This window comes from Thermodesulforhabdus norvegica (genome assembly GCF_900114975.1).
In the GTDB taxonomy this organism is placed as follows: Bacteria; Desulfobacterota; Syntrophobacteria; order Syntrophobacterales; family Thermodesulforhabdaceae; genus Thermodesulforhabdus; species Thermodesulforhabdus norvegica.
Map to the genome: position 1 here is coordinate 56869 of NZ_FOUU01000007.1, position 57671 is coordinate 114539.

At 51.1% G+C, this 57671-nt stretch carries 56 protein-coding genes and 1 riboswitch (2 of these 57 only partly in view); of the genes, 28 read left to right on the top strand and 28 right to left on the bottom strand.

Translation table 11 applies throughout. The features are described from left to right. The 5 genes in view from BM091_RS10140 to BM091_RS10160 are tightly spaced (at most 26 nt apart) and all read right to left on the bottom strand, a layout consistent with a single transcriptional unit that may run on beyond the window. Positions 1-482 carry the 5' portion of an MFS transporter gene (locus tag BM091_RS10140; protein ID WP_093395503.1) on the bottom strand. It extends 691 nt beyond the left edge of the window, so the window shows 482 of its 1173 coding nt (coding positions 1-482); it begins with the start codon at positions 480-482; its stop codon lies off the left edge, out of view. Between the two features lie 22 nt (positions 483-504). Next, a complete protein-coding gene (locus BM091_RS10145) occupies positions 505-1029 on the bottom strand; it encodes a hypothetical protein (RefSeq protein WP_093395505.1) in 525 nt (174 codons plus the stop codon). Positions 1030-1055: 26 nt separating this feature from the next. Next, on the bottom strand, positions 1056-1553 hold the full coding sequence (locus BM091_RS10150; RefSeq protein ID WP_093395507.1) for a rubrerythrin family protein: 498 nt from the start codon (positions 1551-1553) through the stop codon (positions 1056-1058). Beyond that, positions 1550-2395 carry a 3-methyl-2-oxobutanoate hydroxymethyltransferase gene (gene panB, locus BM091_RS10155; protein ID WP_093395509.1) on the bottom strand — a complete coding sequence of 282 codons (846 nt, stop codon included), beginning with the start codon at positions 2393-2395 and terminating at the stop codon, positions 1550-1552. The genes BM091_RS10150 and panB overlap by 4 nt, the downstream gene beginning before the upstream one ends. Further along, complete coding sequence (locus tag BM091_RS10160) at positions 2395-3327, bottom strand: ketopantoate reductase family protein (protein WP_177193605.1); 933 nt, start codon at positions 3325-3327, stop codon at positions 2395-2397. The genes panB and BM091_RS10160 overlap by 1 nt, the downstream gene beginning before the upstream one ends. 143 nt (positions 3328-3470) lie before the next feature. Between BM091_RS10160 and BM091_RS10165 the strand changes: the two genes are divergently transcribed. From BM091_RS10165 to BM091_RS10210, 10 genes are all read left to right on the top strand, one after another. Next, a complete protein-coding gene (locus BM091_RS10165) occupies positions 3471-4004 on the top strand; it encodes a chemotaxis protein CheW (RefSeq protein ID WP_093395513.1) in 534 nt (177 codons plus the stop codon). A 14-nt stretch (positions 4005-4018) separates the two neighbouring features. After that, the gene (locus BM091_RS10170; protein ID WP_093395515.1) at positions 4019-4573 is read left to right on the top strand and encodes an HDIG domain-containing metalloprotein; all 555 of its coding nucleotides are present in this window, start codon (positions 4019-4021) and stop codon (positions 4571-4573) included. Positions 4574-4600: 27 nt separating this feature from the next. Beyond that, positions 4601-5539, top strand: coding sequence for a D-alanine--D-alanine ligase family protein (locus BM091_RS10175; RefSeq protein ID WP_093395517.1), 939 nt, complete (start codon positions 4601-4603; stop codon positions 5537-5539). Between the two features lie 208 nt (positions 5540-5747). Further along, the gene (locus BM091_RS10180; RefSeq protein ID WP_093395519.1) at positions 5748-6770 is read left to right on the top strand and encodes a FecCD family ABC transporter permease; all 1023 of its coding nucleotides are present in this window, start codon (positions 5748-5750) and stop codon (positions 6768-6770) included. Continuing rightward, the gene (locus tag BM091_RS10185; RefSeq protein ID WP_093395521.1) at positions 6767-7525 is read left to right on the top strand and encodes an ABC transporter ATP-binding protein; all 759 of its coding nucleotides are present in this window, start codon (positions 6767-6769) and stop codon (positions 7523-7525) included. Before BM091_RS10180 ends, BM091_RS10185 begins: the two co-directional genes overlap by 4 nt. Then, positions 7507-8604, top strand: a complete 1098-nt coding sequence (locus BM091_RS10190; RefSeq protein ID WP_093395522.1) for an iron ABC transporter substrate-binding protein — start codon at positions 7507-7509, stop codon at positions 8602-8604. The genes BM091_RS10185 and BM091_RS10190 overlap by 19 nt, the downstream gene beginning before the upstream one ends. A 10-nt stretch (positions 8605-8614) precedes the next feature. After that, positions 8615-9145: a Slp family lipoprotein gene (locus BM091_RS10195; protein ID WP_093395524.1), complete on the top strand. Its 531-nt coding sequence runs from the start codon at positions 8615-8617 to the stop codon at positions 9143-9145. Positions 9146-9177: 32 nt separating this feature from the next. After that, entirely contained in the window at positions 9178-11340 is a 2163-nt protein-coding gene (locus BM091_RS10200; RefSeq protein ID WP_177193606.1) for a TonB-dependent receptor, read from the top strand. 29 nt (positions 11341-11369) lie between these two features. Beyond that, positions 11370-13307: a TonB-dependent receptor gene (locus BM091_RS10205; protein WP_093395527.1), complete on the top strand. Its 1938-nt coding sequence runs from the start codon at positions 11370-11372 to the stop codon at positions 13305-13307. After that, on the top strand, positions 13295-13936 hold the full coding sequence (locus tag BM091_RS10210) for a class I SAM-dependent methyltransferase (RefSeq protein WP_093395528.1): 642 nt from the start codon (positions 13295-13297) through the stop codon (positions 13934-13936). The genes BM091_RS10205 and BM091_RS10210 overlap by 13 nt, the downstream gene beginning before the upstream one ends. Here BM091_RS10210 and BM091_RS10215 read toward each other — a convergent pair. From BM091_RS10215 to BM091_RS10250, 8 genes are read right to left on the bottom strand one after another with little or no spacing between them, the layout of a single operon-like run. Beyond that, on the bottom strand, positions 13906-14772 hold the full coding sequence (locus tag BM091_RS10215) for a HesA/MoeB/ThiF family protein (protein WP_093395530.1): 867 nt from the start codon (positions 14770-14772) through the stop codon (positions 13906-13908). The genes BM091_RS10210 and BM091_RS10215 overlap by 31 nt on opposite strands. After that, positions 14769-15878, bottom strand: a complete 1110-nt coding sequence (mraY, locus tag BM091_RS10220; RefSeq protein WP_093395531.1) for a phospho-N-acetylmuramoyl-pentapeptide-transferase — start codon at positions 15876-15878, stop codon at positions 14769-14771. The genes BM091_RS10215 and mraY overlap by 4 nt, the downstream gene beginning before the upstream one ends. Then, a complete protein-coding gene (locus BM091_RS10225) occupies positions 15878-18028 on the bottom strand; it encodes a glycosyltransferase (RefSeq protein WP_093395533.1) in 2151 nt (716 codons plus the stop codon). Before BM091_RS10225 ends, mraY begins: the two co-directional genes overlap by 1 nt. Continuing rightward, a complete protein-coding gene (locus tag BM091_RS10230; RefSeq protein ID WP_093395534.1) occupies positions 18025-18693 on the bottom strand; it encodes an L-threonylcarbamoyladenylate synthase in 669 nt (222 codons plus the stop codon). The genes BM091_RS10225 and BM091_RS10230 overlap by 4 nt, the downstream gene beginning before the upstream one ends. Beyond that, the gene (gene purE / locus BM091_RS10235; protein ID WP_093395536.1) at positions 18680-19186 is read right to left on the bottom strand and encodes a 5-(carboxyamino)imidazole ribonucleotide mutase; all 507 of its coding nucleotides are present in this window, start codon (positions 19184-19186) and stop codon (positions 18680-18682) included. Before purE ends, BM091_RS10230 begins: the two co-directional genes overlap by 14 nt. 16 nt (positions 19187-19202) lie before the next feature. Continuing rightward, positions 19203-20498, bottom strand: coding sequence for a phosphoribosylamine--glycine ligase (purD, locus tag BM091_RS10240; RefSeq protein WP_093395537.1), 1296 nt, complete (start codon positions 20496-20498; stop codon positions 19203-19205). A 19-nt stretch (positions 20499-20517) separates the two neighbouring features. Beyond that, complete coding sequence (locus tag BM091_RS10245) at positions 20518-21123, bottom strand: IMP cyclohydrolase (protein ID WP_093395538.1); 606 nt, start codon at positions 21121-21123, stop codon at positions 20518-20520. Next, the gene (locus tag BM091_RS10250; RefSeq protein ID WP_093395540.1) at positions 21120-21899 is read right to left on the bottom strand and encodes an ATP-binding protein; all 780 of its coding nucleotides are present in this window, start codon (positions 21897-21899) and stop codon (positions 21120-21122) included. Before BM091_RS10250 ends, BM091_RS10245 begins: the two co-directional genes overlap by 4 nt. 181 nt (positions 21900-22080) lie before the next feature. Here BM091_RS10250 and BM091_RS10255 point away from each other — a divergent pair, with 181 nt between their 5' ends. Together BM091_RS10255 and BM091_RS10260 are read left to right on the top strand one after the other, a co-directional pair. Next, positions 22081-23271 (top strand): DegT/DnrJ/EryC1/StrS family aminotransferase, encoded by a 1191-nt coding sequence (locus BM091_RS10255; protein ID WP_093395541.1) that lies wholly within the window; start codon positions 22081-22083, stop codon positions 23269-23271. Between the two features lie 5 nt (positions 23272-23276). After that, entirely contained in the window at positions 23277-24287 is a 1011-nt protein-coding gene (locus tag BM091_RS10260) for a glycosyltransferase (protein WP_093395543.1), read from the top strand. Here the strand turns inward: BM091_RS10260 and BM091_RS10265 are convergent. The 3 genes from BM091_RS10265 to BM091_RS10275 all read right to left on the bottom strand — a co-directional run bounded on the left by BM091_RS10265 (position 24268) and on the right by BM091_RS10275 (position 28153). Continuing rightward, positions 24268-25392, bottom strand: a complete 1125-nt coding sequence (locus tag BM091_RS10265) for a glycosyltransferase (RefSeq protein WP_093395544.1) — start codon at positions 25390-25392, stop codon at positions 24268-24270. The genes BM091_RS10260 and BM091_RS10265 overlap by 20 nt on opposite strands. 84 nt (positions 25393-25476) lie before the next feature. Continuing rightward, a complete protein-coding gene (locus BM091_RS10270; protein ID WP_093395546.1) occupies positions 25477-26907 on the bottom strand; it encodes a right-handed parallel beta-helix repeat-containing protein in 1431 nt (476 codons plus the stop codon). A 19-nt stretch (positions 26908-26926) separates the two neighbouring features. Beyond that, positions 26927-28153 carry a fibronectin type III domain-containing protein gene (locus BM091_RS10275; protein WP_093395547.1) on the bottom strand — a complete coding sequence of 409 codons (1227 nt, stop codon included), beginning with the start codon at positions 28151-28153 and terminating at the stop codon, positions 26927-26929. 49 nt (positions 28154-28202) lie between these two features. After that, positions 28203-28295, bottom strand: a riboswitch (cyclic di-GMP riboswitch). A gap of 367 nt (positions 28296-28662) precedes the next feature. On the opposite strand from BM091_RS10275, the gene BM091_RS10280 reads away from it, so the two are divergent. Continuing rightward, the gene (locus tag BM091_RS10280) at positions 28663-29055 is read left to right on the top strand and encodes a hypothetical protein (protein ID WP_093395549.1); all 393 of its coding nucleotides are present in this window, start codon (positions 28663-28665) and stop codon (positions 29053-29055) included. On the opposite strand, the gene BM091_RS10285 is transcribed toward BM091_RS10280, so the two are convergent. From BM091_RS10285 to BM091_RS10300, 4 genes are read right to left on the bottom strand one after another with little or no spacing between them, the layout of a single operon-like run. Then, complete coding sequence (locus BM091_RS10285) at positions 29003-30406, bottom strand: sigma-54 interaction domain-containing protein (RefSeq protein ID WP_093395550.1); 1404 nt, start codon at positions 30404-30406, stop codon at positions 29003-29005. The genes BM091_RS10280 and BM091_RS10285 overlap by 53 nt on opposite strands. 33 nt (positions 30407-30439) lie before the next feature. Then, on the bottom strand, positions 30440-30895 hold the full coding sequence (nusB, locus tag BM091_RS10290; RefSeq protein WP_093395552.1) for a transcription antitermination factor NusB: 456 nt from the start codon (positions 30893-30895) through the stop codon (positions 30440-30442). Further along, positions 30895-31371: a 6,7-dimethyl-8-ribityllumazine synthase gene (ribH, locus tag BM091_RS10295; protein WP_093395553.1), complete on the bottom strand. Its 477-nt coding sequence runs from the start codon at positions 31369-31371 to the stop codon at positions 30895-30897. The genes nusB and ribH overlap by 1 nt, the downstream gene beginning before the upstream one ends. Before the next feature lie 2 nt (positions 31372-31373). Beyond that, the gene (locus BM091_RS10300; protein ID WP_093395555.1) at positions 31374-32597 is read right to left on the bottom strand and encodes a bifunctional 3,4-dihydroxy-2-butanone-4-phosphate synthase/GTP cyclohydrolase II; all 1224 of its coding nucleotides are present in this window, start codon (positions 32595-32597) and stop codon (positions 31374-31376) included. Between the two features lie 200 nt (positions 32598-32797). Between BM091_RS10300 and BM091_RS10305 the strand changes: the two genes are divergently transcribed. From BM091_RS10305 to BM091_RS10335, 7 genes are read left to right on the top strand one after another with little or no spacing between them, the layout of a single operon-like run. After that, positions 32798-34588 (top strand): AAA family ATPase, encoded by a 1791-nt coding sequence (locus BM091_RS10305; protein ID WP_093395556.1) that lies wholly within the window; start codon positions 32798-32800, stop codon positions 34586-34588. Next, positions 34585-35781: a 12,18-didecarboxysiroheme deacetylase gene (ahbC, locus tag BM091_RS10310; protein ID WP_093395558.1), complete on the top strand. Its 1197-nt coding sequence runs from the start codon at positions 34585-34587 to the stop codon at positions 35779-35781. The genes BM091_RS10305 and ahbC overlap by 4 nt, the downstream gene beginning before the upstream one ends. Beyond that, positions 35778-36755: a porphobilinogen synthase gene (gene hemB / locus BM091_RS10315; RefSeq protein WP_093395559.1), complete on the top strand. Its 978-nt coding sequence runs from the start codon at positions 35778-35780 to the stop codon at positions 36753-36755. Before ahbC ends, hemB begins: the two co-directional genes overlap by 4 nt. 29 nt (positions 36756-36784) lie before the next feature. After that, entirely contained in the window at positions 36785-37858 is a 1074-nt protein-coding gene (gene ahbD, locus BM091_RS10320) for a heme b synthase (protein ID WP_218148874.1), read from the top strand. Further along, complete coding sequence (locus BM091_RS10325; protein WP_177193607.1) at positions 37827-38807, top strand: GNAT family N-acetyltransferase; 981 nt, start codon at positions 37827-37829, stop codon at positions 38805-38807. Before ahbD ends, BM091_RS10325 begins: the two co-directional genes overlap by 32 nt. A gap of 20 nt (positions 38808-38827) precedes the next feature. Further along, on the top strand, positions 38828-39844 hold the full coding sequence (locus BM091_RS10330) for an NAD-dependent epimerase/dehydratase family protein (protein WP_093395564.1): 1017 nt from the start codon (positions 38828-38830) through the stop codon (positions 39842-39844). After that, positions 39834-40550, top strand: a complete 717-nt coding sequence (locus tag BM091_RS10335) for a class I SAM-dependent methyltransferase (RefSeq protein WP_177193608.1) — start codon at positions 39834-39836, stop codon at positions 40548-40550. Before BM091_RS10330 ends, BM091_RS10335 begins: the two co-directional genes overlap by 11 nt. Before the next feature lie 4 nt (positions 40551-40554). On the opposite strand, the gene BM091_RS10340 is transcribed toward BM091_RS10335, so the two are convergent. The 7 genes from BM091_RS10340 to BM091_RS10370 form a co-directional block, all read right to left on the bottom strand. Next, positions 40555-41742 carry an ABC transporter ATP-binding protein gene (locus tag BM091_RS10340; RefSeq protein ID WP_093395567.1) on the bottom strand — a complete coding sequence of 396 codons (1188 nt, stop codon included), beginning with the start codon at positions 41740-41742 and terminating at the stop codon, positions 40555-40557. Next, positions 41711-42886, bottom strand: coding sequence for a glycosyltransferase (locus BM091_RS10345; protein WP_177193609.1), 1176 nt, complete (start codon positions 42884-42886; stop codon positions 41711-41713). Before BM091_RS10345 ends, BM091_RS10340 begins: the two co-directional genes overlap by 32 nt. Next, complete coding sequence (locus BM091_RS10350) at positions 42873-43361, bottom strand: nuclear transport factor 2 family protein (RefSeq protein WP_093395570.1); 489 nt, start codon at positions 43359-43361, stop codon at positions 42873-42875. The genes BM091_RS10345 and BM091_RS10350 overlap by 14 nt, the downstream gene beginning before the upstream one ends. Beyond that, on the bottom strand, positions 43358-44740 hold the full coding sequence (locus BM091_RS10355) for a sialidase/neuraminidase family protein (protein ID WP_093395571.1): 1383 nt from the start codon (positions 44738-44740) through the stop codon (positions 43358-43360). Before BM091_RS10355 ends, BM091_RS10350 begins: the two co-directional genes overlap by 4 nt. Before the next feature lie 107 nt (positions 44741-44847). Further along, complete coding sequence (locus tag BM091_RS10360) at positions 44848-45852, bottom strand: hypothetical protein (RefSeq protein WP_093395573.1); 1005 nt, start codon at positions 45850-45852, stop codon at positions 44848-44850. A gap of 262 nt (positions 45853-46114) precedes the next feature. Next, the gene (locus BM091_RS10365; protein WP_093395574.1) at positions 46115-46894 is read right to left on the bottom strand and encodes an ABC transporter permease; all 780 of its coding nucleotides are present in this window, start codon (positions 46892-46894) and stop codon (positions 46115-46117) included. 5 nt (positions 46895-46899) lie between these two features. Then, a complete protein-coding gene (locus tag BM091_RS10370; RefSeq protein ID WP_093395576.1) occupies positions 46900-47991 on the bottom strand; it encodes a divergent polysaccharide deacetylase family protein in 1092 nt (363 codons plus the stop codon). A 191-nt stretch (positions 47992-48182) separates the two neighbouring features. Here BM091_RS10370 and BM091_RS10375 point away from each other — a divergent pair, with 191 nt between their 5' ends. Genes BM091_RS10375 through hypB form a run of 3 tightly spaced genes read left to right on the top strand, consistent with a single transcriptional unit; the run spans position 48183 to position 50378 of the window. Next, positions 48183-49340 carry an ABC transporter substrate-binding protein gene (locus BM091_RS10375; protein ID WP_218148875.1) on the top strand — a complete coding sequence of 386 codons (1158 nt, stop codon included), beginning with the start codon at positions 48183-48185 and terminating at the stop codon, positions 49338-49340. A 31-nt stretch (positions 49341-49371) separates the two neighbouring features. Beyond that, on the top strand, positions 49372-49719 hold the full coding sequence (hypA, locus tag BM091_RS10380; RefSeq protein ID WP_093395578.1) for a hydrogenase maturation nickel metallochaperone HypA: 348 nt from the start codon (positions 49372-49374) through the stop codon (positions 49717-49719). Then, positions 49716-50378: a hydrogenase nickel incorporation protein HypB gene (gene hypB, locus BM091_RS10385; protein ID WP_245735347.1), complete on the top strand. Its 663-nt coding sequence runs from the start codon at positions 49716-49718 to the stop codon at positions 50376-50378. The genes hypA and hypB overlap by 4 nt, the downstream gene beginning before the upstream one ends. A gap of 46 nt (positions 50379-50424) precedes the next feature. Here hypB and BM091_RS14320 read toward each other — a convergent pair whose 3' ends face one another. Then, the gene (locus tag BM091_RS14320) at positions 50425-51504 is read right to left on the bottom strand and encodes a 4Fe-4S binding protein (protein ID WP_093395580.1); all 1080 of its coding nucleotides are present in this window, start codon (positions 51502-51504) and stop codon (positions 50425-50427) included. A gap of 203 nt (positions 51505-51707) precedes the next feature. On the opposite strand from BM091_RS14320, the gene yedF reads away from it, so the two are divergent. From yedF to BM091_RS10415, 5 genes are all read left to right on the top strand, one after another. After that, entirely contained in the window at positions 51708-52328 is a 621-nt protein-coding gene (yedF, locus tag BM091_RS10395) for a sulfurtransferase-like selenium metabolism protein YedF (RefSeq protein ID WP_093395582.1), read from the top strand. Continuing rightward, entirely contained in the window at positions 52328-53386 is a 1059-nt protein-coding gene (selD, locus tag BM091_RS10400; protein WP_093395642.1) for a selenide, water dikinase SelD, read from the top strand. The genes yedF and selD overlap by 1 nt, the downstream gene beginning before the upstream one ends. Positions 53387-53564: 178 nt before the next feature. Next, positions 53565-57089: a DNA polymerase III subunit alpha gene (gene dnaE / locus BM091_RS10405; RefSeq protein WP_093395584.1), complete on the top strand. Its 3525-nt coding sequence runs from the start codon at positions 53565-53567 to the stop codon at positions 57087-57089. Positions 57090-57106: 17 nt separating this feature from the next. Further along, complete coding sequence (locus BM091_RS10410) at positions 57107-57448, top strand: Mth938-like domain-containing protein (RefSeq protein ID WP_093395586.1); 342 nt, start codon at positions 57107-57109, stop codon at positions 57446-57448. 10 nt (positions 57449-57458) lie between these two features. Then, positions 57459-57671, top strand: partial view of a DNA polymerase III subunit chi gene (locus BM091_RS10415; RefSeq protein WP_093395588.1) — the 5' portion only. It continues 276 nt past the right edge of the window; the window shows 213 of its 489 coding nt (coding positions 1-213); its start codon is at positions 57459-57461; the stop codon falls past the right edge of the window.

The following is a 57671-nucleotide window of genomic DNA, read 5'->3' on the forward strand; positions in this document are numbered from 1 at the left end:
TGGTAGCCGAAATGGTCAGCAATCCATCCGCCTATGGCCGGGCCAATACTTATTCCGGTGTGAAGCGACGTTGTGTACCATCCGTAGGCCCTTCCCACGTGGGTTGGAGGAGCTACCCGGGCGACATAACCCATCATGGTGGGTCCATAAGAAGATACGGCCAGCCCGAAAAGGAAGTAAATGGGGATTATGTGGTAGGGGTTACGGGCAAAGGTCAGCAGGAATGAAGTTAAAGCTGCCAGGAGAATGCCAGAAGCCGCTACTGTTTTGGTTCCCAGTCTGTCGGCCGCATAACCCATGGGAAGTGAAAGAAAACCGGCGGTGAGAAAGAAGACGGAGTTTATCAGACCGACGAGGACAATCGTTGCTCCTAACTCTCTTGCAAAAACGGGCACCACGGGAACCCGCATGTAGGAACCCGTATAAAATCCGAAGGTGAGAAAACAGCTTACTATCAGACCCTTTGCATAAGTATTGCGCAAACGGTTCACCTCTTACCGGCAGTCAGAAAGATAAGATATGAGGAAAGTAGGCTTCCAGATCCTCAGATTTGGGTCTAACTGCCCAGATGCCCACAATACCCAGAATCGGGAATACCCAGAGGTTACCCGAGGGGATGCTTATAAAGGCCAGCACTACTCCGTAAAATGCTACGGAGAGACCAATAGCTGCGGGTACAACGACCGAAGGTATGTATATGTTCAGGAGAGATCTTATAAATTCGCTCTGAGCTTCGGCCGACCTGGGAAATTCCCCGAGAGAAGAAAGCTTTTTCAGCCATACTCTTCTTAGCACAACGGCCATAATAGTTTCAGCAACCCCCATGAAAACCAGTATGTAATAGATTAACGCGGCTTCCCGGGGCTCCAGGCCTGTGGGAATAGCCCTGATGGCGAAATTTTCCGCTGCGTAAATAACAATCCCTGATGCAACGGATGCGGCAAGGAGCACGGTCCAGATGATTTTTACCCTCTGCATCCCCTGCCGAAACACTTCCGGGGCCTGTCCCTGAAACGAAAAATTCTGCATCTTGACCTCCTCTGACGGATTCGTTGTCAGGACACTTCTCGAAAATAGTCTCTCGGCTTCTGGCAGTTGGGGCAAACTTCGGGTGGCCGGGCTTCCTCTATCCACCCGCAGTGAGTACAAACGTAGTAGAGGACCGATCTTTCCGCTATCATGTTTTCCAGGGCATGTTTATAGAGTCTGGCATGGCGTTCATCGGCATTTCGAGCTGCCGTGAACCACCATATTGCCCCCTTCTCGTCATCCTGCCAGGCCTGTTTCAAGAACTCCGGATAGGCCACACCGTTGGCGAATTCCTCACTTTCGAAGGCACTTTTCAGGTTTTCTTCCGTTGTGCCGACTCTTTCGAGCAGAGAAAAGTGATTGCGTGCGTGAACCGCTTCCGCTTCCGCAACCGCTCGAAAGAGGCGCGCAATTTGAGGGTAGCCCTCTTCGTCGGCTTTTTTGGCGAAGGCATGAAGCCTGAAATAGGCTTTGGCTTCCCCGATAAAGGCGGCTTCTACGTTCCTTCTGGTGGTTTCTTTCATTTCAGAGCCTCTTCCAGTTTTCTGAGTTCTTCCGGCTTCATGGAAAAAGAGTGCTCCTCACCTGGAAAAATCCCATCCTCAACTTCCCGCCTGAAGGCCCTCAGTGCGTTAAGCAATCTTTCGCCCATTTCGTCGTATTGTTTAACGAACTTGGGTCTGAACCGGTCGAATAGGCCCACAAGGTCGTGGAGCACCAGAACCTGTCCGTCGCAGTGAGGGCCAGCTCCGATACCTATCGTCGGTATCGGGACACTCTCCGTGATTATTTTCGCTACCGGAGCCGGTATGGCCTCGAGAACAATGGAGAAACAGCCGGCCTCGGCAAGAGCTTTTGCGTCTTCGATGAGTTTTTTTGCCGTTTCGGCACTTTTTGCCTGCACCTTGAAGCCGCCAAGCTGGGCTATGCTTTGAGGTGTAAGGCCGATGTGGCCCTGAACGGGTATTCCGGCTTCTACAATGGCCCTGATCTGGGGCACAACGGTTGCTCCACCCTCGAGCTTTACCGCCTGAGCTCCTGCTTCTTTCATAAAACGGCCGGCGTTTGCAACGGCCTGCTCAACGCTGACCTGATAAGACATAAAGGGCATGTCTCCTATGACCAGGGCCCGGTGAGCTCCACGGGCAACCGCTCTTGTGTGGTGTAACATTTCTTCCATGGTCACGGACAGGGTGTCTTCGTGCCCGAGCATGACCATTGCAAGAGAGTCACCCACGAGGATCATATCAATTCCGCTACGGTCGACCCATCTGGCCGTTACATAGTCGTAAGCCGTAACCATGGTGATCCTTCTTTTACCTTTTGCTTCAACTACATCGGGTACGGTTACTCTTTTGCCTTCCATCATCGGTTCCCCTTTTTTGCCCTTTCAACGATTTTTACCAGTTGTGTCAGAGTCCGGTTTACCGGAGTGGGTACATCCAGTTCCATCCCCAGTTTAACGATTGCTCCGTTGATGGTATCTATCTCCGTTCTTCTACCCCGATCTATATCCTGTCCCATGGAAGATCGATTTTTACCAGTGGCATTGGCGACCTCAAGAACCTTTTCACAGTAGTTTTCCGGTAGGGCAATTCCTTTTCTGGCTGCGACCTCAAGGGCTTCCTTAACGGCCTCACAGCACAGGTTCCGTGCTTCCGGAATTTCTACGATAGAGCCGTTAAGAATGCCCGTTATGGCCGTTATGGCGTTAATGCCGACATTTATCAAAAGCTTTTCCCACAGGAGTTTCTCCACATCGCCGTGTTCATAGGCTTCAAGTCCGGCCTTTCTAAAAAGCCTTACCGTTTCGGAAATGTCGGCGTCTTTCCCTCTTTGCAGAGACCCTATGTAGGTGGGCCCGTTTCCTCCGTGACGGACCCTTCCCGGAGCAATCAGGGTGGCTCCCTGCGCCGTGCTTCCCACAAGGATTCTCAGGGGATCGAAAAATTCGGCGAGGGCTTCGTAATTGCCCAGACCGTTTTGCAATGTGAGGCACAGGGCAGACGATAATGCAGGAAACCGATGAAGAAGCTCTGCTGCATTGCGGGTGGCGTAACTTTTTACGCAGAAGATCAGGAGATCTATTTTATCGACTAGTTCCGAATGATCTTCCACCGCCTCAACGTTACGAACTTCTGTAATGCTTCCGTCCCTTTCCTCGACGAAAATGCCGCTGGAGTTAATGGCATTTACGGTTTGAGGGTCAATGTCGAAAAAATAGACCTTCGTTACTGCGGCAAGCCGTGCGCCAAGAAGGCAGCCGAGCGCTCCGGCTCCGACGATGACGACCTTCATAATATCCCGCTCCGTGGACATTTTTCTTGTGTTTGAATGTAAATACTCTTATTTTTCATCATGTAGCATTAGATGATCGACCTTTAAAGTCTTAATTTATTGTCCCGGCCTGGGGGCTTTGTGGGATTAAGGAGGTAACGGTCATGCTGGATTCTCAGGAAGCGGCTGTAACCAGAGAAGGCGCTACGAGGTCTTCCGGAACCTCTGCCGGAAACCTTGCCGGTAAATATTTAACCTTTAAATTGGCAGGGGAAGAGTACGGCATCGGAATTCTGAAGGTTAAAGAAATCATCGGTATGATGCCCATAACCCCTGTGCCTCAGATGCCTCACTATGTCAAGGGTGTTATAAACCTCAGGGGAAAGGTGATACCGGTTATTGACTTAAGGTTGCGCTTCGGAATGGAGGAGGCTGAATACACGGATAGGACGTGCATTATAGTGGTGGAAGTGTCTCACGGGGCCGAATCCATCATCATGGGTATTGTTGTGGATGCCGTCTCCGAGGTTATTCAAATCAAGGCGGAAGACATAGAAGAAACCCCGTCTTTTGGAACCCAGCTCGATACATCCTACATTATCGGTATGGCGAAGTCCGAAGGCTCGGTAAAAATCCTCCTCGATATAGACCGGATTCTTACGGAAGGAGAGCTATCACGGCTGGACAAAGCCTTTTAGCTCTTTAGTGTGGCATGAAGGAAGAGATTTCCGTACCGGATAGAGAAACCTGTTTTTCCCTGATGCGTGGCGTCGGAATGCCTGACCACATTATCAGGCATTCCGTTCTGGTTGAAAGTATTGCACTTCGATTGTCCGAATTGTGCATAGAAAGAGGCTTTGACATATCTGCGGATCTGGTCTCTGCCGGCGCCCTCCTGCACGACATTGCCAAGGCGAGGTGTATAGAGGAGCAGTGTCACCATGCTCATGTTGGAGCCGAGATGCTTCGTGAGAGGGGTTATCCCCTGGTTGCTCTCATTGTTAAACAGCACGTAACCCTTTGCGGTGCCGACCTTGTGGCCTGTCCTACCGAATCGGTTCTCGTTAACTATGCCGACAAGAGAGTCCTTCACGACAGGGTGGTTTCGCTGGATGAGCGGTTCAGAGACCTGATTGAGCGTTACGGCACGACCGGTTTGAGAAGAAATGTTCTTGAGTTTAAGTGGGGGCTTTATAAAAAGCTTGAGGGGCGTCTTTCGGAAGTAACCGGCCTGGAGGTGGGCAATCTTTTCTTTGATCTCTCTTGAGAATACAGAAAGAAAGGATTGTAGGGGATGAAAAAGATAATAGCAGTTATTGCCGGGGGAACTTCTGCGGAGCGAGAGGTGTCCCTTTCCAGCGGAAATCAGGTAATGGCGGCTCTTGACAGAGGAAAATACGAGGTTCTCTTTTATGATCCGGCCACGGATCTTCTTAAGCTTGCACACGATGCCGGCCGTATAGATGCGGCCCTGATTATGCTACACGGCCGTGGAGGCGAAGACGGTTCCATGCAGGGTTTTCTGGATGTTCTAGGGATTCCCTACCAGGGGAGTGGCGTTCTGGGTAGTGCTCTGGCCATGAACAAGATTGTAAGCAAGGAGCTTTATCGATCGGCCGGGCTTCCCGTGGCACCTTATGTTGTGGTCTCGAGGCATGAACCTGTAAGTCCGAAGGAAATTGAGGATTTGCTGGGCTTTCCCGTTATGGTGAAGCCGGAGCAGGAAGGATCGAGTATCGGGCTGAGCCTTGTGAAGTCGCCTACCGAACTCGAAAAAGCACTGGAAAAGGCCTTTCAGTACGATGATCGATGTCTTGTGGAAAAGTATCTTGAAGGGACGGAGGTCACCGCAGCGGTACTGGGAAACGACCCGCCTACGGCATTACCGCTTGTGGAGATAAGGCCGGGGAAGGATTTTCAGTTCTTTGACTATACTGCAAAGTATCAACCGGGAGCCACGGAGGAGATATGCCCCGCTCCTTTACGGGAAGAGCTTACGAAGAAGGCTCAGGAATATGCGATAAAGGCTCATAAAGTGCTCTGTTGCCGGGACTACAGCAGAACCGACATGATCCTTCACGACGGAGAGTTCTACATTCTGGAGACCAACACAATTCCGGGAATGACGGCGACGAGTCTTTTCCCGCAGGCGGCCAGGGCTGCCGGGATTTCCTTTTCCGAGTTATTGGACAGGCTTATCGATATGGCCCTATCCAGAAAGAAAACTGGGTGATCTTGAGATCCTTTGCTCTGCCTGAATGTGCACATCACGGTTGCATTAATTGAAATTATCTGATATAGGTTTCAGGACACAATAGGAGCCAGGAAGGCTTTTATCTGACAATAGTCCGGAATCAGGAAAAAGGTCACGAAGACCTCGAAAAGGCGGAGAATCGCCGGGGGTTCGTGACCTTTTTGTTTTTGCAGGGTCGGAAGGTCCTATGGAGTACATAAGGAAAAGCCCCGTTGAGCTTTATGTTGAAAGTCGGCAGAGAAAGCGTGTTCTGTTTTTCTGCCTTCTGCTTCTGGTTTTCTTTCTTGCCCTTCTGGCACTTTGCAAGGGTAATTACGAGATATCCCTTAAAAGAATAATCGGCGTTTTAACGGGGTCGGTGGGTGGGAGTGAACGAGTCGTTCTCTGGAATGTAAGGCTTCCAAGGATCGTGGCGGCAATTGGTGTTGGAACCGGGCTTGCCCTTTCGGGGGCCTGTGTTCAGACTCTTCTTAGAAACCCGCTGGCTTCTCCTTCGACTCTTGGAATCAGTCAGGGAGCCGCCTTCGGAGCCTATTTTTCAATAATAGTTGCGAAGGGCTCGGTGTTTTCTGTCGGGCTTTCCGCTTTTACGGGGGCCCTTAGTGCGATGGCAATAATCCTTCTTCTGGGCCGGATACGGGGGCTTACGCCGGAGGCGATAATTCTTTCGGGTATTGCACTTTCCTCTCTGTACGGTGCCGGTACCGTGCTTTTGCAGTACATAACCGATGAAACTCAGCTTGCGAGGGCCGTGGCATGGAGCTTCGGGGATGTGGGGCGTTCCGGGTGGGGTGAAATATTCTGGGTCTGTCTGGCTACGTCCGTTGCTTTTGGCTTTATTTATAGCCATGCCTGGAAACTCAATGCCTTTGAAGCAGGGGACGATACCGCAAAGTCCCTTGGTGTGAATGTAAATTCTCTGAGGTGGCAGGGGATTGTTGCAGCCTCTCTGGTTACCGCTCTTGCCACGGCTTTTCACGGCGTTATTGCCTTCGTCGGTCTCGTTTCTCCTCATATTGCACGACGGATTTGCGGAAGCGACCATCGTCACATTATTCCCCTTTCGGCAGTAGTGGGGGGATTGCTCCTGCTCGGGGCGGATACCTTCAGCCGGCTTGTCATAGGTTCGGGTTCTTTTCCGGTGGGCATAACCACATCTTTTCTGGGGGCTCCTTTGTTTATCTACCTTCTTGTTAGGGGGAAAAGGTGATTCTGAAGGTGAAGGACCTTGCCTTTTCGTACAACAGCCATCCGATTCTGGAATCGGTGTCTTTTTGCGTCGATCCGGGTGATATGGTTGCTGTGTGCGGGGTAAACGGTGCCGGAAAATCCACCCTTCTCAAGTGCATACACAATCTTCTCAAACCGCGAAAAGGGGTGGTTTTCCTGGAAGGGCGGAATGTAAAGGATCTGGGTTCCGTTGAAATAGCTCGCAAAATGGCCTGGATTCCTCAAAAATCCCCCGACATGGATCTCACGGTTTTCGATGCAGTCCTGCTCGGAAGGTTGCCTCACGGGTCCAGGAAGCCCACTCTGGAGGACATGAGTATCGTGGAGGATGTTCTGCGTGCCCTGAATCTATCCGATCTGGCTACCCGACCTGTGCGGAGTTTAAGTGGTGGCGAGGCCCAGAAGGTCACTCTTGCCAGGGCCCTCGCTACGTTGCCCGGGGTGCTCCTCTGTGACGAACCCACAAGTCATCTCGATCTGAAGAATCAGATCGATGTCATGAGGCTTCTTCGTGAAGTTACGGAGAACAGGGGGTTGGCAACCGTTGTGGCCATTCACGACGTGAACCTTGCCGTCCGTTTTTGCTGCAAAATACTCTTCCTTAAAAACGGTCGGATACACGCCGTGGTTGAACCCGGAGAGCTTTCGGAAGAGGTAATCGAGTCGGTTTACGGAGTTAAGGTTAACATCATCAGAACGATGGAAGGGCTTCCTTTATGCGTCGTTCCCTTATAGCAATGGTCCTTTTGTGTGCCGCGGTTACCCGGGGTTTAGCTGCTGCTTCGGAAGTATTCGAAGATATGGCTTCTCGCCGCGTGAAGATACCCGAAAAGCCAGGGCGAATAGTTTGTATCGGCCCGGGAGCGCTGAGGCTCATAGTTTATCTCAATGCCCAGGATATGGTCGTCGGTGTTGAAGAAATGGAAAAACGATCGCCCAGGGGACGGCCTTACTGGATGGCTCATCCCGAGCTCGGCCGCCTTCCGGTAATAGGACCCGGAGGACCGCAGAGCATAAATACCAAGCCCGATCTGGAACCTATTCTGAGGGTAAAGCCCGACGTGATTTTCGTGACTTACATGGATGGTAAGCTGGCCGAGCATGTGCAGAGGCTTTCGGGGATTCCCGTTGTAGTACTCAGTTATGGAGCCTTCGCGACTTTTGAAAGGGAGGTTCTCGATTCGATACTGCTGGCAGGAAAGATTCTGGGTAAGGAAGGGAGAGCAAGGCAGATCGTTGAATATGTGGCGGCTCTGAAGAAGGACCTTGAATCGAGGACCGCTTCGAACCCACGGGGAAATAATCTCTGCGTCTATGTCGGTGGGGTAGGGCACAGGGGTGCTCACGGTATAGAAAGCACGGAACTCAACTACATTCCCTTCGTCTGGACGGGGATTCGCAACTGTGCCGAAAAGGTTCAATCCCGGGTGGGTACTCATCTTTTCGTCGATAAGGAAGCGCTCCTTTCGATCGACCCTGACGTGATCTTTATAGACGGTGGAGGGCTTTCGCTCGTGCTTGAGGATTTCAGGAAGCACAGGGAATTCTACGAAGCCCTCAAAGCCTATAAAGACCGCAGGATTTATACCCTTTTCCCCTTTAATTTCTACACGACCAACGTAGAGACTGCTCTTATAGACGCTTACGCCGTTGGGAAAATTCTTTTTCCCGACCGCTTTGAGGACGTGGACCTCAAAAGTAAAGCCGACGAAATATACACCTTCTTCGTAGGGGCTTCCCTTTACGACCAGATGGCCGAAGATTACGGAGCCCTGGGGGCAAATCCCCCCTTTTGGGATCAAACTCGGGATTGAAGGGGTAATTATGAGAAACCTTATCAAATTATTAGCGTTGGCCGGTTTTACCGTGATTGTGGGCTGTGCTTCTTACGTGCTCACTCCCGGGCTTGTTGAAAGAAGCGAGCCCGTATCTTTTCGGGAATTGCTGAGAAATCCGGGTATGTACAGGGGTAAGACCGTGATACTTTCGGGAATCATACTGGAATGCCGGGTCGTTTCCGACGGAACGGTTTGCGAAATTCTTCAGGTCCCTGCAAAACCCGGGTCGCGCCCCGAGAACGCCGACAGGTCGGAAGGACGCTTCATTGCCCGTTCGCAACGGTTTCTTGATCCGGCGATTTACGCACGGGGAAGGCAGGTTACCGTCGGCGGTGTGGTTTCCGGTGAAGAACGGAAAATGGTGGGCGAGAGAGAATACAGGTACCCTGTGATAGACGTTGAAGAAATCCATCTCTGGCCTCCGGAGAAAGAGGCCCCTACCTATGTGTGTCCGTCATGGTGCAGTGATCCCTGGTGGTGTTATCGATACTGGGGTCCCTGGTGGTGTTGGCCGTAAGGTCTATTGGGATGAGCAGGGGGGGAATGGTTATGATGCGCGTTGTGATTTTTCCGGGTTTGATTGCTCTGGGCCTGCTTTTTGTGTCCTGTCTTCCGCTGATGGCCGAAAGGACTGATGAGACGCCTCTCGTGACCCTTGAACCTCTTACGGTTGAGGAAAAGAAAAGCGTTTCCGCCGAACAAAATGTGGAACAGGTTGATGTAAAAAGCGAGCGGAGTGCCATTGTTTCGAGAATTCCCGACGTGATCGATCAGGTTCCGGGAGTGGATGTTCAAGGTCGAGGAGTTCTAACCCCCAAGAGTAGTCAGGTTAGGCTTCGCGGCCTTGACGAAAGGCGTTCTCTCATACTTCTCGACGGTCGGCCTCTGAACGGAACCGGCGTGATGGGCGGCTACTTTGTTGACTGGAGTATGCTTGCCGTAGAAGACTTCGAAAGGGTGGATGTGGGCAAGGGCGCCTTCAGTGCCAGGTACGGGAACACTCTGGGTGGAGTGATAAACCTCGTGCCGGCGAGACCGTCGGAAAAACCCGAAGTTCTTTTTGAAACCGGTTACAAGAGGTATGATACTTTTTCGTCCTTTTTGAGCGGTTCTGCACGCTCGCAAAACTTTGGAGCAAGGGTGCTAGCGGGGTACGCCTCCACCGACGGCAACCTCAGGAACAGTGAGGTCGAAAGGGCGAACTTTTCCGGCAACTTTTACTACTTCTTCGGCGGTGACGGTGAAATACGGTTTGGTATCCGTTACACCGAGGGCGATTTCAACATGCCTGTGGAGAACGTGGAGGGCGCTCCCGGCTACGATCCTGACTATCCCGAAAATGCCGGGAGTTATCTCGCCGGGCCGGGCATACAGTTTCCTTCCGGTGATACCTTCGGTGACGGGAGTTATTACGAGAAGAAGCGAACGGAGATGGACTTGAGCTTTAGAAAGGAGCTTCTGGGATTTCAGAGTGAATTAAAGGTGTACCGGAATTACGAAGAACGGAAAGATGTTTTTTATTCCTACAATACCGGTGAAAAGGTTCTGGTGAGGGACTGTGTCCCCGACAGGAGCTGGGGCTGGGTTATCAGGCTTGGGAGGTATCTTGCCGACCATCATGTTACCTTTGGTGCCGATGCCAACTATCAGGGATATGAAGGCACGAATAACACTTTTATCAGGGCAAACTATTTCACACGAAACCCCACGGACGGAAGCAATGAGCTTGATGCTACTAGATACCACGGCCTTTATGTGGACGATACCTGGAAGGTAACGGAGTGGCTCACGCTGTACGGAGGCCTAAGATACGAAGACTATTACGGCAACCGCAGTGTTGATGTGGTCACGGGTTATCAGAACGGACGGCCTGCGGGCTTTGAAACGACGACGGCAGAATTCGATGAATCCACACTTTTACCCAAGTTCGGCGTGACCGTCACTCCCCGCAGGTGGTTGACTATTTTTGGTCATGCAGGGCGGGCTACGAGGTTTCCCGACAATCCGGCCTTTTACTGGTATTACGGTGGATACAGGCCTGAAGTTGATCCTTCTGTGAACATTCAGAGGAAACCTCTTACCTACGAGGACGCCGTCCAGTATGAGGTCGGCACCCGAATAACCCCTCTTGAGGGGGTGTCTCTTGGCTTTACCTGGTTTGACTACAGAATCGACGATTACATTCGCTGGATCTTCGGTTATTCCCCCAGTCGTGTGGTCTACAACGTGGATCGCGTGAATATTCATGGCGTGGAGATGGACGGAAGGATTAGACTGGGAGGTGGCTTTTCGGGCTTTTTCAACGTAACCTGGCAGGATACCGAGAAAAAAGGCGATGTGCTGGATGCTTCAAATGCCCTTACTGACAAGCTATCCGAAATTCCGGAGTGGAAGTTCAACATCGGGCTTTCTTATGAAAGAGAGAACGGTTTGCTGGCCAAGGTAACCCTCAGGTGGGTGGATGATCGGCAGGTACCCTACCTGAACGGTGGTTCCCCTGACGGAACTCCTCTGGGCACGCCGGTAACCCTCCGAAGTATGGATTCCTTTGCCGTCGTTGATTTGCTCGTTCGTTATCCTCTGACTTACGGTCCCTTCCAGGGGTACATCAGTGCGGGAGTGGAAAATCTCCTGGACGAAGAATACGAAGAGGAGCTGGATTTTCCGGCTCCGGAACGAACCTTTTTCGTCGGGCTTGAAGTGAAGTTCTAGAGGGATCTGAATTATGTGAGGAGAAGGCTATGCGAAGAATCTTATTACTGGCGCTTATGGCCTTTTTGATGTCCACGACCCTCGGTCTGGCCGGCGATGAAGAACAGGAAGCCTCACTCGAAGCGTTGGTCGTTACGGGATCTCCCATCATTGAGGGAAATGTGCTCGATAAGTACGGCGGACAGAAAACGGTTGTTACGGAGAATCAGGTCTTTGAACTTAACGCCCAGGACCTTCCTTCGGCTTTGCGTCGTGTACCCGGAGTCACCATTTCTCGGTATAACGTGGTTGGGTCCTTTGGAGGTGCTACCGGTGGAGCGGTCTTCGTTCGTGGTATGGGGTCCAGCAGACCCGGTGCCGAGATAAAAACCTTCTTCGACGGCGTTCCCGTTTACATGAGTATCTGGAACCATCCTCTTATGGATCTTCTCCCGGTGGATCCGGCAAAATCCATAGAAGTCTATAAAAGTCCCCAGCCTCATGCATTCGGGAATGCCTTTGCGGCGATAAATCTCGTTCCAAAGGAACAACCGGAAGAAGGTTTCTCAGGAAGTCTGGAGACAGCATACGGTAGTTACGACACGGTGGTTGCAAAGGGAGCTCAGGGAGGCCGCAAAGGATACTTTGATTACTACGTTGCCGGAGCATTCAGGTCCTCTGACGGTCATAGAGACAACGCCAACGGCGAAATGAAGAATCTATACGGTCATGTCGGTTGGAATGTGGTTCCGGGCTGGAGGATCTATTTCAGGACGCTGTGGAATGACAACTACGCAGATGACCCCGGAGTAGAAGGTGATCCGTCCTCGCGCCTCGGCAGATACGAAACGTCTCTTTTCCTGAACGAGCTGACCCTTGAAAATCACCTTGAAAATGCTTCGGGTTTTCTAAAGATCTATCGCAGTGAGGGAGACGGCAACTGGTTGGATCAGCCGACCGATGAGCAGGGAATTAAAGAAGATCTTTACAACGAATTCCTTTTTTACGGTCTGAAAATGCGGGAGGAATTTGCCTTCTCGGACCGACTTCACCTGGTTACCGGCTTTGATTGGGAAAGAGCCGAAGGGCATTACGATAAGGAGTTTTCAGACGGTAGCAAAGACAGGTGGGAAGGTGCCGCCTTGTATCTCGCATCGCCCTACGCCGCGATAAGCTACGATCTGACCCCGGTGGAAGACCTTCACATAGTCCCTTCATTCGGGGTTCGTTATTATTCCCATTCCGATTTCCCCTCAGAATGGGCGCCTCACGCAGGGCTTCAGCTCACCTACAGGGACACTCGCCTGCATGTCGGATATGCAAGAGGAGTTAACTACCCGGGGCTTGATACGATAGTTTTCTCCGAAAAGGTTATTCCTGCGTTATCCGATTCGTGGAAAGAACTTTCGGCTGAAGTGGTCGATCATTTCGAAGCCGGAATTCATCAGTTAGTGGGTGATTTTCTGATAGCGGAGCTTACACTTTTTTACGACGATGGATCAAACCGATATGTGGTGGTTCCTCCACCGCCCTTTCCTCCAGCCTACGACAATGTGGAGGATTTCAGGACTCGGGGCATAGAGGCATCCCTGACCTTTTCGCTGCACAAAAACCTCGCACTGTTTCTGGGAATTACGGCCATGGACGCCCACCCTTCGGATCTGCCCTATGTTCCGGATTATACGGTTTCCACGGGCCTGAACTGGAAAATTACCGATCATCTATCCCTGTACCTCGATGCGGAATACGTGGGAGATATGTACGTGCGGGAGCAGGCTCGTCGCAGGGGAGCAGAAAACACCGTGAAGGTTGACGATTACTTTGTCCTTAACGGGAAAGTCTCTTATAAATTGCCCTTTGAGTTTTTACCCTCTGAGACGGTCGTTTATCTGGCGCTGGAAAACATAACCGACACGGATTACGAGTATCTTCCGGGATATCCTATGCCGGGAACTTCGGTTATGGGCGGGATAAAATGCGCCTTTTGAAAGACGAGAGGATGTCCAGGAGTTCAACGACCGATTTCTTCGATCGGCGGGCGGCAGAATGGGAAAGGCTTTGCTATCCTCCGGAGGTTGTTTCACGGCTTGAAGCTTTTTTCCCGGAGTTTGGCGTAAAAGAGGGTGAAAGTATTCTGGACGTCGGAACGGGAACGGGCATACTTATTCCCTTATTAAGACGGGCTACCGGGACGAATGGCCGTGTTTGCGCAATCGATCTCTCAGAACCCATGGTGAGAGAAGCCTACAAGAAGCGGGCGCACATCTGTGATGTTCTTCTGGTTGCCGATGTCCACAACCTGCCTTTTAAGTCAAAAGTTTTTGATCGTGTTATCTGTTTTGCCGCTTTTCCGCATTTCTGTGATCCCGGAGGAGCGTTGCGAGAAATGGCCCGTGTGCTGAAGTGTGATGGGGTGGTGAAGGGAGAACTCGTGATAGCCCACCTTCTGAGCCGTGAAGAGCTTGCAGAGCACCACGCCAGGCATCCTGAGGTAATGTCTCACAGACTGCCCGATGATATTACAATGGAGAAACTTTTCGGTGCCGCAGGCCTCAGGTTGACGAAGATTATTGATAGGCCCGGCCGTTATCTGGCCCACGGCGTTGTGAACTGGTGAAGGGGAATTTTGTGAAATTCTCCGGCTTCGAGGTCCACGTAAAGGAGTCTTTCCGCGAAAGCCGGTACCTGACCTGTGGCCAGTTTCACGGCTTCGGCAACCTGAAGGGAAGCGATCGTCGAAACCGTCGATGCGAGAACCCCCAGGCTCTCTTCTGCGGTGGTGTCGGTTTCTGCCGTCGAGTTTTCGTATAGAGCCCTCAACCGCACCGTGCTGTCGGAGGTTACCGTTAAAACCTGTCCCCACCATCCACGAACGGCTCCGTGAATCAACGGAATTTTGAGCTGGCGGCACCAATCGTCCAGTATAAGCCTGTCGGGCACGTTATCCAGAGCGTCGATTACTATGTCAACTCCTTCAAGGTGTGATTTCTTTACCGTTTCGACAAGGGCATCGAGGGTTACCAGAGGGTTAACGTCTTTAGTGATTTTTTGCACGGCCTTTGCTTTTTCCGACCCTTCCGTTGAAGAATAACAGAACCACTGGCGATTGGCATTGGAAGGAGAAAAGTTGTCAGGATCGATACACCTTATGAAGCCAAAACCGATGCGTGCGGCAAGGTGAATTATCACACCTCCCAGCCCCCCGCAGCCGCAAACGAGCAATCTGGATCGGCAGATCATGGCCTGCTGTTTTGGCGTGAGGGTGTTCAGGTTCTTAATGTACCTGTGAGGCACGATGTGATGATCCAGAGCCAGGGCGGATACCTCCGATGGCGAAATGCCGAAATCCAGGGCCACCTTTATGATGTCTTCGTCTTCCAGCACGGAGATTTTTAAGCCGGGAAGCCTCTCTACGGTTTTCGTCAGGGTCTTCAATTTTTCCGCAATCATCATCGAACCTTTAGGGTTGACAGAGCTATGAGGGCCAGTATCCCGGAGATTATTGAAAGCCTCACAACGACTTTAGGCTCCGCAATTCCCCGGTACTGTAAGGAATGATGCAAAGGCGCTCTGTAAAAGATGCGCCTTCCCACGAGCTTTACCCCGACTTTATCCTGAATCTGGCTTGTAAGGGCTTCCGCCACGAAAAGGCCTCCAACTATGGGAAACAAAAACTCCTGTTTGAGAAGGATGCTCATGGTGGCGATGACCCCTCCGATGGCAAGAGAGCCCGTATCTCCCATGAAGATTTGTGCAGGGTAGGCATTAAACCACAAAAACCCCAGACCGGCTCCCGCAAAGGCGGCCGCCACAATCGTCAACTCTCCCGTGCCGGGGATGTAAGGAAACTGGAGGTAGCTTGAATATATGCTGTTTCCCAGCACGTAGGCAAAAACGGCGAGCACTCCCAGCACAAAGAGAGAAGAGGTTATGGCCAGTCCGTCCAGTCCGTCCGTCAGGTTTACGGAATTTGTGACGAAGATGACGAATAAGAAGATGAAAAGGGTGTAAAGAAGGACGGGAAGGTAACACAGGGGATTTTTCAGAAAGGGCACGTAGAGCGCCAGGGCCAGCGGTTTTGGCATGGGGCTGAAGGGGCCGGTTACAACGTAAGCAAAACCGACGGCAAAAAGCGATTGCCATAGAAGCTTGGTCTTCTCCGATAGCCCTCTGTCTCCGCTTCGCTTTCTTATTTTTTTCAGGTCGTCCAGCAGTCCCAGAACTCCGAACCAGGTTGCCGCCGTAACAACGCACCACATAAAGGGATTTCGCCAGTTGCTCCACAGAAACAGCGAAAAATAAACCCCTCCCAGTATCAGAAGTCCTCCCATTGTTGGCGTGCCTGACTTGTCAACGGCACTTTTAAGCCCCATGTCTCGCTTCTGATCCCTTAAACGGTATCTGTGAAGCATCATTATGAAAGGCCGACTGCAGAGCAGAACGAAAAGCGTTGCCGAAAGGGCCGCCATAATGGCCCTGAAGGTTATGTAGTTTACGAGACGGCAAAAAGAAAAGAAATCCGAAGATTCGCAGAGGAATTGTCCGAGCAGGTAGAACATTATTCCTTTCCCCCCGCGGTAGAAGCCTGTGATCGCAGCGGATCCGACTGGTCAGAGCCCGTTCGCCGTTCACAGAGCCGTTCAATCTTACGGTACGTTTCTTTTATGGTAAACAGGGGTATGAAGTCCGTAGATGTGAGTATAAAGTTTCTGAGGCCTTCCAGTAGTTCCGGTGACGGACAGATTACACGGCGTTCCAGCAAATAAAGGATGCCTTCGAGAGCCGCGTGTCGTACCTGCCAGAGAGGGTGAGTGCCCATACGAAGCAAGGGATCCAGAGCACGGCCGTCTATCCCGATACGGCCCAATGCTTTCTCGGCTTCCACAACGACTTCAAAACAGGGATCACAGAAGAGTTCGAGAATCAGTCTGAGCCATTCATCTCTTCCGGCCAGATGGTTGGCGAAGTGTTGAACGGCTCTGCAGGCCTCGGCACGAACCTCGTAATAAGGATCTTTCAGAGCGGTTTTCAAAGCGATTTCAACGTCCCTGTCGAACACGTCCATTACGATGATGGAACGAATTGCATTCCGTCGTATAAAACCAACTTCTACAAAATCTCCACCGAGAAGCCTCAACCATCTGCTCACCCTTGTCCTGTCGCATATCATTCTCACCAGTTCCGGGATTTTGTCTCTCTGCAACAGATAACCCACAGCCTTGACTCCAATGTTTCTCATGGGCCATTTCGGGTGATAGAGCAACCGCGAAGCGGCGTAACGATAGTACCTGATCTCGTCCTCGTCCAGAACGTCGGTGAGGTTGTAATTGGCGGGATTTTTTGAGTACTCACCGGCAAGTCTTCCGATAACCGATCCAATGGGAACGGGAACTAAATCCCGTGCCGGCAAAAGGGCTTCTATCCTGATACCGCTTTCTGTGAAGTTTCCCTCTATGTAATCGGCCATTAACTGGCTTGCTTTATGGCGGAAGAAGTTTTTGGCGGCCGTTCCCATGGTTGTCAGCTGGGCTTTGTCGTGAATAAGCCTCAATATCGTCTGGGCCAGCTCTTGGGGGTCAACGAACTCAACGTGGTTTCCCTGTTGATCACGCTTCACGTCTTCGTAAAGTACTTCGGCTGCTCCGGCGTATTTCATTGCCCGGGCGTTCATTACCTGATGATCTCCCGGCAGGCCGCCTTTGGGTATCAGGAGAGCCGGCTTTCCCAGCGAGGCTATCTCGTTTATCGTACCGGCGCCACTTCTCGATACGATCAAATCTGCCCTGCGGTAAATTTCTCCTATGGAGTGGAAGTACCTTCGAGCGTGATAAAAAGAAGGGAGTTCGTTCCGGATTTCCGCCGGCAGTCTTGAAATACGCTCAAGGGTATCTCTTTCGGCATCGTAAACGTCCGTTTTCGAAAGTCCCAACCCGTGGATGACGAAAATCCGGTTCCTGTAAGGGAAGAGATAGGGGAGGGCATCCACCAGCGCTCGATTTATCGTGCGGGCTCCCAGAGAACCGCCGAAAACAAAAATGACCATTCTTCCCTTGGGGATGGTTAAATCTAAAGAGGTAGCCCTTTCGGAAAATATGCTTTTTCTGACGGGATAGCCGGAATACACGCCCTTTTTGGGAAAAAAGCGCAGGGTCTGAGGAAAGCTCACGAAAACGACATCAACCCATCTCCCGAGAGCATGGTTGGCCTGACCTGGAATGGTGTTCTGTTCGTGAAGGTAGAGCTTTACGGGAACACGAAAAAGTTTTCTGAGAACGATCCCGGCAAGCAAAGCCGGAGCACTTGCGTATCCTCCGGTGGAAATGATGCAGAAGGGCTTACAGCGGATCAGGATTTGCAAAGCCTGCAGGGTGCCCGCAAGTGTCAGAATCGAAAACTTCGTCAGCTTGATCGGATTCCTTATCCCGGGATAGGCCGCGGACAATACGGCAAAAAACGGAATGTTCTCACGGGGCACGATCTGACTGTCTGCCCTTTCCTTCGTCCCTATGTAAATAAACCTTACGTCCCTGTTTCTCCCTTTAAATTCTTCGTAGAGGGCTATCAGAGGATAAACGTGACCTGCCGTGCCACCCCCGGTTAGGGCAATAACCCTGTCGGTTCGGCTTTTGAATTTGCGTCTGAAACTCCTGTTTATAAGGAGTGCCGTAAAAACGTAAATCGTGACCACGGAAATTACCAGGTAGATCATAACTCAGTACCCGTAGAGCGAAGTATTTCGGAGAACGGAACGGCTCCTTTTCGAATTAATCTTGGAAATCCCTCAGAACAGTCGATTATGGTTGATGTCAGGGAGTTGTCCAGAGGCCCTGCGTCAATTACGGCATCGATAACTTCGATCATGGATTCACTGAGTTCCGATGGGGATCCGATCGGCGGTCTGTCCGACAGGTTCGCACTGGTGGATACGAAAAGACCTTTTGCCGCCGAAGCGAGAAAACGTGCAATTGGGTGAGGTGACACCCGCACCGCCACATTTCCGGTTCCGGCATGAACCACATCGGGGATTGAGGCGGCCGCAGGCAGGATTACCGTTACTGCCCCGGGCCAGAATTTGCTTGCTATGGCTTCTGCACACTCAGGCCATTTGCGAAAAGCCCGCCGGGCCGACGAAATGTTTTCGGCAACGAGAAGAAGCGGTCTGGACTCGGGCCTTCCTTTGACTCTGAAAATTCTCCGGACACTTTCCTCGTTAAAGGGATTACAGCCAATGCCGTATACCGTTTCGGTGGGATACACAAAAACAGCCCCGGCCTCTACGAGCTTTTTCCACTCCTCTCCATAGCGAACTACGTGCTGTTCGTACGGGAGATCAACCCGCCAGTAGCGCCTGAAAAAGGGTTTAGCCTGCTTCATGATTCTTCTGAAGCTCTCTGTCTGCCCTTCTCACTTTTTCCCTGATCTCTTCTCTGAAGGCCGTTAATTTTCTTTGAAGATTTTCGTCGGTCAGAGCAAGAATCTCAATCGCCAGATATGCGGCATTTCTGGCTCCGCCTTTTCCCACCGAAACCGTTGCAACGGGAATTCCGGGAGGCATTTGAACCGTAGAGAGCAGGGCATCCCATCCCTTAAGCGGAGACGAATCTACGGGAACACCTATGACCGGAAGCACGGTTCTGGCGGCAATTGATCCTGCAAGGTGAGCAGCCCAACCGGCTCCGGCGATTACCACACGGATACCTCTGGACGCAGCTTTCTCGGAAAAATCGGCCACGTCGTCGGGAACGCGATGGGCGGAAAGTATTCGCACTTCGTGGGGCACGCCGAATTCCTTCAGGACCTCTATCGCCTCCTGCATAACCTCCAGATCGGACTTACTTCCCATGACCACGGCGACTCTGGGTTCCATAAAGGAGACCTCCTTATCACTGCAGACCTATATCACTGCGGTAGTACATGCCCTCAAAGGACACCTTCTTCATTTCCCTGTAGGCAATTTCGCGCGCCTCTTGAAGGGTTTCTCCACGACTTACGATGCCGAAAACACGCCCACCCGTTGTAATGAGTCTGCCGTCCGAGTCAAAGCCGGTTCCCGAATGAAATACCAGGCACGACGGGTCCACCTTTTCCAGCCCGTAAATGGGCACGCCAATACGATACCTGTCCGGATAACCCTTGTACCAGCCCTTTTTCCCCTTGCATCTGCCACTTACGGCAATAAGGCAGAGCCGATACGCGGGATCCCATTCCAGGGATATGTCTCTGAGCCTGCCCTCAATGATGGCTTCGCTTATGTCCACCAGATCGGTTTTCAATCTCGGCAGGATGACCTGAGCCTCCGGATCGCCCAGTCTAATGTTGATTTCCAGCACATAGGGAGTTATGTCTCCTTCCTCTTCAACCAGCATGAGCCCCAGATAAAGTACTCCCTTGTAGAGCATTTCGTATTTTTCCCGTATTCCTTCGATAAGGGGCCGTGCAACGCGGGCCATAATTTTTTCGGAAAGCTCATCGGTCAGCCAGGGATGAGGACTGTAAGAGCCCATACCTCCCGTGTTTTTCCCTTCGTCGTTGTCTCTGGCCCGCTTATAATCCTGTGCCGCCACCATCGGCAGAACGGTGTAACCGTCGGTAAAACAGAAAAAGGAAAGCTCTCTACCGTAGAGTCGCTTCTCTATGTCCACCCTTTTTCCGGCATCCCCGAAGATTCTCTTTTCCATAAGCAGATGGATGGCTTCCTCGGCGTCTTCAACGGTGTCGCACACGAGAGAACCCTTGCCGGCAGCAAGGCCGTCGGCTTTAACCACAACGGGATATCCGACGGACCTCACATAATCCCTGGCTTTATCGGGATCGTCAAAGATGGCAAAATCCGCTACGGGGATTCCGAGATCCCTGAGCAAAACCTTTGTGTCACATTTACTGGACTCCAGACGGCTGGTTCTCTGATCCGGACCCACAATGGGAAGGCCTCTGCTCGTAAAAAGGTCCACTATCCCGGATGACAGAGGATTTTCGGGGCCGACAAAGGTTAAATCGACCTTTTCCTTTTCGGCAAAGTCTGCCATCTCTTCTATGGTTCGGGCATCTACACATTCCGCTATTCGTGAAATTCCCGCATTTCCGTGGGCCACGTAAACCTTCTTGACCCTGGGGCTTTGAGAAAACTTCCAGGCAATTGCGTGATCCCGTCCTCCGCTTCCAACTACAAGAACCTTCATATTCCCGTCTTCTCCCTGTCTATTCTGCCGAAAGTGTTTGATTTTCTAGATACTGACATATTGCTCCATCGTACCGGTGAGTCAGGCAAAAGGCCTTTTTTGCGAGGGCAAAACTCAGAGCCGTTGAAATTCTTCCGTCCAGTCTGGTCATTTCGTCCATTATTGTTGGGTAGTCGTCAGGGTCGCATACGACGACGACGTGTCTGAAGTTTTTGGCCGCCGCTCTTATGAGTGTCGGCCCTCCTATGTCGATGTTTTCCACGGCATCTTCCAGCGTGCATCCCGGGGTTGCCACGGTTTTTTCAAAGGCGTAGAGGTTTACGACAACCATGTCTATGGGCTCAATATTCAAATGTTCAAGGGTTTCAAGGTGTTCCTTTTTAGACCTGACGGCCAGAATACCCCCGTGAATCCGGGGGTGAAGTGTTTTCACCCTTCCGTCGAGAATTTCCGGGAAACCCGTGTAGTCCGACACGTCGGTGATTTCCACACCGTTGTCTCTCAGTAAACGGGCCGTCCCGCCGGTCGACAGAATGTGAACCCCTCTGTTTTGCAGAAAACGGCCGAATTCGGGAAGGCCGCGCTTGTCCGTCACGCTTATAAGGGCTCTCTTTATGCCGATCATGTCCTCACTCCCGAAGATAATCTGGCCTGTTTTTGAGAAAAAACCTCATCCAGAAAAGCCGCGCTGGCCTTTACAATAGGTGCATCGTCGGGCAGTTCAAAGGTGGGCTTGCCCTGAAGGTCGTATTCCGTAATCAGAGGATCTGCCGGGAAGGTCACGATATTGCCGCCAAAGATTTTCTTCACATCATCAGGCCAGTCAGAAGGTGCTGTACGGACCTGATTTACGATGAGATATTGTTCGCCAACTCGAATGGGCAAATCTTTTACCATTTCTGCAATTCTGCACGCTGCGGTCAGACCGCGTTTGCTGGGATCGGAAACGAGAAGAAGCAGATCGATATCTTTCTGAGTAAGGCGGCTGAAATGCTCCATGCCCGCTTCGTTGTCGATCACGAGATAAGGGTAGTGGTTCATGAGCTTGTCCAGAAGCTCCGAAAGGATGCTGTTGGCAGCACAGTAGCATCCCGGCCCTTCCGGCCGACCCATCGCTATCAGATCAAAACCTTCGGCTTCCACAAGAGCTTCTTCCATCTGTATCTGCATGAAGATGTCCTTGGTCATCCCGGTGGGTACATCTTTTTTCATCCGTTCCCTTGCATCCGAAAGGGTTGTTTTGATTTGCACTCCCAGAACATCGTTCAGGTTGGTGTTCGGGTCGGCATCGACCACGAGAATCGGCTTCATGTCCCGTGCCAGAAGATACCTTACTACAAGACCGGCCACCGTGGTTTTGCCCGTGCCGCCTTTACCACCAATAGAAATCGTGTATCCCACAATCAACTCCTCCTTTTATTTTCAAAAATTGTTGGACATCCTAGGTACATACTCCCTCTGTGTCAATCGGGTTCGAAGCTATGGCATAATCGGTCAAAGAAGTGTATAAATTTTTGCAGTAACGTTCCACCTGTTTTGGAGGTTGAGTTAACCTTATTGCACGAGAAAAAAGGCGGTGGTTATGGCGAAAAGATCGAGCCCTTCGGATAAGCCGGTCAGGCGGAAGGAGAATTTTCTCGTCTTTGGAGCGCCCTGCCTTGGGGAAGAAGAAATAAGCGAAGTTGTTGATTCGATGAAAAAAAGATGGATTGGTACGGGCCCCAAGGTTGGGATGTTTGAGGAAGAATTCCGTTTGCTCAAAGGGCGTAAGCACGCTATCGCTGTTAATTCCTGCACGGCGGCGCTTCATCTGGCAATACTTGCCCTGGGGATAAGGCCCGGAGATGAGGTTATCACCACTCCCATGACCTTTTGCGCCACCGTTAATGCCATCATTCATGCTGGTGGAGTACCGGTACTGGCCGATTGTAAAAAAGACACGATGAACATAGATCCCGAGGAGATTGAAAAGAAGATATCGGCCAGGACAAAGGCCCTTCTGATAGTCCATTTTGCAGGTCGTCCCTGTGAAATGGATGCCATTATGGAACTTGCCCACAGTTATGATCTGCATGTGATAGAAGATTGTGCTCATGCTATCGAAACGGAATACCACGGCCGTCAGGCGGGATGCTTTGGAACCATTGGGTGCTTCAGTTTTTATGTGACGAAAAACATTACGACCGGCGAAGGAGGGATGGTCATAACCGATGACGATCGGGTCGCCGAACGGATAAAGATGCTTGCCCTGCACGGAATGAGCAAGGACGCATGGCGACGGTTTTCGGACACCGGTTACCGACACTACGAAGTGATACATGCCGGGTTCAAGTACAACATGACGGACATGCAGGCGGCTATCGGCCTGCATCAATTAAAAAAGCTTGAGCAGTTCAGAAAACGCCGTGAAGAAATATGGAAATTTTACAACGAAGCCTTTAAAGATCTTCCCGTCTTTCTTCCACCCGACCCGGAGCCCGATACCGTCCATGCTTATCACCTTTACACCCCGCTGATAGATGTTGACCGCCTTGGAAAGTCCAGAGACTGGGTTCTGGACGCCATGACCCGGGAAAATATAGGCGTCGGCGTTCACTACCTGCCCATCCATTATCATCCCTACTACCGAAAGGCTCTGAATGTTAAGCCCGGCGATTTTCCTGCGGCTGAGTGGATCGGAGATCGTACGATATCTCTGCCCCTTTCGGGTTGTCTTACCGATGAGGAAGTGGAAGACGTGGTCAGGGCATTTCGAAAAGTGCTGGGAGCGTAAAAAACATGAAGATTGCCATGGTATCCATCCCCTATAAAACGACTCCTCCTGTGGGATACGGGGGAATAGAGAGGGTGGTTTACGAGCTGACGGAAGAGCTCATAAGGCAAGGGCATGAGGTCGTCCTGTTTGCAACGCCGGGAAGCCATTGCTCGGGAGAAACCGTTGAGATACAGGGGTATGAGCCGGAACGGGCACCGTCGGGGATAACCAGGACTTCCAGGGGCTTGTCCGAAGAACCTCTCTACAGGGCGATGAGAGAATACCTTTCTCATAAGCCCGTTGATGTCATCCACGACTGGTCTTTCGAAAACCTGTTTGTCTTGAGACACCCCCGTGATTTCCCCTTTGTGATTTCCAGTTGTGTGCCCCCTCACCCCGGATACAAAAGACCCAATTTGGTTGCGGCTAGCAGAGCTCACGCATTTCTTTTCGGTGACTCTGTTCCCTACGTCCACTACGGTGTCGATCTCGAACGCTACAGGTTTCAGCCCCGCAAAACCATGCCCATGATCCACATAGCAAAAATTGCCCGTTACAAAGGGCAGCACATTGCCGTTCTTGCGGCTTTCCTTGCAGGTCAGGCTTTGATGCTCGCCGGAAACGTTGAGGATTCGAAGTATTACCGATTAATGATACGACCTCTGGTCTTCGCGATCCCCGGGGTGTCTTACATCGGCGAGCTGCCTTCTACTCAGCAATATTTGGCTAACGCTAAAGCACTGGTACAGACTCCGCGCTGGTTTGATGTTCTTCCACTGGTTATAATAGAGTCTCTTGCCTGTGGGACTCCCGTTATTGCCCTGAACCGCGGGGGTATATCCGAGCAGATAGTGGACGGAGAAAACGGCTTTTTATGTGAATCTTTTTCGCAGTTAATACGGGCAATGAAGAAAGTACAGGGTATTTCGCCTTATCGCTGTCGTGAAATTGCAGAAGAAAGATTTGACGTGCGCCGCATGGCCTCTGAATACATAAGGCTTTATGAGAGAGTCATTAACGGTGAGACCTGGTGAGTTTTCTGAAGAGAGCCTCGTAAGTTTTTGTAATTCGATCCCATGAGTAAACCCGGCTGGCTCTTCTGAAAGCCTTATCACGACAGGCCATTACCAGATTGCTGTCGTGAGTCAAAAGTTCGATCTTTTCCGCCAGTGAATCTTCGGCAAGATCCTTGTCAAAATACACGCCGCAATCCCGGACCACCTCCTGTTGAGCCGGATTGTTGGCAACGACCACGCAGTTGGCAAAGGCCATTTGATCCAGTAACACCGGTCGAGTTCCGTTAATGGTGGAGGGAAGCACGAAAAAGCGGCAGTGAGAGCTGATCTGCCTGTAGTCGTCCTTCCAGAGATAGCCGGTGCGGACTATTCTGGGATCCTTTGCGCACAGGTCGTCAAGGTACCTTCTGTAATCATCGGCATAAGGGGCATCACCGACCAGCACCAGCTTGAGATTTGTACGGGCTTTTTTGAAGGCTTTTACGAGCAGATCGGCCTTATTTTCCGGCGTCATTCGGCTTACGAAAAGAATGTAACCGTCGTGCTCCAGCCCAAACCTTTTGAGCACTTCGGTGTTTCCCTTTTCTCTGTCCCTGTGCCATGGATTTGCACCGTAAGGGATGTAAACCGTGGGTGTCTTGTAATGCTCTCTGTAAAGCCGTTTTACTGCATGGGAGTCGGCTATTACCGCATGGGCGCTCTTCCCGGATATACGTTCTGCGAAACGAATGTAAGCCTTTGCTCCGGTTTCCCATTTTTCCCGGTCTGCGTCAGAACCGTCCACGTTGAGTACGACGACCCCTCCCAGGATTTTCGCCATAAGTGCTACGGGGCTGTTTCCGGCGATGCAGAAATAGTAGATGTCGAACTTCTCTTTCAGCGCGTGAAGCGTTGAAATGAAGGTATGGCTGATTGTGTCCAGATGTTTTGATTTTATAGAAGGAAACCTGATAAGCCTGACGCCCTTGTAGTAGCTTCTTCTGTAAGTTACATAGCCGGTTCGATTATACACGGTTACGTCATGTCCTTTCCGGACTAATCTGACGGCGAGGTTTTCGTAAAAGGTTTCGAAGCCGCTATAGCTGGCCGGGATACCCCGACTGCCCAGAAGCGCTATCTTCATGTTTCAGGCCTCGTTTATCGAAAAATACGGGAACGGTTTCATAATAACCGTTCCCGTTGCTTCAGGGCAAGCTATAGCGCCTTCTTATCGGACAAGTCTCAGGTTTTTCGGCGGTTCCAGGGGAAGAGGGCTTTCCGCAAGAGCGGTCGATTCGACGGCACCGATGTCAACCCCTTTTCCGGAAGGCACGGAATTGCCCAGAATGTCTCTTGTCTGTCCCATCGAAATGCCCGCGTCCACGGCGGGTGATCCTGCCGACGGTGTCAGATCTGCCGGTTCAGAGGGTACCCCGCCTGTGGCGATACCCGCAAAGGCGGGATCGCCCGCGAAATCGTCCCCACCTCCTGCTGCCAGAGAATTCCAGACTGCCAAATCCCTGCCCGAGGTTCCTCCCCATAAATAAAGCAGGTCTCCCGAGGTGCTGTGAAGCAGGTTGTGACCGATGGTCAGATCATTTCGGGTTGCCGGGTCGTAAACGGCAATGGGAGCTACCGAAGAGCGGGTTGCGACCAGTATGTTGTTTAAAACCGCCACGTTTCGAGTGTGGTTTACCGAACTGTCGCCGGCAAGGTAGAGTTCGGCTTTGAAGGGATGACTTTTTCCGGGATCAAGCATATTTCCTACCAGCGTATTGTTGAAAACCCTGCTTCCAGAGCTGTCAAAAACGCTGATACCGGCACCATCGTTTTCGTAGCATATGTTGTAGTAAACCTCGTTGAAGTCACACCATTGATCAAGCTGTATGCCGTTGCCGTCGGGTCCCGATGTTTCTTTATTCCTGTAGGAGATGTTGTAGCGAATTATGTTATAATCTCCCGAGTTCTCACCGGCACTTCCCGAATAGATATGAATTCCGCTTGTTCCGGGAGTGCTAAAGCCGTTCTCATAAACGATGTTTTTCTCGATTATGTAATAATTGCCCCTGATTTCTATGCCGTGGTGTCCGTTACCGTGTACCTCGTTGGATGTTATAACGGTTTCGTTACCGGGTGAGCAGTTCACCAGATCCACCGCAATTCCGTGGGTTTTGTTGTTGTAAACATTGTTGGTGCTGATCAGGTGAGCTTCGCCGGCGCCTTCGCCTATCCATATGCCCAGAAGATTGTCGTGGATTGTGCAGTTGGTTACGGTAATGTGGTGACTGCCGTCCCGGATGATAACCCCTGAATAGGGGCTTTTTCTGACCGTTATCCCTTCGAAGACCACATAGCTGGCTCCCGAGAAGACCACCGCATTCTCGATTATTGGTTCTTCACCGTCGGCAGCACGCACGGTTATGGGAGCCGAAGCCGTACCCCGTCCTGCAATGGTTAACGGTTCTCGATAGATTCCCTCACTGCCTCTTATGGTCACCACATCGCCGGGGCGTATCTTGCTCCAGTCTATCGCCGAAAAGCCCGCAATGTCGTAGGCACCGTTTACGGAGGTTCCCGAAGGGTGAACCGTCCATGTTGCCCCAAAGGCTACCAAGGGATACAGGCAGCCCAGGATTATCAACGTCATTAGCCTTTTCATGTGATCCTCCTACCTGCTGCTAGTAGATAATTCGAAAACTTGCCGGATCGTAATCAATCCAGGATACATCCTGTGCAAAGACCTGTTCTCCCACGACGAGTACGTCCACGATTTCTTCTAGATGGTAGGTTTCTCTGTCGGCGGATTTTTCTTCCTGAAGCATCAGACTGAAGTCCCCTACCTGAGTCCAGTCTGAACCGACGACGGCAGACCCTACGGCATAAGGGATGCCGCCTATGGTGCCGAATCCCGCCGTATTCCACACGGCCACATAGGCCACGACTTCTGCTTCGTGTTCACCGGTTAAGGCTTCTTCGTGGAACAGGGCGGCTTCAAAGCCCTCCGGCTCAACATACCGGGCTCGAACGATCAGTGGGGTTAAGTCGTTGGTTGTCTGAACCGTAAGAAATAGCTTTGGAGTACCGGGAAAGGATTGCTTGAAAGGAATATACTGCCAGTTGCCGTTTCCGCCGATTACGAAGGTCCCGACTTCCCAGATGCTGCCGTCTTCCAGATGGTATCTCCCTTCGTCGATTACCAGATAAGCGAATGTCTCTTTTGCGTGCTTTCCGTCAAGATAGGCCCATTCCTGAAACATAGCGCTGAACTGATTTGCCCCTAAGTCTTTTATTCTTACCGATCCGGGCTGTTTTCCCGAAGACGTGGGAGGTCCGGCGAGAACCACGGGCATCTCAAAGGCACTATCCAGGTAAACGTTGGTTCCGTTATGATCGACCTTTGCTTTGCCTGCGGAAATCGTAACCGTGTCCTGGGTTCCTGCCGTGGGAGCTTCAGGTAGCAATGGATCGGTGCCCCTTGCCACCTCGTCACCGTCGCCAACGCCGTCGCCGTCTGTGTCCGGCAAGGTGGGGTCAGTACCGTAGGTGGCCTCTTCGCTGTCGTAAAGACCGTCTCCATCGGTGTCTTCGTAAGGTATATTGACCACAAGTTCTTCTGAATATTCGCTTTCCCTTCCGTAAGAATCGTAAGAAGTTACGGCAATATAGTATGTTTGGCCCTGTGACAGGTTTGACAGAACCGCCGAATTTGAATTCCCTGCATCTTCCACGGCATCGTAATTACGGCTGGCCGTTCCGTAGTAGACCTTATAGCCCGTAACGGCCGAATTGTTTACCTGATCCCAGGCAACGGTTATCGAAGCGCAAAAGGCAGAGTTTGAAATGAGCAGTAGTAAAAGAAAAGCTCCTATCGTAGAGCTACAGAGGATGGTACTCTTTGATCTCATTTCTGCACCTCCGTGAACGGCCGAGTGGAGGCGCAATTTTCGGGGCCTGCCCGGCAGCCCTGCTACCATTCTCCGCCTGGCTTCGGAGATTAGGCCAGAAGCTTTGCGCCCCACTCTTTCAAGTGGTTTGCCCTTATCGGACGGCCCTCATCGGATGAGGGGTTCACTTTAACCGTGTACAAAAATTGTGCCGTGGACCGAAAACAGGGCATGAAGTGCCGTTGAGCGCCAGGAACCTCCGGAGATGCTTCGGTTAAAATGGGGAAGGCATCGAAATTGCGCAGGTTGAGAACGGAATTGCCTGAAAGGGGCAAACTTTTTTATCCGCCACATCCGGAAAAGTTGCGAAATATAATTACGTTTGTGTAATTCTATTTGTAACCGGTAATGTAATTACACGGAAAGGTTCTTATCCACCGTTAAGAGGCTAAAGCAAGGAGCAGTGGCACGGTAATTGCCTTATCGGCGGTTAATAACGGCGGGTGATATTTAAACACCGGAGTAGGGATATGAAATTTCTCAGGCTTACGATGCCTTACATAGATCTTTCCTTCACGGTAATACCGGAAAAAAGACTGGAAAAGCGCATTCTTACTCCCTTTGGCCTTTGTGATGTCGTTGTTAAGACGGTCGGACCGAAAAACGGCGATGTCCTTAAATACGAAGTTTCCGTTGACGGTGATCTGGCCTCATGGCTGTACGATCTTTCCCTGAAGACTCCTGGATTCCGGCAGGCCGTTAAAGACTTTGTGCACCAGTTGGTTGTGGAGGATCTCCTGAGGGTTTTCCCTCTTTCGGAGGGTAAAGTATGTGAGCTTGAGATTAAGGGTTGTGATGCCTCTATTTGTGTCAGGGATGAACCCTGTTTCCCTTCCGATGAACTCTCCATTGAGGATGGGTAATGCCGTACTTCTTGATTTTGTAATTAAGCATTCGAGGGCTGATGTTCAGGACTCGGGCCGCTTCTTTTTGTATCCAGTTGCATTTCTCAAGAGCCTCAATGATTCTTTGCTTTTCCTCTTCGGCAGCGGAAGAAGTCGAAGCCACGGATCCTTCTGCCGCAGTGGCCGGTATCAGCTCCAGCTCGGGGAGGTAAACATGTTTTTCGGTTATGATGGTATCGTTACAGAGAATAACGGCTCTTTCAATGATGTTTGCCAGTTGCCTTATGTTGCCGGGCCACCTGTAGGTTTTGAACATTTCAATTACTTCCCGGGAAAACCCTTTGACGTTCTTTTTTAGTGCCCGGGCCTTTTGTGCCAGAATAAATTTTGCAAGCGGTTCTATGCACTCCTTCCTTTCCCGCAGTGGCGGGATGTGGATTCTCAAAATGTTCAGCCGGTAATACAAATCTTCACGGAAGCTTTTTTCGGCCACCATTTGCTCAAGGTTTCTGTTCGTCGCGGCAATAATTCGCACATCAACCTCAATGGTTTTGTTGCTACCCAGGCGCTCGAAAGACTTTTCTTCGAGAAATCTTAAGAGCTTGGCCTGAAGCGCGGGGCTCATTTCCGCTATTTCGTCAAGAAACACGGTTCCGCCGCGGGCTTGCTCAATTCTTCCGATCCGGGTCTTATTTGCTCCGGTGAAAGCCCCTTTTTCGTGTCCAAAGAGTTCGCTTTCCAGAAGATGTTCGGGGATGTTTGCGCAATTTATTTTGACGAAGGGTCGGTTACGCCTTTCGCTGTTGAAGTGCACCGCCCCGGACAAAAAGCTCTTACCGGTTCCCGTTTCGCCCGTAATAAGAATGGTTCCGTCGGTTTTCGCAAATTCTTTAAGTGTCTCGATAACGGTCTTCATGGAGGGAGATCGGGCGATGATATGGTTGAAGTCGTAGATTATGTCCTGTTCACGGCGAAGGTAATCGATTTCGTTTTTCAATTCCCGGGTTTTAATTACCTGCGACAAAGTGGCCTTTATTTTCAGATCGGGCGAGGTGATGTCTATAAAGTCAACGGCTCCTGTTTTTATCGCTCCCACCACGAGATCTGCCGGTGGAGAAAGATGGTGACCTTCGACGGCACATCCCGCGGCTATGATTGGTACGTCGGGCCACAGGAGTTTTGCCCGCGTTATAAGATCCAGGTCATTATAATGAGAAGCCTCAATGATGAAGCATGAGGGTTCGCTCTGGTCTCTTGTATCGATCTTTGAAGTTCTGGTTACTTCCAGGGAGTATTCATCCCGGAGTACTTCGTCGAGTCGTCGGGCGACGTAGTCATCTTTTACGAAAATTCTTATGTGGTACTTCACGTTGGAAACCACCTTTAGAAGATATTTTGAAATCTAAGGGCGGGAGCAGTATTCTTTGTGGATTCGGTCGAGCACGCCGTTGATGAAAGCTCCGGAATCACTGTCGCCGAAAACTTTCCCCAGCTCTACAGCTTCATTAATGGAGACAACAGGGGGAATCCCGCCGATAAGGAGCATTTCACAAACGGCAATTCTGAGAATGTTCCGGTCGACGGGAGACATTCGCTCGATCTTCCAGTGTTCCGCCGCTTTATCGATCTTTTCATCTATCTCGTTCCTGTGTTGCCATGTGGTACGCACCAGAGTTTCCATGAAGGCAAAGTCCAGCCCTTTATTTTTAAAACTGGACCTGTAGAGATCGAGAACCGCATCTATGTTTCCGTTTTTTACGGCCCCCGATCCCGACAAAAGATCCAGCTGGTACAGCACCTGAAGGGCTGCAGCCCTTGCACCCCGTCTGCCTTTAAAGATTATCTTCTTCTTTTCCATTAGTTCCGGGGGCTTTCGATGTTTTTCAACAGGTTTGCCATTTCAATTGCCGCCAGAGCGGCATCCCAACCCTTATTGCCCGCCTTGGAACCGGCCCGCTCTATTGCCTGTTCCAGCGTGTCGGTCGTTAGCACTCCAAAAGTCACGGGCACTTCCGTTTCGAGACCCACCAGTGCGACCCCTTTGGCAACCTCGCTGGCCACGTATTCAAAGTGAGGGGTTGCCCCTCGAATCACCGCGCCAAGGCATATTACGGCATCGTAACGCCTGCTGCGAGCCAGCTTTTTGGCAACCAGAGGGATTTCAAAGGCTCCCGGCACCTTGAATACTTCAATCTGCTCCGGATCCGCGCCACTGCGGGTGAGAGCATCCAGGGCTCCGCCGAGAAGCCGATCGCAGATGAAATCGTTAAATCTGCTGACAACAATGGCAAATCTTAACCCTTCCGCCAGTAGCTTACCTTCGCGTACTTTCATGGCTAACCATCCTTCCTCTGGACCAACCGCAAAAGATGCCCCATTTTGCTACACTTCGTTCTTAGATATTCAAAATTACACTCGTTGGGCGGGATTTCAATGGGAACCCGTTCGGTTACCGTAAGACCGTATCCCTGTAGCCCGACTATCTTCTTCGGGTTGTTCGTCATCAACCTCATCTTACGAACCCCGAGATCCACGAGAATCTGGGCGCCGATTCCGTAGTCCCGAAGATCTTCCTTGAAGCCCAGAACCTGATTGGCTTCAACCGTATCGAGTCCGTTTTCCTGAAGTCTATAAGCTTTTATTTTGTTTACCAGTCCTATTCCCCGCCCTTCGTGGTTACGCATGTAAACGAGCACACCCTTGCCTTCACGATCGATCTGTTTAAGGGCTGCGCGCAACTGATCCCCACAATCGCACCTCAGAGAACCGAATACATCGCCCGTCAGGCATTCGGAATGAACCCTTACCAGTACCTCGTCATCGGGTGAAATGTCTCCCTTTACGAGGGCAATGTGCACGTAATCGTCTATGTCGTTGGTGTAGGCTATCATCCTGAAGGTTCCGGCAAAAGACGTCGGTAGCGTTGCCTCGGCTGCCCGATGTACGAACCTTTCGTGTTGCATCCGATACTTGATTATGTCGGCCACGGTAACGATTTTAAGCCCGTGTTGCTCCGCAAATATCTCGAGGTCGGGCATGCGGGCCATAGTGCCGTCGTCTTTCATGATCTCGCAGATAACCGCTGCGGGCTTAAGACCGGCAAGGCGTGCCAGATCGACGGAGCCTTCCGTCTGGCCTGATCGAACCAGAACGCCACCTTCGCGGGCTCTCAGAGGGAATACGTGACCGGGGCTTACCAAGTCTTCCGGTTTGGCATCGTCGGCGACGGCGGTAAGTATCGTATGTGCTCTATCAGCGGCGCTTATTCCCGTGGTTACCCCATGGCGGGCCTCTATGGAAACCGTAAAGGCCGTTCCGAATTTGGACGTGTTGTTTTGAACCATCATGGGAAGCCGGAGCCGATCGACGATTTCGGGAGCAAGCGCCAGGCATATAAGCCCCCGGCCGTATTTGGCCATGAAGTTTATGGCTTCGGGTGTTACTTTTTCAGCCGCAATGCAGAGGTCTCCCTCGTTTTCCCGATCTTCGTCGTCCACGAGAATGATCATCTTACCCTGCCGAATATCTTCAAGGGCTTCTGGTATTGTCGCTACAGGCATGTTCGTTTCCCCCGTTTGATCCGTAACATTTTGGGCTTCCTGACGAAGCCATCATGGTCTATAACACGAGCAAAGATGCATCTCAAGGAGTTAAGTCCTCCGTTGAATCTAATCCCGGCTACGGGATTTGTTGAAACCTTTTCGGATAATGTTTATAGTACTAAAGCACTGAAAATTTGTCTTTTCGAAGGATTGTTGCCATGATAAAAGCTGCGTCCAGGTTTCCGGATCCAGACGAACTGGAACGGGAACTCAACGAGTACCTCAAGAAAAAATACGGAGTGCGCATTAAAGTCATGTCGCCGATGCAGATGACCTTCCGGAGTGAAAGTGAAGCTTCCGGCAAGAAGTCCTCGGGGCTCAATCAGGTGAGATTTGATTTAAGGCCGGAAGAACTTGAGTCTTATTTAAATCAGTACGTCATAAAACAGGATCGTGCGAAAGCAGTACTCGCCACGAAGATCTGTACTCACTACAACCGGATACGGCTTCAGCGGGAGAGAGAACGCTTTGGCAAGGTTCAACCCGTCGGACGAATTAAAAACAACATACTGCTGATAGGTCCTACCGGAGTCGGAAAAACCTACCTGGTGAAGCTTATTGCCGAGAAGCTGAATGTTCCCTTCGTGAAAGGGGATGCTACCAAGTTCAGCGAAACGGGCTATGTCGGAGGAGATGTGGAAGATCTTGTGCGAGATCTGGTATCTGCCGCCGACGACGACATCGAACTGGCCGAACACGGGATAATCTACATCGACGAAATAGATAAAATAGCCTCTTCCAAAGGACTTATAGGCCCTGACGTTTCACGAACAGGCGTTCAGAGGGCCCTGCTGAAACCCCTGGAAGAAACGGAAGTCGATCTTCGCGTGCCCCATGACCCGATCGCACAACTTCAGGCAATAGAACAGTTTCGACGCACGGGAAAGCGAGAGAAGCGTGTCGTTAACACCCGGAACATTCTCTTCGTCATGAGCGGCGCCTTTCCGGAACTTTCGGACATAATCAAAAAGAGAATAAGGAAGCAGGGTGTCGGGTTCGGAGCGGAGATTTACAGCAAAGACGAGGATACCCATTTCCTGCATTACGTAACGGCCGACGATCTCGTGGAATACGGCTTTGAGCGGGAGTTCATAGGGAGAGTTCCCGTCATCGCCGTGCTGGATCCTTTGTCGGAGGAAGATCTGTACGAAATTCTTAAAAATCCCAATAATCCTATTATATTGGGCAAGAAAGAAGATTTTCGTTGCTATGGCATTGACATCGTCTTTGAAGACGAAGCCCTCAGGGCCATCGCCCGTATGGCCTATCGGGAAAAAACCGGTGCAAGGGCTCTCACCAGCGTCGTCGAAAAGGTTTTGCTTCCCTTTGAAAAGACTCTGCCTTCAACGGCAATACGCCGCTTCGTCGTTACCCTTGAGGTCGTGGAAAATCCCGAAAGAGAGCTTGCAAGGCTTCTGGCAGATCCCGAAAATCCCGAATATCGAAATCGTTACGAAGCCGCTCTGGAGCAAGAGCGCATCGTGGTGCTCCAGAGATCGGATTCGGTAATAACCCAGTTTAAAAATAAGTATCCGCTGATTTTTAACCGAGACCGCATAGCGCTGGTTGTGGATTTTCACATGAGATCCGGCGTTCCCATTGACAAGGTTTTTGAAGAAGTGGTTCTGCTCTACAATCAGATTCGCATATTTGAGTCCGACTTTTACGAAAAACACGGTTTCAAGATAACCTTCGAAGAAGATGCCGTTAACGAAATCATCGTCAGAGCCTTGGAATGCGATACGACGGCGGCGGTGATTTGCCGGGAGATTTCAAGAGATTTTGATTATGCCTTCAAGCTGATATCCGACAGGTGCGGACAGATGCACTTTGTATTGGGAAGAGATGCGGTCATCAGGCCCGTGGAGTACATGGACGAACTGGTAAGAAAGACTTATGAGCGTTATCCTCTGGATTCCGAAGATCATCGATACCGGAGGGGTTCATGATAGGGATATCAAAGCTTTATTGCGGCACCGTTGAGCCTTCGGATGCGTTGAGATATGGCCGTAAAAGTAAAAGGCTTCCCTCTCATCTCCTGCAATTCTCGGAAGACAAAAAGCCCGTGGTGGTATGGAACGTAACAAAGCGCTGTAATCTCAGATGTGCCCATTGCTATGCCCAGGCCGATCAATTGCCGACGGAAGGGGAACTGAGCACCGAGGAAGGCAAAAGGCTGCTGGACGATCTGGCGGCCTTTGGCTGTCCGGTGGTGCTTTTTTCGGGCGGTGAACCCTTGATGAGGCCCGACATATTCGAGCTTGCCGCCTATGCAGTGGAAAAGGGGATGAGGGCCGTTATATCTACTAACGGCACTCTTATAACCCCCGGGGTTGCCAGGGAACTTAAAAAAATAGGCCTTTCTTACGTTGGTATAAGCCTCGACGGGATGGAAGATGTGAACGACGCCTTCAGGGGAGTCAAAGGGGCCTTTCGTCGTGCCCTGGAAGGCATCGAGGCGTGTAAGGAAGCGGGGATAAAGGTGGGCTTGCGATTTACCATAAACAAACGTAACGTTCACGACGTCCCCGCCATGTTCGAACTGGTGGAAAAACTGGAAATTCCGAGAATCTGCTTTTATCACCTCGTTTATGCCGGGCGCGGTAGCGATCTTATGAAGGAAGACCTGTCCCATGAGGAAACCCGCAGGGTGGTGGACCTTATCATAGACAGAACGGCAGACCTTCATCGTCGGGGAAAACCAACAGAAGTGCTCACCGTGGACAATCATGCTGACGGCCCGTACGTTTATCTTCGCTTGCTCAGAGAAAATCCTGCAAGGGCCGCAGAAGTTCTGGAACTCTTGCGGATGAACGAAGGTAATAACTCGGGCCGCGGAATTGGCTGCATCTCCTGGGACGGCTCCGTTCATGCCGATCAGTTCTGGAGACACTATTCTTTCGGAAACGTTCGGGAACGACCCTTCAGCGTTATCTGGACGGACCTGTCAAACCCCCTGATGCGAATGCTCAAGGACAAGAAAAAATACGTTAAAGGGCGATGTCGTTCCTGTCGCTGGCTGGATATTTGCGGTGGCAACTTCAGGGTAAGAGCTGAGGCGGCCACCGGGGATCTGTGGGCTCCCGATCCCGCATGTTACCTTACAGATGAAGAGATAGGCCTTACCGGAGGAGTTGAATGAGATTCCCCGTTTACAGACCCCGTCGTATGAGGCGAAACGAAGCGCTGAGGCGACTTTTAAGAGAGACGGTTCTTTCCGTGAACGATCTGATATGTCCCTTTTTTGTGATGCCGGGAGAAGGCGTAAGAAACGAAGTAAGATCTATGCCGGGAGTTTTTCAGCTCTCCGTTGATGAGTTGCTCAAGGACGTCAGAGAGGTTTTCGATCTGGGGATTCCGGCGATCATTCTCTTCGGCATTCCCGAACACAAAGACGAGCGGGGCAGTGAAGCCTATGCGAAAACGGGGATTATTCAGCAGGCCGTAAAAGCCGTGAAGGATGCCTTTCCCAACCTTTTGGTCATAACCGATGTTTGCATGTGTGAGTACACCAGTCACGGTCACTGTGGTATTGTGAAAAACGGCGATGTTGATAACGATGCCACTCTGGATGTCCTTGCCCGAATTGCACTGTCTCACGTCAGGGCGGGCGCGGATATGGTCGCACCGTCGGACATGATGGACGGCAGGGTTGGGTTCATCAGAGAAGCCCTGGACTCAAACGGGTATTCCCACATTCCCATAATGGCTTATTCCGCAAAGTATTGCTCTGCCTTCTACGGCCCCTTTAGAGAAGCCGCTCATTCGGCTCCCCAGTTCGGCGACCGCCGTTCCTATCAGATGGATCCGGCTAATTCTGACGAGGCTCTTCGGGAGGTAGCCCTGGATATTGAAGAAGGTGCGGACGTCGTGATGGTCAAGCCGGCTCTGCCCTATCTCGACATCATAAGGCGGGTGAAGGATGAATTCGGATATCCCGTTGCCGCTTACTGCGTAAGCGGTGAGTACGCCATGATCAAGGCTGCCGCCCTGAACGGGTGGCTTGACGAAAAAAGGGTCGTCCTGGAAACTCTTTCGTCAATTCGTCGTGCCGGTGCCGATATGATAATAACTTATTTTGCAAGGGATGTTGCCCGATGGTTGCGTGAAACTTAACCCTTCTGAGGCGTTGCGGGAGCAATCCGGTGAATAATCCTGTACTGAAGCACGAGCTTAAAATCGTTGCCTGGGAAGTTACGAGGACCTGCAATCTAGCCTGCATCCACTGCCGGGCGGCTTCTCTGGATAAGCCCTATGAAGGTGAGCTTTCCACCGAGGATGCCTTTCGGCTGATGGATCAGATAGCCGAAGTGGGAAAGCCCATAATTATACTCACGGGCGGTGAACCGCTCCTAAGACCCGACATCTTCGAAATAGCATCCTACGGTACGAAAAAAGGCTTCAGAATGACGATGGCCGTTAACGGCACCCTCGTCACACCCGAAGTTGCGCGAAAGATGAAGGATTCGGGGATTAAGCGAGTCAGCGTAAGCATTGACGGATCAACATCTGAATCTCACGACTCCTTCCGAAAGGTTCCGGGGGCTTTTGAAAGAGCCGTTGAAGGCATTAACGTTCTGAAGTCCTGCGGCGTGCCTTTTCAGATAAACACGACGATTACGGCAGAAAACCTGCACGAACTGGAAAAAATCCACCAATTGGCGATATCTCTGGGTGCAGAAGCACACCACATCTTTCTTCTGGTTCCCACTGGCAGGGGAAGGGATCTGGGCGACCGGGCAATAGGTGCCGCCGAGTATGAGTCGGCGCTTCACTGGTTTTACGAACAGCGAGGCAGGTCGGGCCTTCAGCTCAAGGCGACCTGCGCACCCCATTATTATCGAATCCTGCGTCAGAGAGCCCGTGAAAAGGGTGAAGCCGTGACCTTCCGGTCTTACGGGCTGGATGCTGTGACCCGCGGATGTCTTGGAGGGATAAGCTTCTGCTTCATTTCTCACCTCGGAACGGTTCAACCCTGTGGTTATCTGGAGATCGAATGTGGCAATGTGAAGACCTCCGAATTTCGCGATATCTGGGAGAAATCGGAGGTTTTTTCCAGACTCAGGGATCTGTCTCTGTATAAGGGGAAGTGCGGTAGGTGCGAGTTCATAAGGGTCTGTGGTGGGTGCCGGGCCCGAGCCTATGAGGCGACGGGAGACTACCTTGCAGAGGAACCCCTTTGTACCTATGAACCCGGATTCACGAGACAATCCGCCTGATACAATGCCGGAACCCTCCAGCCTTGCCATAATGAAGGAAAATCAAGATCATCTCGTACAGGTATCGAGCCTCTTCAAGCAGGTTTTCTTCAAGGATTTTTCCCCCGAGGTCTTTCTGTGGAAATACAGGATGAAGGAGTACGGCAGGATCTTTGCCGTATGTGCCTGGGACTTCGATAAAAACGAACTCGTCGGCCATGTTGCTTCCATTCCGCTGGCAGGCTGGAAGGAAGGCCGTGAAATTGTGTTCTTCCAGTTCGTTGATGCCATGGTTCACGAGAAAGCCCGCGGACGCAATCTTCTTACCAGAATGATCCACAGGCTTCTGGAGGAAATAGAGCACTCACAGGATGCTTTTATTCCCTACGTTTTCCCCGGTCCCGTGTCCTCGATTATAGGGCAGAAGCACGGGTGGCTGCATGTGGTTTCCGAAATTGAAGACCTTTGTCCGCAGAGGGCTACCGGATTGAGTTTCCTTCGTCGGCTTCCCGTCAGGTTTATAAAAGATGAGCCCGAAAAGAGAACCTGCAATCGTCTGTGGGATGAGGTCGGGAAACACTTTTCCTGTTTACTGAAAAGAGACTGGGAATTTGTCAACTGGAGATATCTGAATAACCCTGTTGAAAGGTATGATTTTTTTTACGTCGAAATCTTCGGAAGGCTGAGGGGATGGTTCGTTACGGGGATCTATCCGGACGGAAGGAGGCTGGTTGACTACCTCGTTCCGCCGGGATGGATCAAGCCGTTTTTTCTGAAGATTTGCGATGCCTTCGGAGATGTCAAATGCTGGATTCCTCACTGTCTCCGGCAGTATGTCAGGGGGATAAGTTTTGCCGGTACTGCTACACCTCTTACGCTTGCCGCAATTACGACGGCTTCGCCCTTTGACCTTGTGTCCCTGTTGAAAAAAAGCTTATTTTTCACAATGGCAGACATCGACATATACTGATATTCAGGAGGTTGTCTTGTATGCCCTCGATTCTGATTACGGGAGCTGCGGGCTTCATCGGTTTTCACCTTGCTTATAGATTTGCCTCCAGCTCTGACTGGAAAGTCATAGCTCTCGATAACATCAATGCCTACTATGATATAGGCATCAAACTGGACCGGCTCAGGGAACTGGGTATTCGTGAAATACTGGATGACCAGATGGTCTCTTCCGAACGCTTTGGGAACCTGCAGTTTATAAAAATGGACCTTCGCGATCGGCACAAAGTTCTGCGCTTTTTTCAGGATCATCAGGTGGACGTCCTCTGTCACCTTGCAGCTCAGGCGGGAGTCAGGCACTCCCTTGCCTGTCCGGAGGATTACGTGAGCAACAACATCTCCGGATTTCTCAACATCCTTGACGGCTGTCGGCTTAAGGGCATAAGAAAACTCTGTTTTGCAAGCAGTTCCAGCGTTTACGGAAAGAACGCCCTTTATCCGCTGTCCGAGAATCTCGTCACGGATTCACCGATAAGCCCCTACGCCGTCACGAAAAAGTGCGACGAACTGCTGGCTTTTTGCTACGGACATCAATACGGTATTCAAACCGCAGGTCTCAGGTTGTTTACGGTTTATGGCCCCTGGGGAAGGCCGGATATGGCCCTTTACAAGTTCGTGAGGAACATCTTTTCGGACAGACCCATAGAACTCTACAACTATGGAAAAATGAAACGGGACTTTACCTACATCGACGATTGCATTGATGCAATAACCCTGATCGTCGAAAAACTCTGCTCTATCGGGGATGACCGTTTTTTTGAAATATACAACGTTGCCAGCGGCCGAATGGTCGATCTGGAGTATTTTGTCTCGCTCATAGAAAAAGAAACCGGCAGAAAGGCTCAAATAATTTACAGGCCCATTCAGGCCGGCGATGTGGAGGCGACCTTCGGGGACATTTCCAAGATTCGGGACTTCGTCGGATATGAACCTAGAGTTTCGGTTGAAGAGGGCATTGCAAGGTTTGTCAGATGGTACAGGGAGTATCATGGGGTTTAAGGAAAAGATCAGGAATGTGGTTCCATCTTCTTTGCTGGAGAAAGCAATAGGGGTCGTCAGGGATGAAAAGAAGAGGCCTTCCGAATTCTCCTGGATGCCCCACCAGCGAAAAGGCCACATGGTGCGTTACTACAGAGATTACATTTCGTACCTGGAGCATCAGGCGTCGAAGTTTCCCCTTATAAACAAAGACGAACTGGCCGTTTACGACCGGGAGTACAGGGCACTCCTCAGAGACCGTCTTACCGCCGGAGGCTTTATAAAAGAGGGCATGAAAGTTCTTTGTCTTGGGGCAAGGCAGGGAACGGAGGTTAAGGCTTTTCTGGATCTAGGATGCTTCGCCGTGGGCGTTGACATCAATCCGGGAGATAATAACCACTTCGTTCTTTACGGTGACTTTCACTCGCTTCAGTTCCCCGACGGTGTCGTCGATGTCGTGTTTACAAACAGCCTTGATCACGTATTCGATATTCAGGAAGTGTTGAACGAAGTCCGCCGTGTGCTGGACAAAACCGGATTTTTTGTGGTCGAGGCAATAATGGGAAAAGGGGAGGGGATTGAGCCTGACGAGTTTGCAAGCTTCTGGTGGGAAACCACCGAAGATCTTGCAAAGCTGATCGAAGAAAAAGGAGGGTTTTCTCTTAAGAAACGTCATAAGTTTTCACGGCCCTGGGAAGGATACCACATGGTATTTGAAAAGCTGTAACACTTTAATCCACCGTCCATTTGTGCTCCAATCGGCAGATTCCCACGTGACTGCTTTCCTTTGCCACGATTATGTTGTCAACTATCCGTTCGTCGAAAACGACGAGTCCCCTGTCGTCAAAGATCCTCACGTGGACGTAGTAATTTCCTCCAAGAAGGGGAAGATCCGGAAATTGCACCTTTACCGTCCTGTCGCCAGTAAGAGGAGGAATGCCGTCGAGATGAGTCCCCGCCATGAAAATTCCCCAACCGGTAAAGGATTTAACCGAGACGGCTACGTGATACGGAATTTGCGGGTTGATGGCTTTTGTCTTAATGGTCACTTCTAGCGTATCTCCCGTACGAACCGGGGTACGTGCGTCGGCATTGGCGAAACATTCGTGGATACAAACGGGGCTTCCGTTTTCGGGATCTGTTCCCATTTTTTCCATTTGCAGTGTTCGGTTCCTTTCACGCTCGAACATGTACCACTCATACTGAGGTATGACTTCGTTAGGAGAGCCTTCCATGTAGATCCGACCGTCTTTTAACCACAGCACCCTCTGACACATCAGGCTTATGTGGTACATGGCATGAGAACAGAGCAGTAGGGTGCCGCCGGATCTCTGAAACCCGGCAATGCGGTCTATGCACTTTTTTTGAAAGTAGGCATCTCCTACGGAAAGCGCTTCGTCGATTATCATGATCTCGGGATCAAAGGACGAGACCACCGAGAATGCAAGGCGCATGACCATGCCGGTGGAATAGGTTTTAACGGGAAGATCAAAAGCCGACCCCAGCTCTGAAAATTCTCTTATCTCTTCTATCTTTCTGCGCAGTGAGGATTCGTCAAAGCCCAGAAGGCGGGCGTAATTTACGACATTTTCTCTGCCGGTAAAGTCGGGATAAAAACCGGTTCCCAGCTCCAGAATCGCCAGAACGCGTCCGTGGATCTTTACGTGACCTGAACTCGGCGGAAGTGTTCCGGCAAGTATCTGCAGGAGCGTGCTCTTCCCGGCTCCGTTTTCACCGATTATACCCAGAGACTCCCCCTTGCGCACGGTAAAGCTGACGTTCCTCAGGGCGGCTTTAACCTGATGACGGGTGCGCCGGGTTATCAATTCCCAGAGCTGATCGGACGGCTTTCTGTAGAGCCGGAATTGCTTGGATAGATCTCTAACTTCAATGACCGCGTCGTTTTCTGAATACTTCATCAATTACCGACTCGTAGCCCGAAACGGTTTTCTCGGCACTGTAATACGCCGCCCTTTCACGGGCCAGCGAAGAGAATTTACGCCGTAGAGCTTCGTCTGTCAAAAGCTCCTTGAGGGCGTATTCCAGCTCGGCCTCCGAATTGACGAGAATTCCGTATTTCCCGCCGTCAAGAATTTCTGCAGGACCGTAAGGGCAGTTCTGAGCAACTACGGCCAGCCCCGCCGCGCAGGCTTCTAGCAGTGAGTTGGGGCATCCGTCGAAGAGACAGGTGTGCACGAAGATATCGGAAGCACCGAGGAAAGGAGAAACATCTTCCCTGAACCCTGCAAAAAACACTCTGGAACCGGGCGCCTCTGCTTCTATAAAGTTCTCAACGATACTTCTATGTGGACCGTCTCCTACAATGATTAGTGATCCGGATACCGATCTGGAGATTCGGGCAAAAATGTTGAGTAACTGTTCTACGTTTCTTTCGCGGTCAAGCCTGCCCACCCAGCATACCCTGGGTCTTTCGGGCAGATCGTAAAGCGAAGTTTTTGAGGCTTCTGAAGGTAGCTCAACGAAATTGGGTACTACCCTGCCTCTGGACGCGGGTGCTCCGTAGTTTTTCACCAGATCGTTCCACGTTCCCATGGAGGGAGTAAGTACTAAATCGGAAAATTTGCAAAAAAAACGCGTTGCAAGAATAAGACCGAACCGCTCCAGAGGATCTTTGACCATGTGCTTTATAAAAGGCGTCAAAGGACCCCGGGGAGAAGCAATCACCCCGAAAGGCCCGGGCGAAATTTTTCTTAAAAAGCTCAGCAAAAAGGATGCATAGTGCATTATTCCGAAGAAAACCGTGAAGTCCGAATTTCCGCCACAAAAATCGGTAATGAACTTTTTAACGGTAACGACATCCCTAAACAGTGCCGCGGGTTTTTTAAAAGGAAACCAGGGCGAAATGTCGATCCTTCCGACGTCCAAGGTGGAGTTTCGATAGATCGCGGGTATGGCCGATTCGACCATACCCGTTCTGTAGAATACCCGATAAAGGGCCTTTTTGCTTAAACGATGGGCTACCGAAAAGGAGCTTTTCTCGGCTCCTCCCCAGGATCTTGAGGGATTCAAAAATACGACCCTGAGGTTCTCAATAGCGCGCAAAGGTATCTCCGAAGGCATAGTTTATAAATTGATTGTACCAGTTGTCGCCCACGTACAACCAGTACTCTTCGACCGTGCCTTTTCGGGCGGGCAGTGAAACCTCCTTGCCCTTTACGGCACGCACCCTGTACTCGTACTCTATGACCACTCGGGCTACGTTGCCTCTGATTTCTACGGACTTTATACCGGGATTGATGTAATCCACATCGACATTTCGCATCGACAGATATCCTTCTTTTGACACTCTTGCCCTGAAAAAGGGATCGAAAAGGTCATAGACGTGAGAAAAATCCTGTGCAACCATGGCAGCCCATCTCTCGTTAACCCTTTCGAGAAGAAGCTTCTTTTTCTCTGCTTCTCCAATGTCCCGGTAACAGCCCGAGCTCATCTGGCTTTTCACGCCAAAACCGGCACACCCTGCAAGGATTACCGGTAGCAGGCAGAGCACCGTCAGCACACAATTTCGGAGCTTCATGGCAATTTCACCTCTCTGTATTTGAGTTTAACCAGGGTGGCGTTAAGAGAATCGTCGGGGTATTCAGGCCAAAAGAGATGCAGATTCTTTCCGTCGGCAAAGAGAAAAGGATAAAATTCGTTATCGCAGCCGGGATTTTCGGAAACGTTTACATCCTCCTTCTGCCAGGTTTCCCCGCCGTCGGTGGAGTAGTTTATGAAAATATTGGATCTGACCAGACGAAAATCCTGCCAGGCGACGGCTATCAGTTTTCCGTCGGGTGAAACGTAAAGGTCTCCGTAAACTGCAGAGGTGGTATCGTGGGGATAGTGTCGAATCGGAATTGGCTTTTCCCAGCCTTCATCCTGATTCATCCTGATCAGATACACCGACGGGCGATTTCCGAATTCCGGGATGAAACCGCGCTTTCTCTTGCTTTTTGCAAAATCGGTGAGGACGAAAATGGCCGATCCGGTAGAACGCACTTCAAGCCTGCTCACGGGGTTTTGAGGCACATCAGGTACAGCGGCCTCCTTCCATCCTCCGGACTCGCTTTTAACGGCATAATGAACACCTCTGGCCCCCGCCCAGAAAACATAGGGCTTTGTGTTCAGGAAAGCAATGGAGACATACGCAGGAGCCCACCCTTTCGGAGATGCCACCATCTCGGGTTCTTCCCATTTCCTGCCGTCTTCGGAGCTGGTGTGGAATATGCCGAATTTTCCGCTTCGGGAGCCCTTGAACAGGAGGTGAAATGTCCCTCCGGCGTCAACGGCCAGGACGGGTTCTCCCGGGTTGTACTCCTCGGGAACAACAACGAAATCTTCCGAGAGGAAGGTGCGACCTCCGTCTTCGGATGTGCTTGCGTTGAGGGTGTACTTTCTGGCCCGTTCGTCCTGCCAGATTACCACCGCCTTATTCCCCGATGAGGCCACTGCAACCTGAGGAAGAGGCTGGCCTTTTTTACTGCTCAATCTTACGGTTACCGGCTTTTCCGCCCGATCATGAGGAATAAATCCGGCCATCATCCGCTTTTCGATCTCAGGCCCGGTTTCGTCTCTTACCCACCATACCGCGATGACCCCTTCCGGTGTTTCCACGATACCGCCCGTTGCCCCACTTGCCGCCTTTTCGGGCAAGGTGGTTTCAAAAAGCAGTTCGGGGGACTTTCCTTCGAAAGATTGGACCACAAAGCGGGACTGATCGGGCCACATAGCAAGAAACCACTTACCCTGCTCCTCACGGCTCTGGATTATGTGAGGTCGGCGGTCGATCACCCCCGATACAGTTCCGAACTCTATCGGGTCTTCGAGCTTCATTCTTTCTGCATGGGCGGGTGTAAAATTCAAAGCCACGAGAAGGACCAGAAAAATCGCTTTTTTAAAGTGGAAACCGGTCATATATGGTTATCCTCCTTACGTGAAGGCAATAAAAAAGGGAAGACCTCGTCTTCCCTTTTTCTAAAACTTAAAAAAGGGGGATCGAAATCCCCCGACAACTCAGCTATTTATAGACGATGATTGTTGATATTTACCCAGCTGTTGGTCATGCTGCCGCCGAAGCCGGTGCCGTACTCAATCTTGAATACCGTGGCCTGATCACCATTGACATCGTCTCCAGCGACATTATCTCCGTCATAGTTATTAACGGCCGAAAGTCTTAGCAAGCTCCAGCCACCGTTCTGTGCCCATGCGGGAATAACCCCACCGAGCAGGTCTTCAAGGGTTACGACATCAACACATGTAACGGTTTGATCTTCGCCGATCGACGGGCAAACTTCCTTTCTATCACAGAATCCATACTCATTTGCCGTGCCGGGTTTTACGAATCGAATTGTAGCAGTATAGTCATTAACATTCGGACACATGGTAGCACCTGTACCGCTCGGATCATCCAGCGGAGTTACGATAAACTTGGTTGTGAAATCAGTTGAAGGAAGCACCGTTACGACTTCTTGCTGACCTTCATCTAATGCTTCTTTGGTCAAGCCGCTAAAGACTCCAGTTTGAGCACAAGAAGTGGCACTTTTTCTTCCAAGCAATGCCCTGTCGCCAACAGCCGCACCGTTTACAACTTCAAGGATCGTGTATTCGCCATCAATTACGCAGTCTGCCTCAACTACCAGATAACCGCGGCCTGTGGAATAACCCGACAGGTGCTCTAAATCAAACTGGCCGGTACCGGGAGAGTTGGTATCACCAAAAAGAGCGCCCGTTCCAAAATGTCCTGACACATCCCAGCTTACCATATCCCATTTGGTAAGCGTTAGGTTGTCATCGTATTCCGAGCAGGTCTCCTCCCATTCGCCGTTGTCGTAAACTTTAAAGTAGTAACGAAGATGGGCATTGCAGGTATTGTTTACTGTGTTTACGAGGGTAACAATAGTCGCCACCGTTCCCGGATTAGAAACAAAATAGGGATACAAAATCACCTGTGAATTCGTTTGAGCCTGCGCACTTGCGGCGAAGGCCAAAAAAGCCCCTACCACCAACATTAACGCCACTTTCTTCATTTTTTCCTCCTTTTTACCAATAGAACCAAAGAATTACCACCCTTTCAGATCAAACCCAAAAGTCCAACCTTAAGAACCAAACCAACCCTTCCCTCTTCGTCTGCTCTCACCCCCTTCAACCATCCACACATAAAACCCCATCCATCTGAACGACAATTCTCATAACCCAATATACTAACCTTCCTCATACCAGCAATGGTCTCACAATGTCAACACCTTTCGCATAAAGAGACCCAACAACCAACCTCTTTCCCGACATTCCTTACAGGAAGTCTATCACCCTCGGATAAAAAACACGCATAAATGTTATCCCGATCAGGAAAAATGTCAATGAGAAACTTATCACGGCAAGCCACAAAACAAAGGATCCCGGCTGGAGATTGAGCATAATTTCCCGAAATAACACAATAAATGTATGCGCAGGGTTGACGGCCAGTACTATTTCCCATTTATCCGGAATTAGCTCCGGCGGATAGATGATCGGTGTGGCGTAAAACCACAGGGTCAGTAAAATGTTGATAAAGTGCGTGAGATCACGCCAGTACACGTTGAGTACCGAAAAAAGCCAGCCCAGCCCGGTAGTAAACAGGGCAAGGAAAAACGTCAAGGGGATCAGGAAAACTGCCGTATAGATTGGCCTCAGGTCAGGAAACCCTGTGGTGAGCCTGTAAAGCAGGAACAAAAACAAGCCCGCCGTCAAACCTATAAAGGCTTCCAGGACTATTGAAGGAACCAGCACCATCGGCGAAAAGAAGACTTTTTTCAATATTGGACCTTCGTTTACAAGCGCCGTCGTCGATTTCGTAAGAGCGTTGCAGAAAGATGTCCAGACCCAGATCCCGCAGAAAAGGAATTCTCCAAAACCGTAGGGCTTATCGATTTTCAGTTTGAAGATAATCGCCACTGCAAAATAGTAGATGCAGAACATAACGGCGGGATTTAAAAACATCCATACAACGGCTCCAAAAGGCCCGCCGTACTGCATCCTGATATTTCTGAAGGCTCTATGGGCCGTCAACAAAGCGTAACGCTTCCACATCATGATGCTTACTCCCCCGGTTTTCGTAAGGAAACGAGCTGAAGCCCGTTGACGGAATAACGGGAGAGGTTGTCCCTCAATACCCTGTAGGTAATCTCATGTGGATGCCCTATGGCAAGGGCATAACCCTGGGTTGACGCCCTTCGGGCGAGTTCTGCCAGCTGGGACACTATAAATTTCCGGGTGAGTTCATGGTCGATGAAGACGTTTCTTTCGAGACAGGGGACTCCTACCTCCCTTGCAGCTTCACAGGCGACCGTTTTAGCAGTCGTACGGCTGTCGACAAAAAAAAGCCCTTCTTCTTTGAGCCATCTCATGAAGCGCCTCATGGCTTCCCGGTCTTCCGTAAACCTGGAGCCCATGTGATTGTTAACGCCCAGGGCTCCCGGTACCTGTTTCAGGGCTTTTTTGAAAAGTCGGTATTGTTCTTCTTCTGATTGAGACAGAAGCAGTGCCCCCGGTCCCGGATTTACCTCCGGGTATCCCCGGGGCTCCATGGGCATGTGAAGAAGCAGAGTTCTCCCGCTTTTTCTTATCATCTCGGCAACTTCTTTTGAATGAGCTTCGTAGGGGAGTACGGCGAAGGCAAGAGGATAGGGAAGAGCGAGGAACTTCTTCGCACTTTCAATGTCCCGTCCCATGTCGTCGATTATGATGCTGACCGTTCCCCGCGGTTTTTGTATCTGCCGATCGGCAATTGCATGACTTACCTTGTGTTCTTCATTAGCTTCGGGTATTTCCGCATCGGTCGAATAAGGCGGTTCCCTGCCCGCGTCGGCTTCTTCTTCCGGTTTTTCCGTGAGTTCGGTTTCAGGGGCGGTCGGGAGCCTTCTTTTTTCGGTGTGGGGCATTTTGTAAGGTGCCTTTTCAGAGATCAGGGGTTTTCGAACTTCCGATAATCTCTGGTTCTCCGGGGGTTTCGATATGGTGGACATCTGCTGAAGAAGTAGCATGAGGCCGCCCCATAGAAGCAGAAGAGAAGCCCAGAACACGATAAACCCTCGAGAAGGTAGGTTTATCCTTTTCTTCTTTGAAGAGCTTTTCTTCTTCCGCTTCCCTACAGGATTCTTCTTTTTTCTCTTTTTCCCCTGAGATGTCATGACGGAAACCTCAAAAAAATCCCTCCCGGAGAAATATACAGCGAGGCGATCGAAGGGTACAGCAGAAACATTCTTTACTGAAAGGGCTTAAAGGCCCAACCCTTGGAATTGACAGCCCCGATTATGCGGCCTAAATAGTCGTAAGCCAACCACGAGTTCACCTGTTATTAACGTGTGTGGAGGAGGAAGCCGTGAAGAGCTGTGTCAAACTTTTTTGCCGGTTGCTTGTTGCTGTAATGTTTTTTTCGGCTGCCGTGACGGCCTTTGCCGGAGAACCGTACAGGATCGGTGCCGTCTTTTCGGTGACGGGGGTTGCTTCCTTTCTCGGTGAGCCTGAGAAGAAAACGGCGGAGATGATTGCAGAGAAGGTTAACGCCTCAGGAGGGATTAAGGGGCATCCCGTTGAGCTTATAGTTTACGACGATGAGAGCGACGCCACGAAAGCCATTCTCGCCGTAAGAAGGCTCATCAAGAAAGACAATGTGGCCGTAATAATAGGTCCCACCAGAAGCGGTGAGAGCCTCGCCGTGGCACCGGTGGTGGAAAAAGAGCAGGTGCCTCTTATTTCCTGCGCCGCAAGCTACAAGATCGTTACGCCCGTTGAAGAACGCCGCTGGGTTTTTAAAGTCGCTCCGTCGGACAGTCACGTGGTTCAGAAAATGTACGAGTTCATGGTGGCCCGGGGAATCAAACGAATCGGGATTATGACCGTTTCGACCGGTTACGGTTCAAGCGGTCGGGAAGAACTCCTGAGGTATGCGCCTCAGTACGGGATAGAGATCGTTGCGGACGAGCGCTACGGTCCCAAGGATACGGACCTTACTGCACAGCTCACCAAGATTCGGTCAAAAGACCCTCAGGCCATAGTCAACTGGTCCGTGGGGCCTACCCAGATACTTGCGGCAAAAACGTGGAAACAGCTCGGTATGGGTGACATTCCCTTTTTCCAGAGCCACGGCTTCGGGAACAAAAAGAACATAGAGATGCTCGGTGCGGATGCCGAGGGCATATTTGTTCCTTTACCGCCCATAGTGGTGGGTCCGATACTTCCCGAAGATCATCCTCAGAAAAGGGTGATAATGGAGCACACGGGAGAATATGAAGCCCGCTATAATGAGCCCGTTTCTTCCTTCGGCGGACATGCCTGGGATGCCATGAAGCTTGCTCTGGCCGCGCTGGAAGCCGTAGGTCCCGACAGGGCGGCGATAAGAGATTTCATAGAAAACACGAAGGGGTTCGTGGGACAGTTGGGGGTATTTAACTTTTCTCCTGCCGACCACAACGGCCTGAGCAAGAAGGATCTAATCATGGTTCAGGTTAAGAACGGAGAGTGGACCATAGTGGAATAAAAAGAGGCCGGGCAGGTGACCCTTGCACGAGATGAGCATCGCTCAGGCTTTGTTTGACATCGTTCGGGACGAGGCCGAAAGGCACGGCCTGTCCAGAGTCGAGCGCGTTGCGGTGCAGGTCGGAGAGATGGCGGCTGTCGTGCCCGAGGCGCTGAGGCTTTGTTTTTCCATCATCAGCCGGGGGACTTTTGCCGAAAACTCGGAGCTCGACATTGAAATAGTCCCCGTAGTGGCACGATGTCGCCGATGCGGATTGATGTTCGAAGTCGAGAATTTTTCATTCCGCTGTCCCGACTGCGGTACCGAAGGTGCCGACTGCATGAGCGGAAGGGAGTTACTCGTCCTCGAGGTTGAAGGCTTAAGCGGAGGGGAAGTGTGAAGGAGAAGGTGAAGATTCCCGTCGTGTGCCCCATCCTTGAAGCCCACGAAAGGATGGCGAGAGAAAATCGAGAAATCTTTGATTCTCTGGGCATTTACGTCGTGAACCTTATGAGCGGGCCAGGTGCCGGAAAGACAACCCTTCTTGAGCGGACTATTGAAAGGCTGAAGGGTGATCTGAAAATTGCCGTTATCGAGGGGGACATTCAATCGCAAGAGGACGCAGAGAGGATTGCCGGAAAGGGTATTCCCGTTGTGCAGATAAACACGGGAGCAGCCTGCCATCTTGACGGAGCCATGATTCGTACCGCTCTTGAGTCTCTCAATCTCAAAGGGATTGACCTCCTGATCATCGAAAATGTGGGAAACCTTGTCTGTCCGGCGGAGTTTGATCTGGGTGAGCACGAAAAGGTGATGATTCTGAGTGTGGCAGAAGGACACGACAAGCCGCTAAAATATCCCCTGATGTTTCAGAAGTCCTCGGTTCTCATCATCAACAAGATGGATCTTCTCCCTTACGTTGAATGTGATGTTGAGAAAATCCGAAAATTTTCACTTAATCTCAACCCGGATCAGGTTGTTTTCCCGCTGTCCTGCAAAACCGGTGAAGGACTGGATGCCTGGTGTGATTATCTGAGATCCAGAGTGTCTTCTCGATAAGGGTTCGTAACCGGGTCGAGGCAGATCGACCCGGTTACCGGTTTCGTCAGGCCTTCCCGACCATTGCGGACATTCTTTCCTGAAACATCCTGGCATAAGTTTCCCGGAGGCTTGCGGGCACGTCTTTTTGAAGCTCTTTGGGCTTTTCTTTAAGTGTTATTGCCTCTTCGGGACAGGTCGTCACGCAGAGGCCACATCCTATACAGCGGTCCCTGTTTATTACGGCATGGTCATCTCCCAGGGTTATGGCGTCCATCTGGCATCGGTCAACGCAGGTTCCGCACAGCACGCATGATTCTTCGTCAAGCTCGGCAATGTGGCGCGAAACCACGTAAAGTGCCGGTTTGTCCAGTTTTTTCAGATTCTTGAGTATCTGGCAACAGCAACCACAGCAGGTGCAGATGTTCGTTATCTTCTGAGCGTTTGAGGGCTGAAGGACCCGTCCGTCTCTTTCCGCTTCTTCCAGGATTTTTAGGGCTTCCTGGACGGTGATCTGTCTGCCCAGACCGTTTTCCATGTAATATTGAGCTCCAAGTCCGAAAACGAGGCAGGATTCCAGAGGACGATCGCAGGCTTCACCGGTTAACCCGTGTTCCTTCCTGCATATGCAGGGAGCAACCACTATGGGCTGGTTTTCCTCCACCAGCCTCCGGGCTTCTTCGTAGGGCATTATGGATTGAACCGCCGTCACGGAGCCGGGAATCGGAATTACGCGGAGCTGTGGGGTCCTGAGATTCATGGCCTGTTGAAAGAAGTAGGGTGCGTATTCCCTGAGGTCAGCGATGAGTTCAGGGGTTAGCTGATTAACGTGATATTCCCATATTCCGATTATGAACTGGGCCGCCATGTAGCGGGTTTCGCTTCCTTTGCGTATTCTGAAGATCAATCCCTTCTTCGCCATCTCTTCCAGAATACCGGCAACCTTCCCGGGTTCGAGGTTCAGCCGTTTTGCGATTTCTTCAGGCGGCTCCGGTTTGAGAGTGAGCGTGCAGGCATATCGTGCTTCTTCCGGCGTAAAGAGCCTTTTCAGAATTCTGATTTCCACCCCGGTCGGCGTTCTGGGAAAGCCGGCAGGTAACCTGTTAAGATGTTCTGCCAGTTGCTCGTACACCCTGTTCTCTTCCATAATCCCCCTCCTGATGCCGTTTTTAAACCCTTGTCCGTGTCTTGCCTTCTACATTAGATGAGAAGGGGCTGTCCAGCGGCAGGGAGATGAGAAAAAATTAAACCGATAGGTAAGTTGCCCTTTATTGCTTTTTTCTATTTTCCTCCCGATCTACTGCGATCTATGAGTTAAGCGGCTTTATTGATGCTTGGGAGGGATGAGGAATGGTGGAGAGGGTAGTAGACTGCAGAGGGCTTGCCTGCCCCGCGCCGGTTTTGAAGACGAAGGAGGTGCTGGAAAAGGAGAGGCCCGATAGAATTTCCGTAAGAGTGGATAACCCTGCTGCGAGGGAGAATGTGTCACGTTTTTTGAGCAGGCAGGGGTTCGGCGTTACTGTTTCTGAAGATTCTGAAGGCTATCTCGTGGTGGGTAGCAGATTAGCGGGTGCGTCGGATCTGGCCCCCGGGGAGGAAGAGATCCTTTGCACCCTTTCCGGGCCCTCGGGGGAAAAACTCCTCGTGTTGATCGGTACCGATAAGCTGGGCAGGGGAAACGACGAGCTGGGGCAAAAACTCATGACCAACTTTATTAAGACCCTGGGAGAGATGGTTCCTCAACTCTGGAGGCTGGTTTTCCTGAATGCCGGGGTGAAGCTGACGGTAAAGGGATCGCCCGTACTGGACGACCTGAAAGAGCTGGAGCGGCAGGGAGTTTCCATACTTGTGTGCGGAACCTGCCTTGACTTTTACGGGTTGATAGGTGAGAAGCAGGTTGGAGAGACCACCAACATGCTCGACATAGTTACGTCGATGCAGGTTGCCGGAAAGGTCGTCACGGTAACATGATGAGCGGTGGGGAAAAGATAAAGCTGGCGGAAACGGTCAGGGCGGCGGGCTGAGCTGCCAAGGTGGAGCCAGGGGTCCTGGCGAAGTTGCTCGCCGATTTGTCCTTGCAGGAAGATCCGCGCCTTCTCGTGGGGCGGGAAACTTCCGACGATGCCGGAGTGTTTAAGATTTCGGATGATCTGGCTCTTGTCCAGACGGTGGACTTTTTCACGCCCACCGTGAACGATCCCTACGATTTCGGGCGGATTGCCGCGGCCAATGCCCTCAGCGACGTTTACGCAATGGGGGGGAAACCCATTACGGCCATGAACATTGTTTGCTTTCCGACGAAAACCTTGGACCTTTACTACCTCAAGGAGATCCTTCGGGGCGGGCTTGATAAGATAAGGGAAGCGGGAGCCCTTCTCGTAGGCGGGCATAGCGTCGAGGATCAGGAAATAAAGTACGGCATGGCCGTTACGGGAGTGGTTCATCCCGAAAGGGTGGTAACGAACGGAGGTGCAAGACCCGGGGATGAACTGGTACTCACGAAGCCGATAGGAACCGGCATTATAACCACGGCTTTAAAGGGAAGATTGCTTTCCGACGATGACGATGAAGTGCTGGAAGCCGTCGAGTGGATGGCCTCTTTGAACGATAAGGCCTCGGAGATTATGAGACAATTCGATGCAGGAGGGTGCACGGACGTAACGGGTTTTGGGCTTTGTGGCCATGCCTTTGAAATGGCCGTTGCAAGTGGCGTTACCGTGGAGATCGTGTCTTCGAAGATTCCTCTGCTTCCCGGGGCTTATGATTTTGCTTCCATGGGCATGATCCCCGCCGGGGCTTATTCGAACCGTGACCATTTTTCATGCTCCGTTGAGGTTATGCCCGATGTGGATCCCGTGCTCGCCGATCTCGTGATGGATCCTCAAACTTCCGGAGGTCTGCTTATAAGTGTACCGGCGGGCCGTGGAGACGAACTGGCAGAGCGGCTCAGGGAAAGGGGGCTCCTTTATGCCTCGGTGATCGGGCGGGTTAAGACCTACGACGGTGCAAGAGTCCGTGTTTTGAAGTGACTTTTTCCAGAGCTTTCCCGGATTTGTCGTGATTTTTGTCTGACCTCAGAGTAAAGCCCGTTCGGTTGTCGTTTCCCGCGATGGATGTGTTGATTGCCAGATGGGGAAGGGGATCGTATAATTCCATGTCCAGGCCGTAGAGTTGATGCTTAAGTCAACAGAATGAAGGAGCCGTGACATGGAATTCGTCCATCTTCATGTTCACACAGAATACAGCCTTCTGGATGGAGCAATCAGGATAAAGGATCTCCTGGAGGCCACGAAAAGGTACGGAATGCCGGCCGTGGCCATAACCGATCACGGCAACATGTTCGGCGCTCTCGAGTTCTACGAGAAGGCAACTTCCGCAGGCGTAAAACCGATAATCGGCTGTGAGGTCTATGTGACCCCTTACTCTCTTTCGGATCAGGTTGAGCGGATTCAGAGGAGTAAGGGTGATGATGAGGATAAAAATTACCACCTCGTCCTGCTTGCCGAAAGTTATGAAGGTTACAGGAATTTGATGAAGATCGTTTCAAAGGCTCACCTAGAAGGTTTTTATTACAAACCCTGTATCGACAAGGAGAATCTGGAAAGGTTTTCGTCGGGAATTATAGCACTGTCCGCATGCCTTAAAGGGGAGGTGCCGCGGCATATTCTTAAAGGAGATATGAAGCGTGCCCGTCAGTGTGCCGGGGAGTATTCGGAAATTTTCGGTGCCGGCAACTTCTACCTGGAGCTTCAGGCAAACGGCCTTGTCGAGCAGGCTAAGGTCAACGATGGGCTTTTAGAGCTTGCAAGGTCCATGAATCTGCCTCTTGTGGCAACCAACGACTGTCACTACCTTGAGAAGCATCATGTTCGGGCTCACGAGATACTTCTCTGCATTCAGACCAACAGGACCGTCCTTGACGAAAAACGAATGCAGTTTCATACCGACGAACTCTACTTCAAGTCTCCCGATGAGATGTATTCCGCCTTCAGACACGTTGAAGAAGCCCTGAAGAATACGCTGGTCGTTGCAGAAAGGGTGAATCTGGAAATTCCTCTGGGCCAGTATCATTTTCCGGTTTTTACTCTGGATAACGGTGAGACTGCGGAAGATCGTTTTGAAAAGCAGGCCCGGGAAGGTCTGCTCAGGCGGTGGGAGCAGATTAAGAAAAAGATGCCCGGTGCGGGAGAAAGTGAATTCCGGGTTTATCGGGAAAGGCTGGAAAAGGAAATAGCGGTAATCAAGAAGACCGGCTTTGCGCCTTATTTTCTCATCGTTTCGGATTTCATAAATTACGCCAAGAGCAGGGGAATTCCCGTTGGTCCGGGGCGGGGCTCTGCTGCGGGAAGCCTCGTTGCTTATGCCATGGGCATAACCGACATAGATCCCATAGAGCACGGCTTGCTTTTCGAGCGGTTCTTGAATGAAGAGCGCATAAGCATGCCCGATATCGATGTTGACTTCTGCATGAAGCGGCGTGATGAGGTGATAAGATACGTCACGGAAAAATACGGGAAGGACAGGGTGGCCCACATAACGACCTTTGGTACGATGTCGGCCCGTCAGGTGGTGAGAGACGTCGCGAGGGCGCTGGGGTTTACCTATGCGGAACAGGATCGGATCGCAAAATATGTTCCGGCCGTTCTCGGTATTACACTGGAGAAGGCCTTTGAACTGGAGCCCCGGCTTGAGGAGTTGCGAAGTCAGGATCCTCAGATTAAAGAGCTTTTTGATATTGCCTTTACCCTGGAAGGCCTTGCCCGTCACGCCTCAACCCATGCGGCGGGGATAGTTATAGCGGACAAACCCATCGTGGAATACGTTCCTCTCTACAGAGACCAGGACGGTGAGGTGGTGACTCAGTACTCAATGAAATACGTGGAAAAGGCCGGGCTGATAAAGTTCGACTTTCTGGGACTCAGAAACCTCACGGTCATAGACGATACCGTAAAGCTGGTCGAAAAAAATCACGGTGTTAAGCTGGACATGCTGAACATCCCCCTTGATGATCCTGAAACTTACGATCTTCTGTGCAGAGCCGATACGACGGGGGTTTTTCAGCTGGAAAGCGCCGGCATGAGAGAAATCCTTGTGCGCCTCCGACCGGAAAAGTTTTCGGACATCGTGGCGCTGGTGGCGCTCTATCGTCCCGGGCCTCTGGAAAGCGGCATGGTGGATCAATACATTAAGGCAAAGCACGGTGAAATTCCGGTGACCTATGAATTGGAGGAATTGCGTCCGATACTTGAACAGACCTATGGGGTCATACTTTATCAGGAACAGGTTATGCAAATTGCGAGTGTGCTTGCCAATTATACACTGGGCGAGGCGGATATACTCAGAAGGGCCATGGGCAAAAAAGACCCGGAGGTCATGAAGGCTCAGAGGGAACGCTTTCTGGAAGGTGCCAGGCAGAATAACATCGATCTGGAAAAGGCAAATCGCATATTCGATCGAATGGAGAAGTTTGCTCTTTACGGATTTAACAAGTCTCACAGTGCCGCTTATGCCTTTATCGCCTATCAAACGGCTTATCTCAAGGCGCACTACCCTGTGGAGTTCATGGCGGCTCTTTTGAACAGTGTGGTCAGCGATTCCGACAAGGTGGTTAAGCTGATAGCCGAGTGTCGGGATAAGGGTATAGATGTATTGCCGCCGGACATAAATGCCAGTGATCGGGGTTTTACTGTTGTCGAAGGGAAAATAAGATTTGGGCTTGCCGCCGTTAAAAACGTGGGGGATGCCGCCGTTGAGGCCATTCTCTGTAGCCGTGAAAAGGATGGGCCTTTTGAGTCGATCTACGACTTCTGCCAGCGGGTGGACGGCCAAAAGGTTAATCGCCGTGTAATAGAACAGCTCATAAAATGCGGAGCCTTTGATTCAATTCATCCCAACAGGGCACAGGTTATAGCCGGTCTCGATGGAGCCCTTCAAAGGGCTCAGTCCGTTCAAAAGGATAGACAGAACGGGCAGATGAACCTGCTTTCGATTCTTCGCTCCAGGACTAACGACCTTCCCCTGAAAAACCTCGCTCTGCCCGACGTGCCTGACTGGGATAGCCGGACCATGTTAAACTACGAGAAGGAAGCCCTGGGTTTTTACGTCTCCGGTCATCCTCTTGACTTTTACCGTGAAAGGCTTTCCAGGCTTTGCACCGACACCACTCAGGATCTGTCCTCAAAACCCGACGGAGCACAGGTCGTCGTGGCAGGGATGATCACGGTCGCAAAGGAAATAACCACGAGGCGTGGTGAAAGGATGGGCTTTTTGAATCTTGAGGATCGGGAAGGAATAGCCGAGGTGGTTGCCTTCCCGGAGGTTTACATGCGCTATCGTGATGCTTTAGTTGCCGACGACGAGCCCCGGGTGGTTATGGGCGTCGTTCAGCATGACGAAAAATCCACAAAAATAATCGCCAGCGAAATCCTTTCGGTCGACGAAGCCGAAGAAAAAAAGGCGACTCTGGTCGTGCTGAAATTGAATGCAGAAGGCGTAAAACACGACGATATTTTGTTGCTTCACCGCATTGTAAAGAACAATCCCGGATCGTGCCCGTTGAGATTGCATCTAAACCTTGAAGATTCGATCGAGGTCGTAATACTTCCCGACGATAGCCTCAAAGTGTCTCCAACTGCCGATGTGATTTCCAGTCTTAAAAATTCTTTCGGTTCCGATTCTGTGAGCGTGCTTTATAATAAGGACATGCCTTCCAGCGGAGCTGTTGTATCCTGACCTGGAGGTTTACGACCATGATAGAGGATTACGGCTTCGGGCATATGGTTATTAACGGCCGGAAGTACACGGCCGATTTGAAGATTATCTCAGACAGGGTAATATCCGACTGGTGGCGTCGTGAAGGGCACAGGCTACACATTGATGACATCACGGACATAATTGATGCCCGACCGGAAGTCGTGGTCCTGGGAACCGGTGCCTTTGGATTTATGAAGGTTCCGTCAGAGGTGGTCGATTTTCTTGAAGCCAGGGGTATAGAAGTTGTGGTTGAGAAGACAAAGGAGGCGGTTAAGAGGTTTAACGGTTTGAAAGAGGCAGGTCGTCTTGTGGCCGGAGCTTTTCATCTGACCTGTTGACGGTGGTGCCGTGAAGAGAGCCCTGTTTTTTGAGACCTCAACCCGTGATCGTGACGGTGATATATGTCGAATTTCCGAAGCGCTCTGCCTTGCGGGATGCCGTGTCCTGATTTTCGTGGAATCCACAATGGAAGCTGCCCATTTCGACGATTTTTTATGGACTTTCAACAAGGAAAGCTTTGTGCCGCACAGAATCGTATCGGCAGGTGAGAACTTAAATGGG

Coding starts and splice junctions, on each gene's coding strand:
- BM091_RS10145 (WP_093395505.1), bottom strand. CDS start 1,029: ATGCAGAATTTTTCGTTTCAGGGACAGGCCCCGGAAGTGTTTCGGCAG.
- BM091_RS10150 (WP_093395507.1), bottom strand. CDS start 1,553: ATGAAAGAAACCACCAGAAGGAACGTAGAAGCCGCCTTTATCGGGGAA.
- panB (WP_093395509.1), bottom strand. CDS start 2,395: ATGGAAGGCAAAAGAGTAACCGTACCCGATGTAGTTGAAGCAAAAGGT.
- BM091_RS10160 (WP_177193605.1), bottom strand. CDS start 3,327: ATGAAGGTCGTCATCGTCGGAGCCGGAGCGCTCGGCTGCCTTCTTGGC.
- BM091_RS10165 (WP_093395513.1), top strand. CDS start 3,471: ATGCTGGATTCTCAGGAAGCGGCTGTAACCAGAGAAGGCGCTACGAGG.
- BM091_RS10170 (WP_093395515.1), top strand. CDS start 4,019: ATGAAGGAAGAGATTTCCGTACCGGATAGAGAAACCTGTTTTTCCCTG.
- BM091_RS10175 (WP_093395517.1), top strand. CDS start 4,601: ATGAAAAAGATAATAGCAGTTATTGCCGGGGGAACTTCTGCGGAGCGA.
- BM091_RS10180 (WP_093395519.1), top strand. CDS start 5,748: ATGGAGTACATAAGGAAAAGCCCCGTTGAGCTTTATGTTGAAAGTCGG.
- BM091_RS10190 (WP_093395522.1), top strand. CDS start 7,507: ATGCGTCGTTCCCTTATAGCAATGGTCCTTTTGTGTGCCGCGGTTACC.
- BM091_RS10195 (WP_093395524.1), top strand. CDS start 8,615: ATGAGAAACCTTATCAAATTATTAGCGTTGGCCGGTTTTACCGTGATT.
- BM091_RS10200 (WP_177193606.1), top strand. CDS start 9,178: ATGATGCGCGTTGTGATTTTTCCGGGTTTGATTGCTCTGGGCCTGCTT.
- BM091_RS10205 (WP_093395527.1), top strand. CDS start 11,370: ATGCGAAGAATCTTATTACTGGCGCTTATGGCCTTTTTGATGTCCACG.
- BM091_RS10210 (WP_093395528.1), top strand. CDS start 13,295: ATGCGCCTTTTGAAAGACGAGAGGATGTCCAGGAGTTCAACGACCGAT.
- BM091_RS10215 (WP_093395530.1), bottom strand. CDS start 14,772: ATGATGATTGCGGAAAAATTGAAGACCCTGACGAAAACCGTAGAGAGG.
- mraY (WP_093395531.1), bottom strand. CDS start 15,878: ATGTTCTACCTGCTCGGACAATTCCTCTGCGAATCTTCGGATTTCTTT.
- BM091_RS10225 (WP_093395533.1), bottom strand. CDS start 18,028: ATGATCTACCTGGTAATTTCCGTGGTCACGATTTACGTTTTTACGGCA.
- BM091_RS10230 (WP_093395534.1), bottom strand. CDS start 18,693: ATGAAGCAGGCTAAACCCTTTTTCAGGCGCTACTGGCGGGTTGATCTC.
- purE (WP_093395536.1), bottom strand. CDS start 19,186: ATGGAACCCAGAGTCGCCGTGGTCATGGGAAGTAAGTCCGATCTGGAG.
- purD (WP_093395537.1), bottom strand. CDS start 20,498: ATGAAGGTTCTTGTAGTTGGAAGCGGAGGACGGGATCACGCAATTGCC.
- BM091_RS10245 (WP_093395538.1), bottom strand. CDS start 21,123: ATGATCGGCATAAAGAGAGCCCTTATAAGCGTGACGGACAAGCGCGGC.
- BM091_RS10255 (WP_093395541.1), top strand. CDS start 22,081: ATGGCGAAAAGATCGAGCCCTTCGGATAAGCCGGTCAGGCGGAAGGAG.
- BM091_RS10260 (WP_093395543.1), top strand. CDS start 23,277: ATGAAGATTGCCATGGTATCCATCCCCTATAAAACGACTCCTCCTGTG.
- BM091_RS10265 (WP_093395544.1), bottom strand. CDS start 25,392: ATGAAGATAGCGCTTCTGGGCAGTCGGGGTATCCCGGCCAGCTATAGC.
- BM091_RS10270 (WP_093395546.1), bottom strand. CDS start 26,907: ATGAAAAGGCTAATGACGTTGATAATCCTGGGCTGCCTGTATCCCTTG.
- BM091_RS10275 (WP_093395547.1), bottom strand. CDS start 28,153: ATGAGATCAAAGAGTACCATCCTCTGTAGCTCTACGATAGGAGCTTTT.
- BM091_RS10280 (WP_093395549.1), top strand. CDS start 28,663: ATGAAATTTCTCAGGCTTACGATGCCTTACATAGATCTTTCCTTCACG.
- nusB (WP_093395552.1), bottom strand. CDS start 30,895: ATGGAAAAGAAGAAGATAATCTTTAAAGGCAGACGGGGTGCAAGGGCT.
- ribH (WP_093395553.1), bottom strand. CDS start 31,371: ATGAAAGTACGCGAAGGTAAGCTACTGGCGGAAGGGTTAAGATTTGCC.
- BM091_RS10300 (WP_093395555.1), bottom strand. CDS start 32,597: ATGCCTGTAGCGACAATACCAGAAGCCCTTGAAGATATTCGGCAGGGT.
- BM091_RS10305 (WP_093395556.1), top strand. CDS start 32,798: ATGATAAAAGCTGCGTCCAGGTTTCCGGATCCAGACGAACTGGAACGG.
- ahbC (WP_093395558.1), top strand. CDS start 34,585: ATGATAGGGATATCAAAGCTTTATTGCGGCACCGTTGAGCCTTCGGAT.
- hemB (WP_093395559.1), top strand. CDS start 35,778: ATGAGATTCCCCGTTTACAGACCCCGTCGTATGAGGCGAAACGAAGCG.
- BM091_RS10325 (WP_177193607.1), top strand. CDS start 37,827: ATGAACCCGGATTCACGAGACAATCCGCCTGATACAATGCCGGAACCC.
- BM091_RS10330 (WP_093395564.1), top strand. CDS start 38,828: ATGCCCTCGATTCTGATTACGGGAGCTGCGGGCTTCATCGGTTTTCAC.
- BM091_RS10335 (WP_177193608.1), top strand. CDS start 39,834: ATGGGGTTTAAGGAAAAGATCAGGAATGTGGTTCCATCTTCTTTGCTG.
- BM091_RS10340 (WP_093395567.1), bottom strand. CDS start 41,742: ATGAAGTATTCAGAAAACGACGCGGTCATTGAAGTTAGAGATCTATCC.
- BM091_RS10350 (WP_093395570.1), bottom strand. CDS start 43,361: ATGAAGCTCCGAAATTGTGTGCTGACGGTGCTCTGCCTGCTACCGGTA.
- BM091_RS10355 (WP_093395571.1), bottom strand. CDS start 44,740: ATGACCGGTTTCCACTTTAAAAAAGCGATTTTTCTGGTCCTTCTCGTG.
- BM091_RS10360 (WP_093395573.1), bottom strand. CDS start 45,852: ATGAAGAAAGTGGCGTTAATGTTGGTGGTAGGGGCTTTTTTGGCCTTC.
- BM091_RS10365 (WP_093395574.1), bottom strand. CDS start 46,894: ATGATGTGGAAGCGTTACGCTTTGTTGACGGCCCATAGAGCCTTCAGA.
- BM091_RS10370 (WP_093395576.1), bottom strand. CDS start 47,991: ATGACATCTCAGGGGAAAAAGAGAAAAAAGAAGAATCCTGTAGGGAAG.
- hypA (WP_093395578.1), top strand. CDS start 49,372: ATGAGCATCGCTCAGGCTTTGTTTGACATCGTTCGGGACGAGGCCGAA.
- BM091_RS14320 (WP_093395580.1), bottom strand. CDS start 51,504: ATGGAAGAGAACAGGGTGTACGAGCAACTGGCAGAACATCTTAACAGG.
- yedF (WP_093395582.1), top strand. CDS start 51,708: ATGGTGGAGAGGGTAGTAGACTGCAGAGGGCTTGCCTGCCCCGCGCCG.
- dnaE (WP_093395584.1), top strand. CDS start 53,565: ATGGAATTCGTCCATCTTCATGTTCACACAGAATACAGCCTTCTGGAT.
- BM091_RS10410 (WP_093395586.1), top strand. CDS start 57,107: ATGATAGAGGATTACGGCTTCGGGCATATGGTTATTAACGGCCGGAAG.